Annotated in this window: 41 protein-coding genes, 1 other RNA gene and 1 pseudogene (1 of these 43 cut by a window edge); 31 read left to right on the forward strand and 12 right to left on the reverse strand. The window is 34.7% G+C overall.

Annotated elements, in window-relative coordinates:
• From ACM55H_RS11965 to ACM55H_RS12080, 24 genes are all read left to right on the forward strand, one after another.
• Positions 1-374, forward strand: the end of a protein-coding gene (locus ACM55H_RS11965; protein ID WP_416836702.1) for a helix-turn-helix domain-containing protein. It extends 520 nt beyond the left edge of the window; the window shows 374 of its 894 coding nt (coding positions 521-894); the start codon falls outside the window, past its left edge; it ends in the stop codon at positions 372-374.
• Positions 375-599: 225 nt separating this feature from the next.
• The gene (locus ACM55H_RS11970) at positions 600-896 is read left to right on the forward strand and encodes an antibiotic biosynthesis monooxygenase family protein (protein WP_416836703.1); all 297 of its coding nucleotides are present in this window, start codon (positions 600-602) and stop codon (positions 894-896) included.
• Between the two features lie 7 nt (positions 897-903).
• Positions 904-2199 carry a histidinol dehydrogenase gene (gene hisD / locus ACM55H_RS11975; RefSeq protein ID WP_416836704.1) on the forward strand — a complete coding sequence of 432 codons (1296 nt, stop codon included), beginning with the start codon at positions 904-906 and terminating at the stop codon, positions 2197-2199.
• 93 nt (positions 2200-2292) lie between these two features.
• On the forward strand, positions 2293-3033 hold the full coding sequence (locus tag ACM55H_RS11980; protein ID WP_416836705.1) for an SDR family NAD(P)-dependent oxidoreductase: 741 nt from the start codon (positions 2293-2295) through the stop codon (positions 3031-3033).
• A 48-nt stretch (positions 3034-3081) separates the two neighbouring features.
• Positions 3082-3837 carry a cyclase family protein gene (locus ACM55H_RS11985; RefSeq protein ID WP_416836706.1) on the forward strand — a complete coding sequence of 252 codons (756 nt, stop codon included), beginning with the start codon at positions 3082-3084 and terminating at the stop codon, positions 3835-3837.
• Between the two features lie 42 nt (positions 3838-3879).
• Positions 3880-4788, forward strand: coding sequence for a helix-turn-helix domain-containing protein (locus tag ACM55H_RS11990; RefSeq protein ID WP_416836707.1), 909 nt, complete (start codon positions 3880-3882; stop codon positions 4786-4788).
• Positions 4789-4920: 132 nt separating this feature from the next.
• Positions 4921-7773 carry a TonB-dependent receptor domain-containing protein gene (locus ACM55H_RS11995; protein ID WP_416836708.1) on the forward strand — a complete coding sequence of 951 codons (2853 nt, stop codon included), beginning with the start codon at positions 4921-4923 and terminating at the stop codon, positions 7771-7773.
• A gap of 374 nt (positions 7774-8147) precedes the next feature.
• Positions 8148-9356: an MFS transporter gene (locus ACM55H_RS12000; protein WP_416836709.1), complete on the forward strand. Its 1209-nt coding sequence runs from the start codon at positions 8148-8150 to the stop codon at positions 9354-9356.
• A gap of 6 nt (positions 9357-9362) precedes the next feature.
• Positions 9363-10142 (forward strand): SDR family NAD(P)-dependent oxidoreductase, encoded by a 780-nt coding sequence (locus ACM55H_RS12005; RefSeq protein WP_416836710.1) that lies wholly within the window; start codon positions 9363-9365, stop codon positions 10140-10142.
• 56 nt (positions 10143-10198) lie between these two features.
• The gene (locus tag ACM55H_RS12010; RefSeq protein ID WP_416836711.1) at positions 10199-11551 is read left to right on the forward strand and encodes an FAD-binding oxidoreductase; all 1353 of its coding nucleotides are present in this window, start codon (positions 10199-10201) and stop codon (positions 11549-11551) included.
• 1 nt (position 11552) lies between these two features.
• A complete protein-coding gene (locus tag ACM55H_RS12015; protein ID WP_416836712.1) occupies positions 11553-11972 on the forward strand; it encodes a VOC family protein in 420 nt (139 codons plus the stop codon).
• An 8-nt stretch (positions 11973-11980) separates the two neighbouring features.
• Entirely contained in the window at positions 11981-13408 is a 1428-nt protein-coding gene (locus tag ACM55H_RS12020; protein ID WP_416836713.1) for a glycoside hydrolase family 1 protein, read from the forward strand.
• 18 nt (positions 13409-13426) lie between these two features.
• Positions 13427-14296, forward strand: coding sequence for an alpha/beta hydrolase (locus ACM55H_RS12025; protein WP_416836714.1), 870 nt, complete (start codon positions 13427-13429; stop codon positions 14294-14296).
• A gap of 312 nt (positions 14297-14608) precedes the next feature.
• The gene (locus ACM55H_RS12030) at positions 14609-16918 is read left to right on the forward strand and encodes a glycoside hydrolase family 3 C-terminal domain-containing protein (protein WP_416836715.1); all 2310 of its coding nucleotides are present in this window, start codon (positions 14609-14611) and stop codon (positions 16916-16918) included.
• Positions 16919-16933: 15 nt separating this feature from the next.
• The gene (locus ACM55H_RS12035; RefSeq protein WP_416836716.1) at positions 16934-17272 is read left to right on the forward strand and encodes a DUF3861 domain-containing protein; all 339 of its coding nucleotides are present in this window, start codon (positions 16934-16936) and stop codon (positions 17270-17272) included.
• Positions 17269-17757, forward strand: a complete 489-nt coding sequence (locus ACM55H_RS12040; RefSeq protein ID WP_416836717.1) for a cupin domain-containing protein — start codon at positions 17269-17271, stop codon at positions 17755-17757. Before ACM55H_RS12035 ends, ACM55H_RS12040 begins: the two co-directional genes overlap by 4 nt.
• Positions 17758-17860: 103 nt before the next feature.
• On the forward strand, positions 17861-19051 hold the full coding sequence (locus tag ACM55H_RS12045) for a multidrug effflux MFS transporter (protein ID WP_416836718.1): 1191 nt from the start codon (positions 17861-17863) through the stop codon (positions 19049-19051).
• On the forward strand, positions 19048-19818 hold the full coding sequence (locus ACM55H_RS12050; protein ID WP_416836719.1) for an SDR family NAD(P)-dependent oxidoreductase: 771 nt from the start codon (positions 19048-19050) through the stop codon (positions 19816-19818). Before ACM55H_RS12045 ends, ACM55H_RS12050 begins: the two co-directional genes overlap by 4 nt.
• 30 nt (positions 19819-19848) lie before the next feature.
• Positions 19849-20616 (forward strand): SDR family oxidoreductase, encoded by a 768-nt coding sequence (locus ACM55H_RS12055; RefSeq protein ID WP_416836720.1) that lies wholly within the window; start codon positions 19849-19851, stop codon positions 20614-20616.
• Between the two features lie 152 nt (positions 20617-20768).
• The gene (locus ACM55H_RS12060) at positions 20769-21752 is read left to right on the forward strand and encodes a VOC family protein (protein WP_416836721.1); all 984 of its coding nucleotides are present in this window, start codon (positions 20769-20771) and stop codon (positions 21750-21752) included.
• A gap of 66 nt (positions 21753-21818) precedes the next feature.
• Entirely contained in the window at positions 21819-22931 is a 1113-nt protein-coding gene (locus tag ACM55H_RS12065; RefSeq protein WP_416836722.1) for an alpha/beta hydrolase family protein, read from the forward strand.
• A 43-nt stretch (positions 22932-22974) separates the two neighbouring features.
• A complete protein-coding gene (locus tag ACM55H_RS12070) occupies positions 22975-24105 on the forward strand; it encodes an FAD-dependent oxidoreductase (RefSeq protein ID WP_416836723.1) in 1131 nt (376 codons plus the stop codon).
• 9 nt (positions 24106-24114) lie between these two features.
• Complete coding sequence (locus tag ACM55H_RS12075; RefSeq protein ID WP_416836724.1) at positions 24115-25068, forward strand: fumarylacetoacetate hydrolase family protein; 954 nt, start codon at positions 24115-24117, stop codon at positions 25066-25068.
• 315 nt (positions 25069-25383) lie between these two features.
• Positions 25384-26049: a spermidine synthase gene (locus tag ACM55H_RS12080; RefSeq protein ID WP_416836725.1), complete on the forward strand. Its 666-nt coding sequence runs from the start codon at positions 25384-25386 to the stop codon at positions 26047-26049.
• An 86-nt stretch (positions 26050-26135) separates the two neighbouring features.
• Here ACM55H_RS12080 and kdsB read toward each other — a convergent pair whose 3' ends face one another.
• The 4 genes from kdsB to ACM55H_RS12100 form a co-directional block, all read right to left on the reverse strand.
• Positions 26136-26864 (reverse strand): 3-deoxy-manno-octulosonate cytidylyltransferase, encoded by a 729-nt coding sequence (kdsB, locus tag ACM55H_RS12085; RefSeq protein WP_416836726.1) that lies wholly within the window; start codon positions 26862-26864, stop codon positions 26136-26138.
• 78 nt (positions 26865-26942) lie between these two features.
• Positions 26943-27623 carry a GNAT family N-acetyltransferase gene (locus ACM55H_RS12090; protein ID WP_416836727.1) on the reverse strand — a complete coding sequence of 227 codons (681 nt, stop codon included), beginning with the start codon at positions 27621-27623 and terminating at the stop codon, positions 26943-26945.
• Between the two features lie 91 nt (positions 27624-27714).
• Positions 27715-28545, reverse strand: a complete 831-nt coding sequence (gene ygiD, locus ACM55H_RS12095; RefSeq protein WP_416836728.1) for a 4,5-DOPA-extradiol-dioxygenase — start codon at positions 28543-28545, stop codon at positions 27715-27717.
• Between the two features lie 18 nt (positions 28546-28563).
• A complete protein-coding gene (locus ACM55H_RS12100; RefSeq protein ID WP_416836747.1) occupies positions 28564-29985 on the reverse strand; it encodes an ATP-dependent DNA helicase in 1422 nt (473 codons plus the stop codon).
• A gap of 154 nt (positions 29986-30139) precedes the next feature.
• On the opposite strand from ACM55H_RS12100, the gene ACM55H_RS12105 reads away from it, so the two are divergent.
• Both ACM55H_RS12105 and ACM55H_RS12110 read left to right on the forward strand, forming a co-directional pair.
• On the forward strand, positions 30140-30961 hold the full coding sequence (locus tag ACM55H_RS12105) for a DUF3822 family protein (protein ID WP_416836729.1): 822 nt from the start codon (positions 30140-30142) through the stop codon (positions 30959-30961).
• Positions 30958-31557 (forward strand): RsmD family RNA methyltransferase, encoded by a 600-nt coding sequence (locus tag ACM55H_RS12110; protein ID WP_416836730.1) that lies wholly within the window; start codon positions 30958-30960, stop codon positions 31555-31557. Before ACM55H_RS12105 ends, ACM55H_RS12110 begins: the two co-directional genes overlap by 4 nt.
• 75 nt (positions 31558-31632) lie before the next feature.
• Here the strand turns inward: ACM55H_RS12110 and ACM55H_RS12115 are convergent, their stop codons facing one another.
• From ACM55H_RS12115 to rnpB, 3 genes are all read right to left on the reverse strand, one after another.
• Positions 31633-32190 (reverse strand): hypothetical protein, encoded by a 558-nt coding sequence (locus tag ACM55H_RS12115; RefSeq protein WP_416836731.1) that lies wholly within the window; start codon positions 32188-32190, stop codon positions 31633-31635.
• Between the two features lie 102 nt (positions 32191-32292).
• Complete coding sequence (locus ACM55H_RS12120) at positions 32293-33213, reverse strand: ketopantoate reductase family protein (protein WP_416836732.1); 921 nt, start codon at positions 33211-33213, stop codon at positions 32293-32295.
• 127 nt (positions 33214-33340) lie between these two features.
• Positions 33341-33658, reverse strand: an RNA gene (gene rnpB / locus ACM55H_RS12125) — RNase P RNA component class A.
• A 118-nt stretch (positions 33659-33776) separates the two neighbouring features.
• Here rnpB and ACM55H_RS12130 point away from each other — a divergent pair.
• The 3 genes from ACM55H_RS12130 (at position 33777) to dnaX (ending at position 36467) form a co-directional block, all read left to right on the forward strand.
• Complete coding sequence (locus ACM55H_RS12130; RefSeq protein WP_416836733.1) at positions 33777-34076, forward strand: hypothetical protein; 300 nt, start codon at positions 33777-33779, stop codon at positions 34074-34076.
• 89 nt (positions 34077-34165) lie between these two features.
• Entirely contained in the window at positions 34166-35278 is a 1113-nt protein-coding gene (locus ACM55H_RS12135; protein WP_416836734.1) for a class I SAM-dependent methyltransferase, read from the forward strand.
• Between the two features lie 103 nt (positions 35279-35381).
• Entirely contained in the window at positions 35382-36467 is a 1086-nt protein-coding gene (gene dnaX, locus ACM55H_RS12140) for a DNA polymerase III subunit gamma/tau (RefSeq protein ID WP_416836735.1), read from the forward strand.
• A gap of 94 nt (positions 36468-36561) precedes the next feature.
• Here the strand turns inward: dnaX and ACM55H_RS12145 are convergent, their stop codons facing one another.
• Positions 36562-36693, reverse strand: a complete 132-nt coding sequence (locus ACM55H_RS12145; RefSeq protein WP_416836736.1) for a hypothetical protein — start codon at positions 36691-36693, stop codon at positions 36562-36564.
• Positions 36694-36742: 49 nt separating this feature from the next.
• Between ACM55H_RS12145 and ACM55H_RS12150 the strand changes: the two genes are divergently transcribed.
• Positions 36743-37117, forward strand: a complete 375-nt coding sequence (locus tag ACM55H_RS12150; protein WP_416836737.1) for a DNA polymerase III — start codon at positions 36743-36745, stop codon at positions 37115-37117.
• Between the two features lie 17 nt (positions 37118-37134).
• Here ACM55H_RS12150 and ACM55H_RS12155 read toward each other — a convergent pair whose 3' ends face one another.
• The 4 genes from ACM55H_RS12155 to ACM55H_RS12170 all read right to left on the reverse strand — a co-directional run bounded on the left by ACM55H_RS12155 (position 37135) and on the right by ACM55H_RS12170 (position 41244).
• Positions 37135-37716 carry a TMEM175 family protein gene (locus ACM55H_RS12155; protein WP_416836738.1) on the reverse strand — a complete coding sequence of 194 codons (582 nt, stop codon included), beginning with the start codon at positions 37714-37716 and terminating at the stop codon, positions 37135-37137.
• Positions 37717-37724: 8 nt separating this feature from the next.
• Complete coding sequence (locus tag ACM55H_RS12160) at positions 37725-38615, reverse strand: Ppx/GppA phosphatase family protein (protein WP_416836739.1); 891 nt, start codon at positions 38613-38615, stop codon at positions 37725-37727.
• 68 nt (positions 38616-38683) lie between these two features.
• Entirely contained in the window at positions 38684-40753 is a 2070-nt protein-coding gene (ppk1, locus tag ACM55H_RS12165) for a polyphosphate kinase 1 (protein ID WP_416836740.1), read from the reverse strand.
• A 5-nt stretch (positions 40754-40758) separates the two neighbouring features.
• Positions 40759-41244 (reverse strand): SixA phosphatase family protein, encoded by a 486-nt coding sequence (locus ACM55H_RS12170; RefSeq protein WP_416836741.1) that lies wholly within the window; start codon positions 41242-41244, stop codon positions 40759-40761.
• Between the two features lie 531 nt (positions 41245-41775).
• Between ACM55H_RS12170 and ACM55H_RS12175 the strand changes: the two are divergent.
• Positions 41776-45185: pseudogene (locus tag ACM55H_RS12175) on the forward strand (hypothetical protein); the annotation flags it as partial.

The raw sequence follows: 45185 nt of genomic DNA on the forward strand, positions 1-45185 counted from the left end.
ATACATTTGAAGACCAAAAAGAACTATCCAATAATAGAACATTAGGTTATTTTCATGCTTTTCAAAAACTGATTAAAAAAACATTACCCGAATCTAAACTCATAAAAGAGTATGCAAATGAACTGCGAATTACCCCTGTTCATTTGAATCGCATTTGCCAGACTTTGGTACAAAAAACAGCTTTACAGGTCGTGCACGAATATTGCATTACCGAAGCAAAAAAATACTTGCTGTACTCCTCCTATTCCATCTCTGAAATCTCGTATTTACTGAATTTTAAAGATCCTGCCTATTTTTCCCGATTGTTTAAAAAACAAACCGGTCTTTCCCCTAATATTTTTAGAAGCAATAATAGCCAAAAAGATAGTAATTAGTCTATTTCTTACTGCTTTTAGTTAAAATTGAATACTCTATCGTTTTAAAATTAAACTAAATCAATAAAAATGATTGATTTTGATTATTTCTAGCGTTTAAATGATTCTCTTCCTACAGTATTTTTTAAGAATTTTGTATAAATTACTTTGATTAATTATTGATTGTATAAAAAATCAAGTATTTAAATCAACTAATACATTTTTTTTAACTCCCATAGTACAGATATGATTTTAGAAATAGCAACATTTGACATAAAAAAGCAATCACAAACTGCTTTTATAAATGCATTTGAGGAAGCCAAATTAGTGGTCTCAAAATCCAAAGGTTTCCTTGGATTGGAATTCCAACATTGCATCGAAATCCCAACCAAATTTGTGGTATTAATACAATGGGAAACACTGGAAGACCACACCATTGGTTTCCGGGAATCTCCCTTATTTACCCAATGGAGAGCTATTTTGTCTCCACATTTTCAAAACCCACCCGTTGCAGAACATTTTCAAACCATCAATAAAATATAATTCACCCATGAAAAGAATAATTAAAGAAGGAATCGCATTATTTGAAGCAGAATCTAATGACAAAAAAGTTAGAGAAATCGTTGAAAACGTATTAGAAGAAGTGAAAAATGGTGGGGACGCCGCTGTTCGATCTTTATCTGACAAATTTGACAAATGGTCTCCATCAAGTTTTTTGCTTTCAAAAGAGACAATCGAAGAAATTATCAGCGGTGTTCCGGAACAAGTTTTAGAAGATATCAGATTTGCACAAACACAGGTTCGAAATTTTGCGCAACATCAAAAAAATTCCATGCATGATATTGAAGTTGAAACACTTCCAGGTGTTTTTCTTGGACATAGAAATGTACCAGTAAACAGCGTAGGTTGTTACATTCCCGGTGGTCGTTACCCCATGGTAGCTTCGGCGCACATGAGTGTGCTTACTGCAAAAGTAGCTGGAGTAAAACGAGTTATTGCTTGCACACCACCTATTAATGGACAAATTCCTGCCGCAACAGTTGCCGCAATGTATATGGCTGGTGCCGATGAAATCTATTTATTGGGAGGTATTCAAGCCATTGCCGCTATGGGAATTGGAACCGAAACAATCGAATCTGTAGATATGATTGTTGGTCCCGGAAACTCTTATGTAGCCGAAGCCAAAAGACAATTATTCGGAAAAATTGGAATCGATTTATTGGCTGGTCCAACGGAAACTCTGGTAATCGCAGACGAAACCAGCGATGCCGAAATTTGTGCTGTAGATTTATTGGGACAGGCAGAACATGGACCAACATCTCCATCCATTTTATTGACGAATTCAGAGAAATTGGCCTATGAAACTTTGGCAGAAGTAGAAAGACAACTAAAAACATTACCGACTGCAGATGTAGCCAGCATTTCTTGGAGAGATTATGGGCAAATCATCTTGGTTGACACTATTGATGAAATGGTAGCTGAAGCGGACAGAATTGCAAGTGAACACGTTCAGGTAATGACCGCAGATCCAAGATACTTCTTGAAACACATGACTAATTTTGGCGCTTTGTTTTTAGGAAAATATACGAATGTCGCTTACGGCGATAAAGTAATTGGAACCAATCATACGTTACCAACAAAACACGGGGCAAAATACACCGGTGGATTATGGGTTGGAAAATTCATGAAAACTTGTTCCTATCAAGAAATTAGAACTCCAGAAGCCAGTGCCATGATTGGAGAATATTGTTCTCGTTTGTGTGCCATAGAAAATTTCTGGGGACACAAAGAACAAGCGGATATTCGAGTGAGAAGATATAGTGCTAAAGAAGTTACACAAGAGTAAACTGTGCAAAAAAAAGGCACGCAGATTCGGTAGATTCTTGTAGATTTTATAAAATCCTAAATAAATTTCAAATTATTTTAAATAAAAAATAATATGCGTAAAACGGTTCTGGTTACAGGTGGTTCTGGTGAAATAGGTTCGGCAATTTGCCGAAAATTTGCCGAAAATGGATATGATGTTGTTATTAGTTACAACTCTAATTCGCAAAGAGCCGAAGCATTTATTACAAGCTTACCGAAAGGGAATCACGCTTTTTTTCATGCTCCAACAACAGATTCGGAAAAAGTAAAAGCATTTGAAGTGTTTGTTGAAGATAAATACGGTAAACTGGATGTTCTCGTGAATAATGCAGGTGTTACTATTCCAGTTCCACACGATGATCTTGACGGATTGTCAGACGAATGGATTGATAGAATCATGCAAACTAATTTTAGAGGTTCATTTGCAATGGCAAGAGCGTTTAAAAATTTATTGCAAAAATCAACAGAAGCTACTGGACTAATCGTAAATATTTCCTCTATTGCAGGGATTTTTGGCACAGGAAGCAATGTCGCTTATTGTGCCTCAAAAGCTGCTTTGGATTCAATGACGCGTTCTTTAGCAAGGGCTTTGGCTCCAAAAATAAGGGTAGTTTCTGTATCCCCTGGATTTGTCGAAGGAGAATATACCGCTACAATGAATCCCGATTTTTTGAAAACTCAAAAAGACCATACGCCTCTGGGAAGATTTGCTTTGGGAGAAGATGTGGCTAATGCCGTTTTTTCGGTGGCTACCCAATTGACGTTTTCTACCGGAAATATAATAACCGTAGACGGCGGAAGGCTTTTGAAATAAAAAATAATTAAGATGGTTTTAAATTTTAAATAAATAAAAAAAAATAACATGAAAATAATAGATCTTTCCGTTACGATTTCTGAAGAAATAAAAGAACCGTTACCAACTACAATCGTTTATGAAGACCACAAAGAAGGAGCTCAAAAAATGGGTGGAAAACTATTCCATGGATTAACAGATGTGTTCATCGAAGGAAACGGTCCTGCGGGAGAACTCCTAACGGTGACGAGCCACTGTGGAACCCACGTTGACGCTCCGTATCATTATTATCCAACTTGCGAAGGCAAACCGTCCCGTACTATTGATGAAATGCCATTAGATTGGTTTTTTCATGACGGAGTTGTTCTTGATTTTACCGATAAACCAGACGGCTACATGTTCGAGCCAGAAGATTTAATCGAAAAATTAGCCGCTATAAACTATACGTTGAAACCTTTTGATATTGTATTAATTCGTTGTGATGCTGACAAACGCATTCATGATGCTGATTTTGTACGCATTCATGTGGGCGCTTCCGCAAAAGCGACGCACTGGTTGATTGACCAAGGAATTAAAGTAATGGGAACTGACGGTTGGGGTTGGGATATTCCATTGCACATTCAGGCAGAAGATTTTAGAAACAATCCACGTCCGGGAATTATCTGGCAAGCCCATTATGTTGGAATTGAAAAAGAATATTGCCAAATAGAAAAATTGGCAAATTTAGAAGCTTTACCGCCATTTGGTTTTAAAGTAGCTTGCTTTCCTGCAAAAATAAAAGGAGCCAGTGCAGGTTGGACAAGAGCAGTAGCGATAATTGAATAATATTTTTTTGTAACTTTATAAAAACATAACAAACAAATCAAGATGTCTAATAAAGAATATATTCCAACACTGGTTCCATCCGAAATACATGGGTTTCATTCCCATACTACCAGTTGGACACCTGTTATTTCCAACCCTAGTCATCAGGAATACCATATCAATAGATTAGAAGAAATCTCGAATAAATCCAGTTTTCAAGTACTCCCCCACCGAAAAACGGTTCATGATTTTATATTTCTAAAAAAAGGAGTTTCTAAAAGAAGTAAAGGGCTAAGCAAATATGAGTTTGGTCCTTCTTCTATGTTTTTTTTACCAGCCTATCAAATTACCCAACATGAGATGATGAGCTCTGATGCCGAAGGTTTTTATTTTCATTTTGATGAAAAAATATTCGAATTCCTGCCTAAAAATTACCTTAGTGAACAATTTACGTTCTTTCAATTTCAATCCAATCCTGTGATTCAAATGTCCGAAAGTACCTTAAACAACATAGAATGTATTTTGAATAGGTTGCTAGAATTATATAAAGGAGAAAATAAGGCGAATAAAAACCTAATTGCCTATAATTTATTAGTAATTTTTGAAGAGATAAAAAAGGAAATTCCTTTTCAAACTAAGAAAACAAAAAACTCTTTTTTTGAAATTACCGAACGATACAAACATGCTTTAGGGCAACATATTTATAAATACCAAAACATTTCAGATTACGCTAAAATACTGAACATTACACCTAATTATCTGAATAAATGCGTAAAAACCTGTACCGATAAAACTGCCCAAGATTTGCTAAAAGAAATGCTGATCTTAGAAGCGAAAACACTCCTTAAATATTCCGATTTACACATCTCTGAAATCGCTATAAAACTCTGCGATCAGAATCCGAGTAACTTTGCTCGGTTTTTTAAGAAACAAACCGGAACGACTCCCATGGAATACCTACAAATGTGTTGATTTAGAATAGTAGTAGCCTTTTTTTGATTCACATACTTGATTTTTGAACCCCAAATTTGTAAAATAAATATTGTCAAATATTCATTTTATCAAACTAAAAAAAATCAATCTAATTTAAAAAAGACCAAAATTATGAAAACAACGCAATTTATTAGGATTTTAATCCTTGTTGTCGGATTTAGTTTCTCTGCTACTTCGTTAGCTCAGGAAGGGAAAATTCAGGGAAAAGTGACCGATTCTAAAGGTTTAGGTTTAGCAGGTTCCTCAATCGTTATAGTGGAAAATAACAAAAGCAACAGCACAGATGCGAATGGGGATTTTACTATAAATAATGTTGCAGACGGAAGCTATCAAATTGTTGTTTCATATGTTGGTTTTACAACCAGAAAAGTAACTGTAAAAGTTCCTCAAACAAGCAAATTGAATATTGTATTACAAGATGATCAAGCCGCTTTAGACGAAGTGGTAGTAACGGGTGTTTTTGATAAGCGTTCAGCACTTAATTCCTCTATTGCTATTTCTACGGTTAATGCCGTTCAAATTCAAAAGATGGCACCATCAAGTGCTGCAGAATTATTGAAAAATGTTCCTGGTATTTTTGTAAACAATTCTCTAGGTGAAATTAGAAATACCGTTTATTCCCGCGGAGTTACAACTGGGAATAATGACGGAAGATGGGGATATGATTATGTTTCTATGCAGGAAGATGGACTTCCGGTGACCAATGCTATGTTTGCAAATTTTGGTCCGGATATGTTTTTAAGAGCTGACGCTACTCTTGATAAATTAGAAGCCGTACGTGGTGGAACAGCTTCTATTACTGGTGCAAATGCTCCTGGAGGTGTTTTTAACTATATTTCGAAAACTGGCGGTAAAACTTTTGGAGGAGAAATTAGAACAAGATTAGGCCTCGAAGGAAATGGAAAAAACCCATATTACAGAGCAGATTTTAATCTTGGAGGACCACTTGCCAAAAACTTAACGTATAATATTGGCGGTTTTTATAGAAAATCAGATGGGTCTCAATATCCTGGTTACGCTTCTAACTTTGGCGGACAATTAAAAGGAAATTTAATGTATAAATACGAAACTGGTTCATTGAAGTTGTTAGTAAAAAGTTTGAATGATCACAATTTAACAGCCGAAGGAATCCCTACAAATAGCTACACCGACATGAAACCATCGGTAGGATTTTCTAATACATCTTCAGTATTACCCCCAGCAATTTCGTTAACTACTTATGTCCCTACTAGAGGTGATGTTACTTATAAATCATCTGATTTATGGCATTCTAAAGACAATTCAGTTGGTTTGAACTGGGAACAAAAATTAGGAAATGGCTGGAAATTAACAAACAACGCTCGTTTTTCTTCTTTATCAGAAGAAGCATTTACCCCTTTGAGTACCGTTTCTCCTATTGCAATGGACAATATTGTTACCTATTTCATTCTAGGTGCATTAAAGCCACCAACACAAATCATACCGGGTACTTATACTGTTTCACAAGGAGGTCAACCTATTATGACTGTTCAATCATTTAGTGGATTTGATTATCATGTTACCAGTAACACGGCTCCTGGAAGTGCACTTTCGCCAAATTCATTGTTCTTCACTCCTTTAATTTACAACTACAGTAAAGTAAATGAATTTAGAGATCAATTTAATTTTAATAAAAAAATAGGGAAACATACCTTCAATATTGGTGGTTTCTTTGATAATTCATCATTATACAGAGTTTCTGGATCAATGGGAGTTTCCTTAAATACAATTCAAAACCACCCTCAAACTGTTGGTATATCAGTAACTGATCCAGGAAATGTAACGTATCAGGTAACCAATCCAAACGGAATTGTAAACGTTGGCGCAGATCAAGGGTATACGATTATCAACTCAAAACAAAGTCAAAAAGCAGTCTATTTTGCCCATACTTGGGAAATCAATGACAAACTAACATTTGATTGGGGAGCTCGTTACGAAAATGTTCGAATTCACGGAACCAACAATGCTCCGGCATTGGTCACTTCTACCACTGGTGGTTTAGATGGAAATCCGTTAACACTATATGATAATTCTTCATCTGTATTGGGAAGTCCTTTTTCCTATGATAAAACCTTAAGTTATCTTTCGTATTCAGGGGCTTTAAATTATAAAGTTTCAGATCAAACGGCCTTATATTTTCGTTATTCCAATGGTAAAAAAGCACCTGGATATAATATTTACAATGATGTTAGTACTGCATTTGGAGCAAGTAGTTTAGACCCTCAAGTACAAACAATTCAGCAATATGAAGTGGGTTATAAATCAAAAATAGAGAATGCTACTTTTACCATCACTCCATTTTATAGTTTGTTATCTGATATTCCTAATAGCGTAACTTTTACAAATGATGCAACAGGCTTATTATACAATCCACCAGCATTATATAATAACATCAGAACCTTTGGTATCGAATTAGAGAGTTCTGTTAAGCTGTCAAATAATTTTAATATTAGAGGAGTTATTACAGCACAAGATGCAAAAGCAACAAAATACAATGCTTGGATTCACCAAACAGACAACACACACACTACAGCTGGAACGGATGTAATGATTGATAATTCTGGAAACAAGGCGGCAAACGTACCTAATTTGATGGTAAATATCACTCCTGAATATACTTATAATAGTTTTTATGCTAATGTAACTTGGTCTTACATGGGAGCCAGACAAGCTAATTTTGCCAATGCTTTTGAATTACCGGCCTTTAGTCAATTTAATCTAGCAATGGGTTATGATATTAGCTCTAAATTAAGAGTGAGTGCCAATGTAAATAATGTATTAAATTCTTATGGCGTTATGGGCTGGGTAGGTCCTGGTTCATTTCCTTTCAACTTAAATTTAGAAGGAATTACAAAACAAGATGTAGCTGCTAATCCTACTGCATTTCATCAAGCAATTGCAATTCCGGCAAGAGCTTACTTCTTGACTCTTGCCTATAAATTTTAATTGTATTTTGTTTTAGTTATTAAAAGTCTTCCTTAATGGAAGGCTTTTTTTATTTAAAAATGCATCAGGGAATTTCATTAAATCCTTCAAAAAGTATTGATTTTGAATAGCAGTAGTTGTTTTTTGATTCACAAATAAGCTTAATTCATTGTCATATTTGTACTTTAGAATTTATATTATATTTATTTTATTGAAAATAAAAAAGAACATCCTGTAAAAAAAATACAAATATAATAGGTAGTTCATAATTTCAGCAAATACAAATATGTATTAAAAAAATGAACTTTAAAATTACTCTCCATCAAAAAATGAATATTTAAACTAAAAATATAATTAACTAACCCTTGTTTCTTGTTGAAGACTCATTCAGACTTATGAAAAACAAACTTTTTACCTACGAAAATAAACTTTTAGTATTAATGAGCATCACCTTTGGATTGGTGTTTGTTGATAGAATGGCATTGACCTATCTTTCTCCATTTCTAATAAAAGACTTGGGATTAAACAATGCCCAACTCGGAATGTTGGTTTCTGGATTATCCTTTACTTGGGCAATTTCTGGGTATTTATCAACTTCATGGGCTGAAAAACACAACAAGAAAAAAGCGGTGTTTGTTGGCGCTATTGTTTTATTTTCGCTTTCTTCCATCAGCTCTGCGCTGGCAACAACTTTTACGGTATTATTAGTGACTCGTTTGCTTATGGGACTTTCTGAAGGACCAACTTTGCCTTTAATCCAGTCTTTTATAGCCAAAGAATCTTCAAAAAATCGTATTGGATTTAATATGGGATTTTTGCAAAGTTTTGGTTCTACGCTATTTGGTTTCATGATTGCCCCTGTCGTATTGGTACTTTTAGCCGAAAAATTCGGCTGGCGTTCTACTTTTTTAATTGCAGGTATTCCGGGTTTGATTATCGCTTTTGTCAATTGGAAATTTTTACGAAAAAATACCGTTGAAAACGAACAAAAATTAGAAGATAAAAGTTTAAGCTTTAAAGAATTATGGGGCTATAAAAACATTCGAGTAGGTGTCCTAATAAGCTGTTGTATGATGACTTGGCTTAATTGCAGTATTGCCTTTTTACCAAAATTTTTTACTGAAATCCAACACCTTACCGAAGGGCAAATTGGAGCTATTATGGGACTCATGGGATTGTCTTCGCTTATCTCTGGAATTGTTGTTCCAACGTTATCTGATAAATATGGTCGTAAACCCTTTGTAATGATTTTTGCTTTTGTTGGTGTTTTTTATCCAATGGCAATCCTTTTTATGCAAAATTCTGGTCTCCAAATTCCAAGTATGTTCATTGCTTATTTCTTCTTTGGTACTTTTCCAATTGTTTTATCAGCTATCCCTTCCGAAATAATTCCGATGCATTCCACTGGTAAAGCCATAGGAATGTTAGGTGGTGCAGGAGAAATTGTTGGTGGTATGATTGCTCCATTGGTTGCAGGAATATTAGCCGATAAATATGGTATTTCTATTCCATTTTATATAGCTGGTTTAGCCGCTTTAGTAGCAGGAATTGCCTCTTTTATGATGATTGAAACAAAAGTAAAAACAACAACAATTACAAACTAATATACAATGACACCAAAAACATACAATCAAAGACTTTTGGGTAAAACCGCAATAGTAACTGGCATCGGAGCTGGTATTGGAAAAGGCTGCGCACTCCTGTTTGCCAGAGAAGGAGCCAATGTATTTGGGTGTGATATTAATGCCACTGCTGCCGAAGCTACTCTTGAAATAGCCCGTAATGAAGGTTTGTCTATGCAAAGTTTTCATCCTTCAGACCTTACCAAAGAGAAAGACGTAGCCCTATTAATGGAAAAAGCTGTCGAAGCTTTTGGAGGCATTGATATTGTTGTAAATGCTGCTGCTTTTTGTGCTTTTGAGTGGATTGAAGATTTAGATTATGAAACTACTTGGAAAAGAAGTATTGCAGGAGAATTAGATATCGTGTTTTTAAGCTGCCAAAAAGCTTGGAAATATTTAAAAATAAATGGAGGTTCTATTATCAATTTTGCTTCCGCAAATGCCAGACAAGCGTTAAAAGGTTCTCCGGCATTAGTACATTGCGCTACAAAAGGTGCCGTTTATTCCATGTCGATACAAATGGCAATGGAAGGTGGACCGCACAAGATTCGGGTAAATACCATTTCTCCCGGACTGGTTCACACGGAAGCTACTTCCCATTTGGTCAACGATCCAGAGATTAGACCTTTCCTAAACGATAAGCACATGATTGGTAGAATTGGCTCTCCTGATGACATTGCCTACGCCGCTTTGTATTTAGCATCTGATGAATCCAGTTGGGTTACAGCTGCCGATTTTCCTATTGATGGTGGCGCATCCAAATGGTAAAATAGCATTATTAAAAAAATTAATATTCCTTTTTTTTAAGAAAAATTTCAAAGCAAATGAATTTTAAAGGTACAATATATTATAAAGGAGATGCCGGTTACGAAGAAGCCAGAGTTGGCAGAGTCTTCAATCACCTCCGTCCAAATCGATATCCTGTTGCTGTTTTTTTCCCAGAAGACGCTGATGATGTTGTTGAAGCAGTAAAATTAGCTAACGAAAAATCATATAAAATTGCCACCCGTTCAGGAGGTCACAGCTGGGCAGTGTGGAGCGTGCGTGATGAAGGCATTTTATTGGATTTAAAACATCTGAATTCAATATCCTTAAATAAAGCGACTGGTATTGTAAGTGCTGGTCCAGCAACCAAAGGAGGACATGAATTGGCTCCGTTTTTAAAAGAAAACGACCTGTTTTTTGCAGGAGGACATTGCCCTACCGTAGGCATTGGAGGTTTTTTATTGCAAGGTGGACAAGGCTGGAATGCCCGAGGTTGGGGTTGGGCAGCAGAGCAAATTGAATCGATTGATGTAGTAACTGCCAATGGCGAATTGCTCAAAGCGGATGTCAACCAAAACTCGGATCTTTTTTGGGCTGCACGAGGAGCTGGGCCAGGATTTTTTGGTGTTGTTACCTGCTTCCATTTAAAGACTCGCCCACTCCCAAAAGCGATAACTGCCAGTACGTATGTTTATCCCGCTGACGTTTGTGAAGGCGTATTATATTGGCTGCAAACCATGCACACCACTGTTGCCAATACCGTTGAAATCGTTGCTGTAGGTCAAACATTCGAGTTTGGAACAGGAATGGTCGTTCATGCGATGGCATTTGAAGATACACCCGAAGCAGCCCAAAAAGCGCTTGCTCCTTTTGAAGAATGTCCTTTTATAACCAAAGCTATAGTTCGTAAAACCGCTCAACCTACCACCTTGGCGGCAGAGTATGAAGTACAAGTTAAAAACAATCCCGAAGGACATAGATGGGCTGTAAGCAATGCATGGCTGAAAGGAAATCCAGATGAAGTAGCCCCTCTAATTAAGGACAGTTTTATAAAATTACCTAACGAAAAAACATTTACGCTTTGGTTTAGTATGGCTCCTTTGCGCGCTTTGCCAGACATGGCTTTTTCGCTTCAAACGGATATTTATTTAGCAATTTATACCCTTTGGGAAACAGAGGAAGAAGATAAAAAGTGCAAAACCTGGCTGAGTGAACAAATAAATCGAATAGAAAAAGTAACCGAAGGGCAATATCTTGGGGATTCTGATTTTACTAAACATCAAAGAAAATTTATTTCAGATGCAAATTTCACAAAACTGCAAGCAATCAGAGCCGAAAGAGATCCAAAAGGATTATTTCATTCTTATTTAGCAAAATCAGATGTGGTAGTAAACAAAAATGAGTTCGAATAAAATGAGTACAATCTATTTAAAAGCCCACCATGTAGGAATCAGCATTGCAAACATGCAAGAAGCGATTGCTTGGTACCAACAAAATTTAGATTTTGAGTTTTGTTGGGAGAACGATTTTCCAGAGATAAAAACCAAAATTGCGTTTCTACAACATGGTGATTTCAAACTCGAATTATTTGAACATTATGAAACCGAGACTATGCCGGAAGCACGAAAACATCCGCTGACAGATATACGCCAACAAGGGACAAAACATATTTGTTATGAAGTAGCATCGGGTTTAACAGCTTTATTTGAACGCTTTAAAAACACAGGGGTAGACATTGTCATGGGGCCTTTATTGAGTCCTCCCAAAGACGCTATGATGGGGTTCATCAGGGACAATACAGGAAATTTAATTGAGATTATTGAACTATTATAAAAATTATCATGAAAAAAATTATTAAAACCTTAAGCATAATTCTTCTTTCGGCAATTACTGTAAAAGCACAAAATAAAAAACCTTTTCTATGGGGCGTTGCATCTGCCGCTTACCAAGTAGAAGGTGGTTATCAAGCTGACGGTAAAGGCGAGTCAAAATGGGATTTCCTTGCTAATAAAGTAGGGGTAACTCAATTTATAACCGGTAAAAAAGAAACTGCTAATGTATCTATCAATATGTATGATAGAGCACAATACCTTAAAGACATTCAATTGATGAAAGAATTAGGGGTTAACTCCTACCGTTTTTCATTAGACTGGAGCCGCATTATTCCGGATGGTATTGGCGCCGTGAACGAAAAAGCATTAACTCATTATGACGTTCTGATTGATGATTTAAAAGAAGCAGGAATAGAACCTGTTGTAACGCTTTATCATTTTGATTACCCGATGGCTTTAGTACAAAAGGGAGGTTGGGGAAATCCGGAAATGATTCAGTGGTATAAAAACTATGCTAAAATAGCTTTGGAGCGTTATGGTAAAAAAGTAAAACACTTCATCACATTCAATGAGCCTTATATCGAATTCTTTGTGGCAGAATATCTTCTTAACATGGAACAAAGCAAAGATCCTGATGTCACTCGTTTTGCAAGAGGGATGATGAAAGCACATAGAGAAATGGTGGCTAGTGCTGAGGTAATAAAAATGTACCACGAAATGAATTTGGGTGGAAAAATTGGTATGACTTTCAATTTTTCTCCTTGTTCTCCACTAGATCCTAATAATCCAAAGGATGTGAAAGCTTCTGCTTTACAAGAAAAATTATTGAACACCGTTTTTCTTGATGGTTATTTCAAAGGTACTTATCCAAAAGAAGTATTGGATATTTTTAAAAAATACGACCCTGCATTCTTACCAACTGCTGCCGACATGAAAATCCTAGTTGCAAATAAACCTGATTTCTTAGGGATTAATTTTTATGCCCCAGCCTTAGTAAAATATGATGCTTCAGAACCATTTGAAACGAAGTGGATGGACGTAAATACAGATAAAGTTAAATCGCACAATGGCCCTGTAAGACCTGAAGAACTTTACAAGTTCCTTGTTAAAATAAAAAAAGAGTATAATAATCCTGAGATTATGATTACCGAAAACGGAGCCGGTTTTGAAGGAGAAGACATCAAGGCGAACCCTATTGTAAAAGATCCTTTAAGAGCTGATTACATCAAACGTCATACTGAAGCAGTTCAGAAGGCAAAAAAAGACGGCGTTAGAATGATCGGCTATTTTGCATGGAGCGGTTGGGATAATTTCGAATGGGTATTTGGTTACACCAAACGTTTCGGATTAATCTACGTTGATTTTGAAACACAAGAACGTATACCAAAGCAAAGTTATTTCGAATATCAAAAATTAATTCAACAATATAAAAATTAATAATTAGCATCGATTATAATGAAAAATAAAACCTTTCTAGTTGTATTATTTATCGCATTTATTTCAAATGCACAAAAAACGATTCCGCTTTATCAGGGGAAAGCTCCCGGATCAGAAAACTGGAATTGGCAGGAAAAAGAAATGTTTTCAGAGACGTTTCAAACCCAAGTGGTGTACAACGTTTCCCAACCGACACTTACCATGTATGCTCCAAACAAAGCTTTGGCAAACGGAACCGCAGTAATCGTTTGTCCCGGAGGTGGTTTCCATACTTTGTCTATAAACAGTGAAGGAATTGAGGTAGCTAAATGGTTAAATTCAAAAGGGATAACAGCATTTGTCTTAAAATACCGACTCGTAAAAAGCGAAACCGACGACCCCGTAAAAGAGCTTTTTCCTTTATTCGAAAACAGAAAAAAATTAGATTCTATCAATGCTCCCGTTGTTACTTTGGCTATTGCCGATGGATTAGCAGCAATACAATATGTTAGGGATCATGCAGCTGAGTTTAATATTGAGAAAAACAGAATCGGAATTATAGGTTTCTCGGCTGGAGGAACAGTAGCAATTGGCACCGTTTATAATTCAAAAGACAATAACCGTCCGAATTTTGCAGCCCCTATTTATGCCTATACCGGAGCCTTAAAAAACACAATTGTACCTGCTGATGCACCTCCTCTATTTATCGCAGCTGCTTCGGATGATCAATTGGGTTTAGCCCCAAATAGTGTCAAAACTTATAGCGATTGGTTGGCCGCAGGAAAATCGGCAGAATTGCATATTTACTCCAAAGGAGGTCATGGTTTTGGGATGCGCAAACTCAACTTACCTGTTGACAGTTGGATTGAACGTTTTGGAGATTGGTTGAAACTGCAAGGAATGTTATAGAAACAGTACAATTAGTGTCTGCATTTTATCTTAAAAAATCTACCTAATCTGCGTGCTAATATTTTTCCGCAGATTTTGTGGATTTACGTAAATTCAAAAGTATAAAATCTGTGCCAATCCGTTAAATCGGTATAATCTGTGTGCTATTTTTTTAAACACTTATAATACCATTTGTACACATAACAGTTCAACCATCTTGATAGTTTTAACCATATAAAACAAATAAGGTCATTTAAGTTGGATTGTTTTTAATTCCCTAAATGGTAAAACATTAAGGACAGTCCTATTTTATTTTTAAATTAATAATACGTTATGAAAAAAATCTTTCTTCTACTATTTTTTGTTTGTCTTAACTTGATGGTTTCGGCACAAGAAAAACCGTTACCACAACTAAACAAAAACAACATAAAACAAGTAATCAAAGCTTTGACGCTTGACGAAAAAGTGAAATTGGTGATAGGAATGGGTATGTATATTCCCGGAGCTCCAGCAGGTTTATTGCCTCCTAATGATCCCGAAGACGACAAAATAGCACCAAAAGTTCCGGGTACATCTGGTAGAACACACGCCATAAACCGTTTAGGAATTCCTAGTATTACCCTTTCGGATGGACCAGCTGGAATTCATTTTTTAGATTTAACAAATGCCAAACCAAAATACGCTACAGCCATTCCGATAGGGACTTTATTAGCCAGCACTTGGGACACCATTATGACTCAAAAAGCGGGTGAAATATTAGGCCGTGAAGCTAAGGATTATGGAATCGATATTGTATTGACTCCTGCTTTTAATATTCAAAGAAATCCTTTGGGAGGTCGAAATTTCGAGTACTATTCTGAAGATCCTTTTCTTTCGGGGACTATTGCGGCTGCGGTAACTAATGGTATTCAAAAATATGGTATTGGAGTTTCAGTAAAACATTTTGCTGCTAACAATACCGAAACCAATAGAATGAAATTGAACACCATTGTAAGCGAACGTGCCTTAAGAGAAATCTATCTAAAAGGTTTTGAAATAGCTGTCAAAAAATCAAATCCTTGGACGTTGATGACATCCTACAATCTTATAAATGGCACCTACACCTCTGAAAGCAACCGTTTAATAACTAACATTTTACGTAAAGAATGGGGTTTTAAAGGACTGGTAATGAGTGATTGGTTTGCAGGACAAAATGCGGCAATTTCTCTAGCAGCTGGAAATGATTTGCAAATGCCGGGAAGACCAGATCAGGCACAAACCATTAGCAATGCGGTAAAAAATGGTTCACTTGCTATGAGTGATTTAGATTTGGGTGTAGAACGCGTTTTAAATCTTGTTGTAAAAACCATTACTTTCAATAAATACAACTATTCAAACAAACCCGATTTAACTACAAATGCAGCTGTGTCTAGAATGGTAGCATCAGAAGGAATGGTTTTGTTAAAAAATAACAATGCACTACCAATAACAAAATCCAGTTCTATTGCCTTATTTGGTAATGCTTCCTATGACATTATTGCTGGCGGAACAGGAAGTGGAGATGTGGTTAAAAAATATACCATTTCTCTAGATGAAGGGTTAGTAAATTCAGGATTCAAACTGCAACAAAATACCAAATCTATCTATGAAGATTATGTAAAATCAGAAAATGCAAAAAAACCAGCTCCTTCATTTATGGACGTTTTTAATCCTTTTACTATTAAAGAAATGGCTGTTAAAAACGAGATGATTATAGAATCTGCAACTAATTCTGATGTGGCGATTATCACAATTGGCAGAATTGCTGGCGAATCAAAAGACCGAAAAGTAGCCGATGATTTCAATTTAACCGATGCCGAAAAACAAACACTTAAAACCCTTTCGAAATCTTTTCACGCCAAGAATAAAAAAGTGATTGTAGTTATCAATGCTGGTGGAGTTATTGAAATGGCGAGTTGGAGCAATTGGGCAGACGCTATTTTGATGGCTTGGCAACCGGGTATGGAAGGTGGAAATGCCATTGCCGATATTCTATCAGGCAAAGTAAACCCATCGGGAAAATTAACCGCTACCTTTCCTGTTTCTTATACGGACGTACCATCAGCCGAAAATTTCCCTGGAAAACAACTTCCGCTTAAAGAAGGGGAAATATTAGATCCAGTAATGCCAACTTATCCTGCCGAAATAAAATACGATGATGATATCTATGTGGGCTATCGCTATTACAACACTAAAAAGGTAAAAACAGCTTATGAATTTGGTTTTGGTTTGAGTTACACCCAATTTGAATACAACGATATTAAACTCAGTTCAACTGATTTTAAAGATAAAATTATGGCAACTATTACCATAAAAAATAGTGGTAAAACTGCAGGAAAAGAAGTAGTACAATTGTATTTAAGCGCTCCATCTGAAAAACTAAAAAAACCATCCGAAGAGTTGAAAGGATTTGCAAAAACTAAATTATTACAGCCAAACGAATCACAAACCATCAGCTTCACTCTTACCTCTGAAGAATTAGCGTCTTATGATCCTACTCTTTCTTCTTGGATAGCCGAAGCGGGAAAATATACCATCAAAATAGGAGCTTCGTCATTGGATATAAAACAAACAAAAGAGTTCAGTCTAAAAAAGGATATTTTAATGAACACAAGTAAAAAATAATTTTAATTAGAAATAATGGAAAAGAGAACAAACAAATACAAATTAAAACTGGAACTGTTAGCAACTGCTAAAGTTGATGATACCATCTATACTCCCATTGAATTAGAATTTGACAATCATGATAATATATTCACTATTGTCGAAAGGATGAAACAAAGAAATCTTTTTCAGACTGAAAACCAGGCAACTGAATTTGCCATTGGTTTAAAAATGTTTAGCGAAGTAATGTTAAAAAACAGAGAAAATCCGCTTTTTAGTGATTTCTCCCCTGCCTTTCGTGAATTTATGAAAAAGCTAAAGTCAACTCCAACACAAATCGAAGACGAAAAAAAATTAAAATTTAAAGCAAAATGAATGTACCAATTAGAAGAATTGTAACCGGTCATACTCCCGAAGGTACTGCCGTATTTACTTCCGACGAAAAATTTGAAACCGCAATTATCCCAACTGGCGATGCTGCGATGTCTACATTGTGGACAACAGCTACCGTTCCTGCAGATTGCAATGACGAAACTGATGGTGCCAAAAGAGATGCTGGTACAACTCTAAAAGGAGGTTCGGTGATTCGCATTGTAGATATGTTACCGGGAGCTTCTTCCCCACTTCACCGAACGGACAGTATAGATTATGGAATTATAATTAGCGGTGAAATCGAACTTGAATTAGAAAATAAAGTTTCGAAGAGAATTGGTGCCGGAGAAATTATAATTCAACGCGGTACAGTACACAAATGGAAAAATCCAAGTGAAACTGAAGTTTGCAGAATTGTTTTTGTACTCATTGAGGCAAAACCATACGAGATTAACGGAATGCCACTTCCTGAATATATGCAACATTAAAATTCATTACTATAAACCGCTGTGTGTAATTATTAAATCGTCAATCCGAATACTTTTTGTGTAGTGAAACGGAAAAAAAATGATTCATTGGAAATAAATTCAAATGACAAAAACGAAAGAAATTAATATAAAAACCCTGATTATAGTATTAGGCTGTTTGAATGGGTTAATGCCTTTTTCAACCGATTTATATTTGCCTGCATTTCCTGCAATGGCGCAAAATTTAGGCACAAATTTGGGAATGATTACCCTTTCTATGAGTACTTTTTTTGCAGGAGCTTGCGTGGGACAGTTTTTTAATGGGCCATTACTAGATCGTTTTGGACGTAAAAACCCAATGTTAATTGCATTAGCATTTTTTTTCTTGACTTCTTTAGGATGTGCTGTTGCCGGGAATATAATCCTTTTATGTGTATTTCGTTTTTTTCAAGCCATCAGTATCAGCGTATGTTCAGTAGGAAGTAGAGCGATGGTTCGAGATGTATTTCCTGTTGAAAAAATTGCTTCCATGTTTTCTACGCTTTCCCTAATTATGGGAATTGCCCCAATTATTGCCCCAACCTTAGGCGGTTTTATTCTGTTATTTTCTGATTGGAGGGGTATTTTTATTTTTTTGGCAGTAATGGCGCTACTATTATTAGTTGCACTGCATTTTTTTCTCCCTCATGTGAAAGAAGCTGACGCAAACTATTCTTTAAAACCAAAAGCGATATTAGCCAATTATAAAACCGTAATTCTGACCAAAGGATATATGGGCTACGCTATCATTACGGCCTTGGCATCAGCGGTATTGTTTAGTTGGATTTCAAGTTCTTCTTTATTATTTATTGGAATTTTAGGAAATAGTAAACAACAATTTGGATGGATATTCGCCAGTACTGCATCTTGCATGATAATTGGTAGTCAGTTTAATAGGATATTATTGCGAAGATTTAGTAGTTATGACATTGCATTATGCGCAGTAGGAATGCAATTGTTGGTTTGTTGTTATTTATTATATACCGCCATTTACTCCTTGACGGTAGTACATCTTCTGGTAGGAATGTGTTTTTTTATGTTGTTTTTATCGTTGATTTCGCCCAATACTATGGCGATTACCATTCGTCCTTTTACAGAAAATATAGGCAGTGCCAATGCAATTATGGGTGTGACACAAATGGCATTGAGCGCATTGGTAACAGCAATACTTAGCTATTTTCAAAATGGCAGCGCAGTTCCTATGGTCGTAACGATGATGGTCTTAAGTGGTATTAGCTTTATGATGCAATACATTTTAAAACAAAAAACCATATGAAAAACCTATTCGATTTAACAGGGAAAGTAGCTTTAATAACGGGTGCTTCAAGCGGTATGGGAAAAGCAATTGCTGAAATAATAGGCCTACATGGCGCTACAGTTATCATTTCCAGTAATGATGAAAAAGAATGTATTACAACTCAAACAGCGTTTCAAAATAAAGGAATCAAAGCATTTTCAATTCCTTGTGATGTTTCTAAAAAAGAGGAAATAGATGCGCTAGTTTTTAAAGGTAAAGAAAAAGCAGGTACCATAGACATTTTAGTAAATTGTGTTGGAATAGCTATTCCTGGTTCATTTTTGGATATCGACTCTGAAAATTTTGAAAAAACAATGCAAATCAATTTACAAAGCGCGATTTACTTAACTAAGAAAGTAATCCCAAACATGCAATCCCAAAAAGACGGCGCTATTATATATCTGGCCAGTTTATCCAGTGTGAGAGGCAATAAGAATTTGGGATTGTATGGTATTTCGAAAGCGGGTTTAGTTCAACTGGCACGCAATCTTGCGGTAGAATTTGGACCTGATAATATTCGGGTAAATGCTATTTCGCCTGGCGTTATTGACACTGAATTTGCTAAACCGTTGACAGAAAATCCCGAAGTCATGAAAAAAAGAATTTTGCTTACACCATTACGCAGAATTGGAAAAGTAGAAGAAGTAGCTGGAATGGCTCTTTTATTGGCATCTAAAGCAGGAGGATTTATCAGTGGACAAAATATAATCATCGATGGCGGAACAACTATTAGCGATGGAAATTAATTTTAAAAAAACATTTTAGAACATAAGAATATGAAAAGATTTGAAAACAAAGTATGTCTGGTAACTGGTGCTTCATCAGGAATAGGCAAAGCAACCGCTATTTCTTTTGCAAAAGAAGGAGCCAAAGTAGTCGTTTCGGATGTAAATGAACAAGCGGGATTACTGGTAGTACAAGAAATTACTGATTTAGGACTTGAAGCACTATTCGTAAAATGTGACATTTCCAAAAGAGAAGAAGTAGAAAACCTGATACAGCAAACCGTTGCTAGATTTGGACGATTGGATTGTGCGGTAAATTCAGCAGGAATTGCAGGAACACTTTCGTTACCAACCCATGAATATCCTGAAGAAGCTTGGTTGCAACAAATCAATATTAACTTAACAGGAACTTGGTATTGTGTAAAATACCAGTTGATTGAAATGCTAAAACAAGGGGGTGGAAATATTGTATGTATTGCATCGGCAGCCGGATTAGTGGGGCAACCCGATAACGTTCCGTATTCCGCATCAAAGCATGGCGTTATTGGTATTGTAAAAAGTGCCGCTATAGAAAATGCCACTAAAAACATTCGAATCAATGCTATTTGTCCCACAGCCATTGAAACGCCAATGATTATGGAAGGTCGAAGAAAATTGGCACACAATCCAGAAGCGTTGCAAATGGCAATAAACCTACAACGAATGAAGCGTATGGGACAACCTCAGGAAGTTGCTGATGTGGCTTTGTGGATGTGCTCTGAACAATCGACTTTTATTACAGGTCATGCAATGGCAGTAGATGGTGGTGCATTTGCCTAAAAAGAATACAAAAATAGCATAATAAGCATGTAAAAAAATAAAAATAATTGATTTTGAATAGCAATAGAATATTATTGATTCACTCATCATAATGAATCGTTTTACTTTTGTTATAAGAAATAATGTAAAAAAAACTATAAATAAAAATACAAATGGCAAAAAATCCACACTATTTTTCACAATTAGCCTATATTGAACTGTTGAGTACCAATCTAGACGAAACAGTACGATTTTATACCGATATCGTAGGAATGGATCAAACAGGTAAAGATGATAATTCAGTTTATCTTCGAGCTTGGGGAGATTATTTTTTTCACACTTTAAAAATCACACAATCCGATACAAAAGGATTAGGAGCAGTTGGTTGGAGAGCAGACAGTCAAGAAGCGCTTGATGAATGTGTTACTTACCTAGAAGGAATTAGCGCAGGTAAAGGATGGATTGATGCCGATTTAGGTCGTGGAAAAGCATTTAAATTTCAATCTCCAGATGGTCATAAACATGAAGTATTTTGGGATGTTAATTGGTTGAGAGAAACTGGAGAAAAAGCAAGTATTTATGCAGACAGATATTCAAGCAATAGAAGAATAGGTGCCAATGTACGCCGAATAGACCACTTTACTTATCTAGTCGCTAAACATCAATATGCTAAAGAAAAAGAATTCTGGACAGCATTAGGTCTTAAAAATCCTGATGAAGTACGATTAGAAGACCATATCCCTCCTATTGGTGGGCTTTGGACTACAGCAAATTTATCGCATGATATTGCTATATTTTCAGATCCTAATCTAGAACCAGGACAAGGAATTGCAAATCACATTTGTTATAATTTAGACAGCCGTGAGGAAGTGCTTTTGGCTTTAGATTATTTTACTGAAAAAGGATACAAAAGTGTTTGGGGAGCTCCCACTCGCCACAAAGCAGACGAGGGTTTTTTCTTTTACATAATGGAGCCACATACTGGTATTTTATTGGAAGTATACGCTTGCGCCCGATTAATTTTTGCTCCGGACCACGGACCAGACATACATTATTTAAGAGACAATCCAAATGATGCTTGGGGAAATACCAACCCATTTGAAGAAATGGCCAAAGGAAAAATAGGCGGATTGGAAACAAAACCTATTGATATTTAATCATTCCTGAAAAAACTAACATTACTATATTCATAAAATAATTCAAAATTATAAAAATAAAAACCTATGTGGCACTATTTTCCTAATCAATATATGCCTTCTTACCAAGTAAACCGTGCGTTAACTCAAGCACATTACGGTGGAGGCGAATTTGCTGAAATTTTAGAAGCAGCAAGCGAAATTACACCTGGCGATAATGAAAGTTTTCATAATGCTTGGGCAAAAATTGGAAATACTATTTTTGAAGAAGGCGAAAATGCATCAAACAACAACAACCCAGCAACGGCAAGAAGAGCGTATTTAAGAGCTTTTAATTACTTGAGAACTTGTGAGTTTTTTTTAAAACCAAAAGACGAAAGAAAATTACCTGCTTATCTAAAGGCAATAGAAGCTTTTCATAAAGCAATCGCTTTGTTTGATCACAAACCCAAACAAGTAGAGATTCCATTTGAAGGTTCTTTTATGCCAGGGTATTTATTTGCTCCTGAAGGCAAAAAAGATGCGCCAGTAATGATTATGTTTGGTGGTTTGGATAGTTTGGCTGAGGAATTGTATTTTGGTCCAAGCCAAATATTAAATGAAAGAGGTATTGCGTTATTAGTTTTAGACGGACCTGGACAAGGGGCAACTTTAAGAGTAAATCACGTACATACGCGTCATGATTATAATGTACCCGCAACAGTAGCTTTTGATTGGGTTTTGGAAAACCTAAAAGAGGATGTTGATACTTCACGTATTGGTATCATGGCAGTTTCTATGGGAGGCTATATGGCGGCACGTTCAGCAGCATTTGAATCTCGTTTCAAAATTTGCTGTATTTGGGGTGCGGTTTGGTCGTATTATGAGATTTGGAAAAATCGCCCTACCAATCACCCTTTAGCAGAAATTGTAATGCACATTGTTGGAGCAGATAACATGCCTGACACATTAGAATTACTGAAAGAATTTACTTTAGATGGTGTAGCTGACAAAATTTCTATGCCAACTTATATTTTGCATGGAGAAGATGACAGACAGAATTTTGTAGAAAATGCATATAAATTAAGAGATGCGTTAACTTGTGAAAAAATAGTTGAAATTATCCCTAAAGAAAGTAGTGGTTCTGCACATTGTCAGATCGATAATTTTACAAAAACATATAATATGTTTGATTGGGTGGCTAGAGAAATGAAAAAATAATAGTCGTATTTTAGAATCCATTCAAAATAAAAAAATTAGCGATATGAAAAAAGTACTCATAGTTGGTGGTGGTATCGGCGGACAATCTGCAGCTATTGCTTTAAAACAAATAGGAATAGAGGTGGAAATTGTTGAAATTCTGCCGCAGTATGATGTGTACGGTGTTGGTATTATCCAACAAGCCAATGCATTAAGAGCATTGGATTCATTGGGTGTAGCTGACGAGGCACTAAAAAGAGGTTGCCCCTATGCAAAAGTTAAAATGTGTTCATCAACAGGACACCAATTTGCTGAAACAGGAACACCTCCTATTGGGCGTTTCCCATCCCACAATGGTATATCCAGAAGAATTCTTCATGAAGTATTAAATGAAAGATGTGAAACAGTTGGTGTACAATTTAGGATGGGACTTACTGTTGATCAAATTACAGATAAAGAAAACGGCGTAGATGTTCGTTTTTCTGATGGAACAACAGGAAGTTATGATATGCTTATTGGTGCCGATGGTATCAATTCGAAAGTCAGAAAATTAATTTTTGGTGATTACTTTCCAAAATACGTTGGATTATCTGTTTGGCGTTATGCTTTTAAAAGACCCAAAGATTTAGAAACAGGTTATATGTATTTTGGAAAAAACAGTAAAGTTGGACTCATTCCAATGACTAAAGAAACGATGTACATGTTTGTCGTTTCTGCAGAAGGAGCCGATAATCCATTCATTCCTGAAGATGAAATGATTCCGAAACTAAAATCCTATTTAGAAGAATATCCTATCCCAATGGTACAAGATATAATTGATCAAATAACGGATCCAAAACTGGTAAATTATAGACCATTAGAAACCCTACACTTACCCGAACCATGGTACAAAGGCAATGTCTTAATAATTGGTGATGGTGCACATGCAACGATTCCGCAACTTGGTTCAGGAGCAGCTTTGGCTATTGAAGATGCAGTAGTACTTGCCGAAGAAGTGGCTAAACAAGACGGTACGGAAGCTATTTTTTCACGCTTCATGAATCGCAGATTAGAAAGATGCAAACTGGTCGTAGAAGCTTCCGAAAAACTAGGTGAATGGGAACTATTAGAATATGAAGGTAAATCGCTACCTGAAGGTGCAAATATTGGTGCTGTGATGGGAAAAACACTAATGGCACTTACACAACCTATTTAAAAAAATAAGATGAAACTGATAACATTCGAAAATAAAGCAGGTGAAAGCCGCATTGGTTGGTTACAAGAAGATACAGTTGTCGATATGAATCTTGCCGATTCAAAATTACCAACGGACATGCTTACTTTTATAGATAATCACGAAGCAAATTTCAAAATCATTAATGAACTTGGTGCTGTAAAACCACACTATACTTTAGAGGAAGTAAAACTTTTAGCCCCTTTGCCAAACCCAAGAAGTTTTAGAGACTATATTGGTTTTGAACAACACATGCTTAATGCATCCAAATCTTTCGGTCATACGGTTGGAGCCGCTTGGTATGAGATTCCTATTTTTTATTTCACAAACCATCAAGCTATTTATGGACCTGAAGATAACATTCTTCGCCCTGATAATGAAACTAAGCTCGACATCGAATTAGAAATGGCTGTCGTAATTGGTAAAAAAGGAAAAGACATTAAAGCTGAAAATGCTGATGATTATATTTTTGGTTACACTGTTTTTAATGACTGGACAGCCCGTGCCATTCAAAAACATGAAATGACTGTTCCACTTGGCCCACATAAAGGAAAGGATTTCGCTAATGCTATTGGTCCTTGCATCGTTACCAAAGATGAGTTTGAAAAATACCGTTGCAGCATTTCAAGAGAATCGCATCCAGAACATTTGGCTATGCCAAAAAGCACAACCGATCGTTTCGATATAAAAATGACTTCAAGAATTAACGGAGAAACAATATGTGAAGGGAACTATAAAACCGTTCATTGGACTTTTCCACAAATGATGGAACGCGCTTCAGAAAACAATGTAAACCTTATGCCAGGAGATATCTTAGGATCCGGTACTATAGGTTGGGGAAGTTTGATAGAAAATAACTTTTCAGTTCACCGCCCTTTGGAACCTGGAGATGTTGTTGAACTAGAAATAGAAGGAATCGGGATTTTAAAAAACACAGTGGTTTAAGCTGTTCCAATAAATATTTTCAATTTAGTTAGAAAATGCCTAAAGCACTTGTTGTTTTAGGTATTTTTTTTGCTTTAAAATCATGTAATTTTATTTTATTCCATTAGATAATTAATATACATTTGACCGTATCATAATGTATAACAATCTGGAATAATCAATATATTTGTACCAAGTCGAAAAAATAATTTATAAGAATTAGTTTACTTGGTTATTTTACTTTTGTGAAGTATTAGTAATTAGCTTTAATAAAAACTAGAAATATCTTACGTTAAATATTACAGCCCAACTATTTTTTGAGCAAAATTGTCACAAATGATTAAAAAAATATTCAGTTACCTTATTCCAATAAAAATTTATCAATCAAAATCTTCATTGAGCAAATCGATTGAAGTGACTTGGGCAAATGGGGAGTTAGTTTTAGATTCTGAAAATGCAAATTATTCATATGGAAGTCTGCAACGTATTTTAAGAATTGGTCTAAAAAACATTGGCTTTGAAAAAATAGCGGCTATGGAACATATTCTTGTTTTGGGAGTGGCCGGAGGCAGTGTTGTAAAAACGTTGGTTGATGAAATTAAATTTAAAGGAAAAATAACCGGAGTAGAAATTGATTCCGATATAATTAATGTGGCTAATAAATATTTTGCCTTAAATAAAATACCCCAACTTGATATTGTTATTGAAGATGCCTTTGAATTTGTTTTGAAAACCAAAAACAAATACGATTTGATTATAATTGATATCTTCCAAGATACTACAATGCCCAATTTTTTATTTGAAACCTTTTTTATCAACCGTATCTGCTTTCTTTTAAAAAGTCGAGGTTTCATTCTTTTCAATACGATGATTTTGAATGAAACCCAAAATATAAGAAATCAAAAATATGTTTCTGAATTTTATGAAAATCAATTCAAAATAAGAACTATTCCCAGAATAGAAATACATAATGAATTAATCGTAATTGAAAAATTAGAATAAAAACTATTCCTATTCATAACTTCAAAAAACACAACAGCAAATTTGCAGATTTAATTAACAATCTGTGAATCTGCGGTTTTTTTAATTTATTCAAGCATCTTTCTCGCCTTTTCTAAATCTTCCGGAGTATCAATTCCGATTCCTACATGAGTAGTTTCTACCATTTTGATGCGTTTTCCAAACTCTAAATAGCGTAATTGCTCCAGTTTTTCGGACGCTTCCAATGATTTCATCGGTAAACTATAAAAATCCAATAAAGCTTGTTTTCTAAAGGCATAAATCCCGATGTGTTGCATATACCGAACACCCACGTTTTTCTCTCTTGGATATGGAATTACCGAACGCGAAAAGTACAACGCAAATCCGTTTTGATCCACAACGACTTTTACATTATTCGGATTATTGATATCGTCATCATTAGTTATTTCACGTATCAAGGAAGCCAAATCTACTTTTTTATCCAAATCATTTCTGAAAACTTCAATTACTTTTGCCAAAGGTTCCGCATCAATAAAAGGTTCGTCTCCTTGAACATTAATCACAATGTCAACGTCCAGATTTTCGACTGCTTCTGCAATTCGATCACTCCCCGATTCGTGTTCCTTGATGCTTCGAATGGCTTTTCCACCATGAGAAACAATTTCATCATAAATTAAATCCGAATCCGTTACCACAAAAACATCATCAAATAATTTAGTGTTTATGGCTGCTTCATAAGTTCTTAAAATGACCGTTTTACCTCTTAAATCCTGCATCAGCTTTGCGGGAAATCGTGTCGAAGCGTAACGGGCGGGAATGACTGCTATTATTTTCATTTATATATGGAATTGCTAAAGTGCTAAGTTAGTATGTTTTTAGGATTTACAAAATTGTTCTTAATTCTCAACCTGAATTTACTTTGTGATATTCCAAAAACTAATTTTTCGTCTGATTGTAAAACCTAATTTCTCGTACAATTGTATTGCTCCTTTATTATCTTCAATCACATGTAAAAAAGGAGTTTTATTTTGCTTGAAAATTTCATTTACAGTATGGGCAACTAATTGTTTGGCATATCCTTTTCCGGTATGATTGGGATGTGTGACTACTGCACTGACTTCGATAAAGTCATTCATTTGCATGCGTTCACCAGTCACGGCAACAAGTTCATCGTTTTTGAAAATACCGTAATAATTGCCTAATAAAGCAGTTTTTCTTTTAAAAAAACCCGGTTGCACCAAGTTTACCAACTCATATAAAGCATCAATATGTTCTTCAGTAAGTTTTATGATTTGGTCTTTTATTAAAATATCGATTGGATTGTAAACAATCATTTGAAGGGAAACTAATTCTTTATTTAATTTTAATAGATTTGAAAGTTCCGGCTTTTCTCCAACAATAAAAAAACTATCAACCATTTTCGAATATTCATCGATAGACTTTGCAATGGCATTGCCTTTTTCAAAACCACCAAACGGACAATAATCCGGATGATAAAACTTTACATTGCCGCGATCTACCGCAAAACTTTGATATGTTTCTGATACCGAAAACCAAACTGGATTATCTAATTTTTTATCGTCTTGTGTTTTCAAAATGAGTAGTATTGAAGGGTTTATTTTGGGGTTATTAATATTTTAAAAAAGAAAAAGAGCTATTTTAAAAAACACTTCTTTAGTATCTATCCTACATAATCTTGACCGAAGTCATACTCAAAGAACCCGCCAATAACTTATCATTAAACAAACTCAGTTCTTCCGTTTTTCCTTTTAAACCCAAAGTATATATTAAGGGTAAATAATGTTCAGGGGTAGGAATCGCTAATTGAAACGCTTTGCTTTGTTTTTCAAAATCAATCAATGGTTGGAAATTCCCGTCCAGCAAATAATTGTTTACGGTTTCCCTTGCTTCAATAGCCCAATCGTAACCGTAATTGTCTTTGTCGAAATTATGATAATCAACTAATCTCAAATTATGAACAATATTGCCGCTGCCTACAATCAAGATTCCTTTGGTACGCAACGCACTTAGTTTTTGAGCCAGTTCAAAATGATATTGCCCAGATTTGGTGTAATCAATACTCAACTGAATCACGGGAACATTCGCTTCGGGATATAAATGTTTGATGACACTCCAGGCTCCGTGATCTAAACCCCAATGTTCGTCCAGCTCTACTTCTACCGGTGTCAATAATTGTTTGGTTTCTATCGCTAATTCCGGACTTCCTTTTGCAGGATATTGCACGTCAAATAACGCTTGCGGAAAACCGCCAAAGTCGTGAATCGTTCTTGGCATTTCCATTGCGGTAACTTTTGTTCCTTTGGTAAACCAATGCGCCGAAATACACAAAATGGCATTCGGTTGTGGTAAAGTTTTAGCCAAGTTTCGAAAACCAGTTACAAACTGATTTTCTTCAATCGCGTTCATCGGGCTGCCGTGTCCTAAAAACAAAACAGGCATTTTTTCGGTATTCGAAAAAGAACCTGAAATTTTATGTAAGTCGTTTAGTGTATTCATTTCATTTTTTTTAAAAAATTATTCCACAAAATTCTCATCCTTAAAACCTATCAAATATAATTTATTTTTTGCTCTGGTCATTGCAGTATACAACCACCGAATGTAATCTCTATTGATGCCGTCCGGCAAATACGGTTGTTCTATAAAAACAGTATTCCATTGTCCACCTTGCGATTTATGACACGTAATTGCATAAGAAAATTTCACTTGCAAACCATTGAAATATTCGTTGGCTTTTACTTTTTGGAATTTTTGGAATTTGGTTTCGCCTTCATAATCTTTCAACACTTCCTGATACAATCGGTTGGATTCTTCATAGGTTAAAGATGGAGATTCGCTTTTTATGGTGTCCATTAACAATACCGTTTCAAACGGAATCTGATTAGGGTAATCAATCATTCGGATTTTTACTTTGGCAAACTTAAAACCATACAATTCTTTGATATTGAAAATTTCTAATATTTCGATAATATCACCATTAGCAATAAAACCCGCTTCATCAGAATCCTTCAACCAAAAATAATTGTTTTTCACCACCATCAGGAAATCGCCGGTTGATAGTTCGCTTTCTTTATCCAGGATCTTGGTTCTGATTTGCTCATTATATTGATTCGCCCTTTTATTGGAACGAACAATAAAAGCGGTATCTTCTATACTATAATTACTGTAGGCAGAATTGATGGCATCCTGAATATCGTACCCATCGGTCAACCGAACAATATCTTTAAATTTCTTGACATCAAATTTGAATTCATCAATAAAGGAATCTTTCAATAATTCCCGAAGTTCAGTTGCGTTATGCAAAATCCCGGAACTTTCTTCCTGACGCATGACTTCGTCTAATTCGATATGTTCTACTTCCTTATCATAATTCATTCCCAAAGTGCGAATATCCAAAGCCGGACTGATATCCAAATTCACAGGAGGTAACTGAGCGGTATCACCCAACAATATCATTTTACAATTAGTTCCTGAATATACATACGAAATCAAATCATCAAGCAAAGAGCCGTTTTCATATAACTTAGAATCCGAATTGGTATCCGAAATCATCGAAGCTTCATCGACTATAAATATGGTATTCTTGTGTTTATTTTGTTGCAACGTAAATGAAACGCCACCACCGGAAGACTTCTTTGGAAAGTAGATTTTTTTATGAATCGTAAAAGCCGGTTTATTCGAATAATTGGCAATTACTTTTGCCGCGCGACCTGTTGGTGCCAACAATACATATTTTTTATTGATGTCCAATAAACTATTTACAATCGTAGAAATAACGGTTGTTTTTCCAGTTCCGGCATATCCTTTTAATACGAAAATGGTCTTATTATCTGCTTCAGTTAAAAAAATAGCAATTTTTTGAAAAAAAATATCTTGTTTATAAGTGGGCTGAAAAGGAAATTTTCTCTGTAAAAGACTGTAAAACAAGGAGGAATTCATGTGAAGTTGATTGCTATAAATGAACATCAAATATAAGTATGAAAATCGAGGCAATTGCATAAATTGGTATTAGAATCGTAAAAAAATTGTAAGTTTGTGACCGCGTTTAATTCTTGTACTATATATAAGGTAGAAATGGATTGAAAATCAAATTATGTCAATACAAAATACGAACATCACCGAAAAAAAATATAAAAAACTGTCCATTCAAGTTTCCTTGACTGGGCTTTCTTTTTGTTGTTTTGACACGCTAAACAATACGGTCACTTCATTTAACGAAGTACATTTTGATACGTTTCATAAAGCCACAAAAATTGAAGAATTGTTTGGTGATGCTTTCAGAGATCATCCGGAGCTAAAGGATTCGTATGATGAAATTTTGATTATTCATAATAATAACCTTTCCACTTTTGTTCCCACAGCTCTTTTTGATGAGAACTTTTTAGGAAGTTATTTGCAATACAATACCAAGGTTTTTGAAACGGATTTTTTTGCTTTTGATGAAATTCCAAACTATCAGATGAATGCGGTTTATATTCCGTATGTGAATATCAATAATTTTTTTATTGACCAATTTGGTTCTTTTGATTACAAACATGCCAATAGTATTTTGGTTTCGAAACTTTTGGTTGCATCCAAAAATAAGGATGATAAAAAGATGTTCATTCACATCAATTCTGGTCATTTTGAAATCATTGTGGTTCAGAACCAAAAATTATTACTTTTCAATTCTTTTGATTACAGCACTCCCGAAGATTTCTTGTATTACATCTTATTTACTGCCGAACAATTGAACTTAAATCCCGAAAACTTCCCATTGGAATTAATCGGAAATATTGATACCGAAAGTGATTATTTCAAAATCGCTTATAAATACATTCGTAACGTTTCCCTTATAGATGTGGAAGATTTGCGATGGAACAATTATTTTTCTGAGGCCGAAAACAGAAATCATTTTATACTTTTCAACTCATGAGAATCATTTCAGGAAAATACAAAGGAAGACGCATTTTTCCACCAAAAGGACTTCCCGTTCGTCCCACTACCGACATGTCTAAAGAAGCATTATTCAATGTTTTGAACAACCATTTCAGCTTTGAAGGACTTAAAATATTAGATTTATTCTCAGGAACCGGAAATATCAGTTACGAATTTGCCTCAAGAGGAAGCACGCCAATCACATCTGTTGATGGTGATTTTGGTTGTGTAAAATTTATCAAGCAAGTTGCTGCCGAATATGATTTTAATATTGCTGCAACTAAAAGCGATGTTTTCACCTATTTAGAAAGATGCAAAACGTCTTATGATATAATTTTTGCAGATCCGCCATATGCTTTGGATCAAAAAACTTTCGAGAAAATCATTTTGTTAGTTTTCGAAAAAGAATTGCTTAATGAAGAAGGAATGATGGTAATCGAGCATTCGAAATATACCAAACTGGATCACATGATTCATTTTTCATTCCAGAAAAGTTACGGAGGTTCTATTTTTAGTTTCTTCGAAATAGGTTCTAGTAATGAAGAGGAAGATTCTGAAAATGAATCAAACCAAAACGATGGTGAAGAAGAGTAATCCCGATATGTTATAAAACAGAGAAACCCTTGCAATAACAAGGGTTTCTCTGTTTTATTTAAAGGATTAAAGTAATTATTTACCAATTACCCAACCCAAAGTAAAATTTAACACGGGTACAAAATCACTATTATTTTTTTTGAAATTATAACCAACACCCATATTCAAATCAAGATTAAAATTTCCTTTGTAAGTTCGTTGAAAACCCCAAACTGGTGCTAAAGTAATCGATGAATTTGCAGGTAAAAAGTTATCATTCGTTGAAATTGATCTGAAATTATAAAAAGCCATGATGGCAACAAATCCTCCTGAATTATGGGAAGTAACTTTTCCTTTTTGTGCTCTTTTTTCTAAATTATAATAATGACGAAATTGTTCATTAATATTAGGGTAAAAAGTCCATGTTTTCCCAAAACTATTTGATGTATATCCATAACCTGAACTCAATTCTGAATACAGAGTGTTTTTTTCACTTAACCCATGTTCATAAACAAATCCTGGAAGTAAAACATTAATCTTGAATTGGCTTTTTGCTACGGCTGGTTTTTCTTGAGCGTTTGAATGTGAAATTGTCATTAAAATGAAAACAGCTAAAATCGCTGCTTTACTATTTTTAAATACTGATAATTGCATGTATTATTATTATTAAGTTCCCGATATATCATTTGATTTATATCGAAAACAAACATAATAATTAAATTCTAATTTGTCAGAATTTTATTCAAATATTAAGATCTATCTCGTTAATTTTTCCAATATCATTTGATACGTAGGAGTTGAAACTCCATATTTCGCACCCTCATTTACCACATATTCCGTCAAAGAAGCTACTTCTGTTTTTCGATTTGCTAAAAAATCCCTGTGCATCGATGAAGTGGCGTCTTGAGGAGATTTTTCAAGTTTGACAATTGTTTGGGCAATAATGTCATTTGGCATCCCTAATCCTTTTGCGGCAGCGACTGCACTAATCTCATTTAGCAATGCAATATAAATTGCTTTGTTAGCAGGATTCTTTAAAATTCCTCCAATATTCTGATTCAAATAGGATGTAGCCGAAGCCAAGGCTGAAATAAAAATGAATTTTTCCCAAACCGTTTCTTCGATGTTTTCAACTAGATAACTTTCGATTCCAGCATTTTCGAAAATGGATTGCAATTGATTTAGTTTCGAAATTGACGCAGTTTTAGAACCAAAAAATAATTTTTCGTAAGGACCTATTTTTCTAATAACTCCCGGAGATACAATCATTGAAACTATATAAACACAACCTTGTAATACGGTAGTTTTAGCAAACAAGGTTTGTATGCGCTCCGCAGCATCAACACCATTATATAAAGGTAGAATTATTGTGTTTTGACTAATGCAACTTTTTATAGATTCAAAACTGCTTTCGATATCATAGGTTTTAGTAGCGCAAATAAGGCAATCCAGTTTTCCAATTTGGTCTGGATTATTAGAAACTAAATTTGGAAAAACAATTACTTCATTAGTATCAGAAATAATTTTTAATCCATTTTGGACTATTGCTTTTTGGGTTTCACCACGAGCAATAAATATGATTTCTATTGCATCCGAATCAAAGTAAGCTTTGGCCAATAATCCTCCAAAATAACCACCTACTCCACCCAATCCTAAAATACCTATTCTTGTTTTCATATTATAAGTCTATTATAAATCACTTTCAAAGTAAACCACAAAAGTGCGAAGATGATTCTAAAAATGTAAAGTGCAAAAATGAGAAAAAAACGTTATGTCTTTGCGACAAAAATAAATGGTGTAGTAAAAAAAATGCAGACCTATAAGCCGGATTCTGTCCCCGATAAATCGGAGCCTTATCATTTATCTAGACTTATAATTACTCATAAGCTCAAGCTATCTACCCTTCAACAACGGACGAGAAGCCCTTAAATGCTGATATACTTGATATTTCACCGCATAGAGTTTACCTGGTTTCACTACAGCATTACCTGTACATACTTTCTGTTGCACTTGTCCTGAATTGATTGCTCAACCCGACGGGCGTTACCCGTTATGCTTCCCTATGGTGTCCGGACTTTCCTCCCTTTTGATTGCTCAAAACGACGATAAGGCGGTCTGCGGTGCGAATTTACAACATTTAATCCTTTTTTGAGGTTTTAGATTATTTACTTTAACAACTCTTTGACAATGAATTCATAATAAAATAGTTACCTTTAAACATTAACCATAAATCTACTATTATGTCAAACATATATCATTACGCCAGTGTTTCTAAAGCCTTAGATGATTTGAGTGAAATGGGATTTACGTTTGATTTTAATCTTCATGAAGAAGACATTATCAAAAATCCACATCGCTATGAAATAGAACACATCTATCGATACGAAGGGGATAGTAGCCCTGACGATGAGGCAACCGTTTACGGTATAAAATCCAGTTCCGGTAAAAAAGGAGTTTTTGTAGCTGGTTTTGCTGCAAATTCCGAAAATGATGCCGCAAAAGTTCTGAATGAAATCAGCATTAAAGGAAGAAATAAATAAAAATAAATCTGATCTATTTCAACCTCCTTTTTTAAGGCTGCTTGTAATTTATTTATGAGAAAAACTTCATCATTTAATTTATAAATCCGATGTTGCTTTCCGAAATAATAATAGAACGAATCAAAAAGGAAGGGCCATTATCTTTTCGGGATTTTATGGAAATAGCATTATATTATCCAGAATTAGGATATTATAATTCTGCTCAAAACAAGATTGGGGCGGATGGTGACTTTTACACCAGTGCCAATCTTACTGCCGCTTTTGGAGCTATGATTGCGCACCAAATAGAAGAAATGTGGCAAAACTTAGAAAAAAAGCCTTTTAAAATTGTTGAATATGGTGCTGGTACAGGTTTAATGTGTCATGATATTTTAGATTATCTCAGGAACAACATTCCATTATATGAAGATCTAACCTACTGCATTATCGAAAAAAGTGCCCGTATGCAGGAAATTCAAAAGAAACACTTGCATGAAAAAGTAAACTGGTATAATACAATTAAAGATATACCTGAAATTAACGGCTGTGTTTTATCCAATGAATTGATTGATAATTTCTCCGTTCATCAGGTAATTATGGAAGAGCAACTTAAAGAAGTTTTTGTAGACTATAAAGAGGATTTTACTGAAATTTTAAAACCTGCAAAAAAAGAACTCATCGATTATTTGACTGCATTAAATGTAAAATTACCTGAAGGATTTCGTACTGAAATTAATTTGGAAGCCCTATCATGGATCAAAGAAGTTTCTCAATCTTTACAAAAAGGGTATGTAATTACCATTGATTATGGTTCATTATCATCTGAATTATACAACAATCGCAGGAGTTGCGGCACGCTTTTATGTTATTACAAACACAAAAAAAATGACAATCCGTATCAATTTATTGGACAACAGGACATAACAACGCACATCAACTTTTCTGCGATATCGCATTGGGGTTCGCAATTCGGAATGGATTGCTGTGGAATCGTGGACCAAGCACAATTTTTATTGTCGCTGGGTATCAAAGAATATCAAAATTCAACTTTAAATAATAACCCAAATAATTTGGCATTGGCTATGCAGGAATCGCTTATTAATTATAGGTTACTGATTGATATGGGAATTAAATTCAAAGTATTGATACAACAAAAAGGTATACCAGAATATCTATTATCCGGTTTGAAATTTTCGAATTCTTCAAAAACCGTCTTTAGTTGAAAATGAAAAGTAGTTTTTTAATTTTATAAATATCTGAATTAAACAAATTATCATTTTCATAATATAATCCCATTACCTATATTTGCTTTCGAATAAAAATTCTATGGAACAATTTGTTGTATCGGCTCGTAAATATCGTCCTCAAACATTTAAAGATGTTGTTGGACAAAAAGCCATTACCAATACTTTATTGAATGCCATAGAAAGCAATCATCTTGCTTCTGCCCTATTATTTACAGGACCTCGTGGGGTTGGTAAAACAACTTGTGCACGTATTCTAGCTAGAAAAATTAATCAGCCAGGATATGATGATCCAAATGAAGATTTCGCTTTTAATGTTTTCGAATTAGATGCTGCTTCCAACAATTCTGTTGATGATATCAGGAATTTAATTGACCAAGTTCGTATTCCTCCACAAACGGGACAATACAAAGTGTATATTATTGATGAGGTTCACATGTTGTCTTCGGCAGCTTTCAATGCTTTCTTAAAAACATTAGAAGAACCGCCAAAGCACGCCATTTTTATATTGGCTACGACCGAAAAACATAAAATTATTCCAACGATACTTTCTCGTTGTCAGATATTTGATTTCAAAAGAATTACCGTAAAAGATGCCAAAGAACATCTTGCCGAAGTGGCCACCAGTCAAGGTGTAAATTTCGAAGATGATGCATTGCATATTATTGCTCAAAAAGCGGATGGCGCCATGCGTGATGCTTTGTCTATTTTTGACCGAGTGGTTTCTTTTTGTGGAAAAGACTTAACACGTCAGGCTGTTACTGAGAATTTAAATGTTTTGGATTACGAAACGTACATTAATGTAACCGATTTGATTCTGGAAAATAAAATTCCGGATTTATTAATCGCTTTCAACGAAATTCTTGCCAAAGGTTTTGATGCACATCATTTTGTATCCGGATTAGCTTCCCATTTTAGAGATTTATTGGTTTCTAAAACACCTGCTACTTTATCTTTATTAGAAGTTGGGGAACAAGCGCAACAAATGTATGGCGTGCAAGCGCAAAAATGCAGTCAAGACTTTCTTTTAAAAGGAATTGAAATTGCAAATGATTGTGATTTGAAATACAAACTGAGTCAAAATCAACGACTTCTTGTTGAACTTTGTTTGATGCAACTTGCCTCTATCACTTTTGATGGAGAAAAAAAAAAGTTGAGCAATTTATAATTCCTCCTACTTACTTTAGAAAGAATGATTACTCTATAGTAGAAAGTCCAAAAGCTAAGACAGAAAACATTGTAAATACTCCAATTACAGCAGTTCAAGAAAAAGAACCAGAAACTATAGTTACTGCCCCTGTAATTTCAGTTCCCACTCCTACAGTAAAAATTGACATTCCACTATCAAATGAACCAAAGGTTTCTGCTTTTTCATTAGCCAGTATTCGTGCCAAAAAAGCATTAGAAGAAAGCAATAAAGGAATTGTAAAAGAAGTAGTTCATTTGCCAACTGAATCTTTTACCGAAACGGAAATGTTATTGTATTGGAATAAATATGCGCAACGTTTAGGGGATAAAGGATATAAAATTATGGAGTCGTTATTACTTATCAACGATCCTAAATTAAATGGAACTTCCATCACGATTGAATTACCAAATGAAGGTTCAAAATTAGATTTTGAAAAAGAATTAAATGGACTTTTAGGACATTTGAAAGGTCATTTACACAATCATGACATTACCATAGAAGTTATTGTTAATGAAAGTGTCGAAAGCAAAAGAAACTTTAATGACCAAGACCGATACAACAGGCTTCTTGAAATAAATCCAAATATTGAACTCTTACGAACAACATTTGGATTAGATTTAGATGCATAATCCTAGTAATAAGAGATTTATTCATTAGAATTGATAACTTTTTCAATTCTTTTATCAGGCACTAGCCAAATTATTGCCACTATAATATAAATTGAAGCAGCTAGCATTTCATAAAAAAAGGAAATTACTATTGCGCTTAGGTACAAAAGGTTTGATATTTTCCCTTTAAAATTTTTTCCAAGTGCTTTTGCTAGTATAGAATTTTCTCCTTCACTGGAAATAATTATATTCTGAAGAAACCAAAAGGCTACTGCTGCGAAAAACAGAATTACACCATACAATGTAATGGTAGCTTTAGCAAAATTATGTTCCCCCATCCATCCTGTAGAAACTGGAATTAATGACAACCAAAATAACAAATGAAGATTTGCCCAAAGAATTTTACCATTTACTTTAGTAACACTTTGTAACATGTGATGATGATTATTCCAGTATATCCCTACATAAACAAAACTCAATATGTAGCTTATAAATTTTGGAAAAAGAGGTAGTAAATCGCTGAAATTTTCTCCTTCCGGAACTTTTATTTCCAGTATCATAATCGTAATTATGATAGCCAAAACACCATCACTAAAAGCTTCAAGTCTGTTTTTATTCATTTTAAAATTTATATTTTACCGTAATACATGGCTTTTACTATACCATCCGAAAGTCCAATTTTAGGCACATAAATATTTCTAGCTCCGCTCCATTTCATAGCATTTAAATAAATTCTGGTCGCTGGAAGAATTACATCGGCACGATCTGGATTCAACCCTAATTCTGAAATTCTTTGTTCGTATGAAAGAGAATTCAAAAACGCATATTGTGAATTCATGTAAATGTAAGACAAAGGTTTTTCCTGAATTTTTCCAGACATTTTAAATAGCTTATTGATATTTCCACCAGAACCTATCAAAGTAACTTCGTCGTATTCTTGAGTATTTATCTTTATCCATTTTTCAATTTCATCCCAAACAACATCACAAACCATATCATTCAACAACCGAACTGTTCCCGCTTTGAATGATCTGGAATTTATCATTTTACCATTGGAAAACAAGGTAAATTCAGTACTTCCACCACCAACATCCACAAAAAGATACGTTTGATCTGTTTTTAACAAATGATGCAAATCAGTAGAAGCAATTATGGCAGCTTCTTTTTTTCCATCGATGATTTCTATTTTGATATCTGCTTTTTTCTTAATCATTGCCACTACTTCTTTACCATTATAGGCTTCACGCATCGCTGAAGTTGCAAATGCCATATAACGTTCTACTTTATGCACTTTCATTAATAGATTGAATGCTTTCATGGCGTCACACATCCTTTCCATATTCTCTTGAGAAATTTCACCTACCGTAAAAGCATCTTGTCCCAAACGAATTGGTACACGTACAAGAGAACTTTTATTGAATTGAGGTTCTTTTCCTTCTTGTTCAACTATGTTTACAACCAATAAACGCATCGCATTTGAACCGATGTCTATTGCAGCATATTTTTTTAATTTAATCATTCTTAATTTATGATTTGAATTTAGTTTCTTATTTTATTCGAGGACAATAGCAAATATGAAACCACTTTTTAAACAATTTCTTCTAAAACGTCAATTTTATTTCGATAATATTTATACGTTTCTAATTGCGCTCTAAAAACTGGATTATGATTTCGAACTCTATATTTATTATCTAATTTATAAGAATGATATCTTGCTTTTACATTTCCTTTCCAACCTAAATCGAAATTATCAATGAGTTCATTTTTAATTTCCTGATCATAAATAGGACAAGTAACTTCTACTCGACCATCCAGATTTCTAGTCATAAAATCAGCTGAAGAGATGTAAACTTCCGTTTGTCCGGCATTCCCAAAAATATAAATTCTGGAATGTTCCAGATAATTATCCACAATACTTATCGCTTCTATGTTTTCGCTCATTCCAGGAATTCCAGGTATCAAAGAACAAATACCTCTAATTTCTAACTGTATTTTTACTCCCGCATTACTGGCTTCATATAATTTATCAATCATTTTAAAATCTGACAAACTATTCATTTTTAATTTTATATGAGTCTTTCTACCTGCTGAAGCATGCAAAATTTCTCTATCTATCAGTTTGTAGAATCGAGTACGGGTGTAGTGAGGAGAAACGATAAGATGTTTGTATCGATGTACTCTATAATTAATATCAAAAAATTCGAAAATTTTTGTAATGTCTTTTAGAATTTGTTGGTGACTTGTAAAAAGAGTCACATCAGTATAGACTTTTGCGGTTGATTCATTAAAATTTCCGGTAGAAATAAAACCATAACGTTTGATTTTATCATTTTCGGTTCTTTCAATAACACATATTTTACTATGAACTTTCAGCCCTTTTATTCCAAAAATAAGTTCAATTCCCTCCGTTTTCATTTGCTCTGCATACGAAATATTAGAAGCTTCATCAAAACGAGCTTGTAATTCGATTTGAACAGTCACTTTTTTTCCATTTTTGGCAGCATTTATAAGTGAACTTATGATTTGAGAATTTTTTGCCAATCGATATAACGTGATTTTTATGGAAGTTACTTTTGGATCAAGAGCCGCTTCTCGTAAAAATTTAGTGAGATATGAAAAAGATTGATAAGGTGCATTTAATAAATAGTCTTTAGTACTAATTTTTTCTAATATACTCCCTTCAAGGCTTAATCCAGGAATCGGCAAAGGTTCATTAGTTTGGTACAATAAATCGAATCTGCCAAGATTTGGAAAATTCATATAATCACGTCTGTTGTGATATCTACCACCAGGAATAATACTGTCAGTAGTAACAATTTTCATCTTATCGAGAAAAAATTGAAGCGTATCTTTTTCTATCAACTGGTCATAAATAAAACGAACAGGCTCCCCTATTCTTCTATCTTTTACACTTGTAGAAATTTTTTCAATCATACTTTTACTCAAATCACTATCGATGTCTAATTGCGCATCTCTGGTGATTTTAATCATATGTGCTGAAACACTTTGGTAATCGAAAATATTAAAGATACTTTTCAAATTATGTCTTATCACATCATCGAGAAGAATTACATACTGTTTTTCAGTATTAGAAGGTAAAACTACAAATCGATTAATCGTTTTAGGAATTTCAATAACAGCATATCTAACTTCTTCTGTTTGATTCATAACTAATTTTACAGCTAGATATCCTAAAGTATCTTTTAACAAAGGAAATTCTGCTAAATCATTCAGTATAATGGTTACTAATTCTGGACTTAATTTCTGAATAAAAAAGTCTTTCAAAAAATTCTCCTGTTCGCGGGAAATTTGATTTTCATTTATAATAAATATATTTTCCGTCTCTAATTTTGCTTCTATAATATTTAAAATACGTAGACTTTCAGATTGCTGTTGAATTACTATTTCGGTAATATCCTTTACTAATTGTTGCGCTGATATTCCACCTAAATATTTCTCTCCGGATATTCCTGAGAGACTTAATCGTCTGATGGCGGCAAATCGAACCCTGAAAAATTCGTCAAGATTGTTAGAGAAAATACCTAAAAATCTCAATCTATCTAATAAAGGTACTGAATCATCTGCAGCTTCTTGAAGTACTCTTGCATTGAACGCTAACCAACTTTTTTCTCTATCAATATATTTATGTTCTAACACTTTTTTTATTTTAATTCTTTGGGAAATATTATTTTTTTTGTTTTGCCTTTTTTAATCCTATCCCAGTTGTCTGTGTCAAATTGTAAAGACACAAATCCAGCTGTAGGAACATTATTAATAAAAGCATCTCCAAATTTATTAACAAAATTTGTAATAGCCTCGTTATGTCCGAAAAGAATAACACTTTCTATACCATTATCACAAGATTTGATAACTTTCTCTAATTTATTTTCATCAAAGGTGTAAAGCTCGTCTTTATAATCTATGCATTCTATGGGATACAATATGTTTTGCGCAAAAATTACTGCCGTTTCCGAGGCTCTTTCTGCTGAACTACTCCAAATCATATACGTTTTAGGTATAAAATCACTGATATGTGAGGAAACAAGGTGTGCATCTTTCATTCCTTGATTTGTTAAAGGTCTATCCTTATCATGTAATGGAGCCTCCCAACTTGACTTCGCATGCCGAATTAATATTAAGTTTTTCATGCTTTTATTTTTTTATATAAAAATATTTTTGTCAGTTTTTTTGAGATTACAAATTACAATTTTTTTTTTAATTCTAATTTTTATTAAAATACAAATTTGAAGTGGAAATGTATTTTAAAATTATTAATCTTACAAAAAAAAATGAAACAAAATTGATTGAAAAATACATAAAAAAAAGATTATTCTTACTTAAAATCATCAAAAAATACACTTAATCCGATTTTTATGTATTTAATCGTTTTTTTTATTTGTTAATAAAAAATAAAAAATATAGCTTTGAATTGTTAAAACTTTAACAACCGTAATCAGTTTAAATGAAAAATAAATTTAAAATAGTCTTTAGAACTTCTTTTTATTATTATTTTTTAACAGGAAATGTCATTTCAACGGGTATTTAGGTTGTTTAAAGATAAAATTTTAAATAATAATTTTATGTAGGTAATTTTGTAAAAAAATTGAATTTTCAACAAATTCTAAAATTTAAAAATGATTGCCATTGCCCAAATTTACTATTAAATTTATTTGTTCAGCATGAGAAAAAAATTACCCCAAACTAATGTTAGAAATACCGTAAATTATTATTCATTTGCCATTTCCTTTTTAATTTCTTTATTTTCTTTATCAGTTTTTGCAGAAGGGACACCTACACTTTCTCCTAATGCAAATAACATTACTGCTGTATTGAGTGCACCAGATTTATCAAATGGTTCTTACTTCAATGCGCCTGAAGACAATAGAATTTATTTCAATATTGCAAATGCATCTACAGAAAACCTATATTTTGGTTTTGACTGGAGACAATATGCCACAGGAAATCCAGGAAGATTAAACAATGTATATTATCGCATTAGAAGACCAGATGGATCTATTGCGGTTACTGCTTTATGGAATAGTAATACTGGTGTTCCTGGTAGTATTGATAGCCATGCTCAAGCATTAGCTGGACCAAATATTGGAGGTTTAACAACTGGATATTCTCCATTAGTTTATGATCCAGATGTAGCTGGAGAACACTGGATTGAAATTTACAGAAGTAATGATGGTGGTATTACGCCATTAACTACTTCTTCCGACAGAGCAGTTGGTGCTTTATTTGATATGACAGTAGCAAATAATTCCGGAAGTTTCAATAAAAAAAGTGGTCGTTTACATTCTGACAAATGGGGTTTTGTCGCTGTATCACCAACTTATGGAAACTTAACAACAGCAACTTCTGAGTCAAATTTTTATGCTTACACTGATGATAGAGTAGTATTATTTATCGATTTTAATCCTGGCTTTGAACCTATAGCATTTAACGTAGCTGTTAATAGCTATGGTGTTTCTCAAACAGGGGGCTTTAATGTAACTCGTCGATCAATAAATGCCGCAACAGCTCCTTCTTTATTAAATGGTTTTAAAGTATTTTTAAATAATCCTGACCCAAATTTATATCCTGTAGCATCAATACCCGCTGCGCCAACTTTCCTAAATCCTGCAATAATTAATTGCGGACCATACCTGATACGTTTTAATACTTCAGAGGCCGGAGATGTAAAATTATTCTTTAATTTAAATGGCGTTTCAGGATATCAAGCTGGAACAAGCGACAGAATACTTGAGGCTTTAAGTTTACCCGCAGGAAATAACACAATCTCTTGGGATGGTCTTGATGGATTAGGTAATGTAGTAAATGACGGCTCTACAGTAAATTTAACTTTAAACTTTCTTAAAGGCCGATTTAATCTTCCGTTATACGATGTAGAATTAAATATAAATGGATTTAATGTGTCTTCAATTGCTCCAATTGCAATTGCAAATTCTCAAATGTTTTGGGATGATTCACAATTAACTAATGTTGGGACAAATTGTCAAAATGATGGAAGTACATCCGAAAATAATATAACCGGAGCTGGATTAGATAATTCATTAGTTGGGACTACAAGTCCTGCTCGTGCTTGGAGTGCAAATGGAAATTTACTTCAAACTATTCCCGCACCTGCGGTTGGTTCAAACGAAACTGATGGTACTACATGTAATGACTATGGAAATGTTAGATTACTTAATACTTGGGGTTGGGGTTTAGCCAGTGCTAGCGTAAGTACAAATATTTTTAAAGGTTGTTCAGATTTAAAAGTCGTTAAAACGGTTAGTAATTCAAATCCAACTTTTGGAAGTGATATTACTTTTACAATTACAGCAAGTAATTTAGGAATCAGTAATGATACCAATGTTGTAGTAAATGATGCCATTCCTAATGGCTATACTATTCTTAGCGTTACTCCTTCCGTAGGTTCTTGGTCTGCTCCAAATTGGACAATAGGAAATTTTGTGAATGGAGCTACTGCAACTTTAACGGTAGTAGCAAAAGTGAAAAAAGGAGGGACTTATGTTAATACAGCAACAATTTCAGGAACAAATAGTGATCCTGTTTCTAATAATAATACATCAACATCAACTCCTGTTCCAGGAAATTCAATTGTCGATGCAGTTAATGATAACGGAATTGCCGTAAACGGATTTACTGGCGGAACGACTTTCACCAATGTCCTTTCAAATGATACATTAAATGGTGTGGCTGTAGTACCTGCCCAAGTCAATACGACTTTTGTGTCTGCAACCAATGCCGGAATCACGCTTTCTGGTACCAATGTAATAGTAGCTGCGGGTACACCTGCCGGTTCGTATTCTTTGGTATACCAAATCTGTGAAATCTTAAATCCAACCAATTGTGATAACGCTACCGTTACCGTTACCGTTACGGCGCCTGTAATTGATGCAATTAATGATGCAGGAATTGCCGTAAATGGATTTACTGGCGGAACGGCTTTCACCAATGTCCTTTCAAATGATACCCTTAACGGTGTGGCTGTAGTGCCCGCTCAAGTCAATACGACTTTTGTGTCTGCAACCAATGCCGGAATCACGCTTTCTGGCACCAATGTAATAGTAGCCGCGGGTACACCTGCCGGTTCGTATTCTTTGGTATACCGAATCTGTGAAATCTTAAATCCAACCAATTGTGATAACGCTACCGTTACTGTTACCGTTACGGCGCCTGTAATTGATGCAATTAATGATGCAGGAACCACTGTAAATGGATTTACTGGCGGAACGGCTTTCACCAATGTCCTTTCAAATGATACCCTTAACGGTGTGGCTGTAGTGCCTGCTCAAGTCAATACGACTTTTGTGTCTGCAACCAATGCCGGAATCACGCTTTCTGGTAACAATGTAATAATAGCCGCGGGTACACCTGCCGGTTCGTATTCTTTGGTATACCGAATCTGTGAAATCTTAAATCCAACCAATTGTGATAACGCTACCGTTACCGTTACCGTTACGGCGCCTGTAATTGATGCAATTAATGATGCAGGAATTGCCGTAAATGGATTTACTGGCGGAACGGCTTTCACCAATGTCCTTTCAAATGATACCCTTAACGGTGTGGCTGTAGTGCCCGCTCAAGTCAATACGACTTTTGTGTCTGCAACCAATGCCGGAATCACGCTTTCTGGCACCAATGTAATAGTAGCCGCGGGTACACCTGCCGGTTCGTATTCTTTGGTATACCGAATCTGTGAAATCTTAAATCCAACCAATTGTGATAACGCTACCGTTACTGTTACCGTTACGGCGCCTGTAATTGATGCAATTAATGATGCAGGAACCGCTGTAAATGGATTTACTGGCGGAACAGCTTTCACCAATGTCCTTTCAAATGATACCCTTAACGGTGTGGCTGTAGTGCCCGCTCAAGTCAATACGACTTTTGTGTCTGCAACCAATGCCGGAATCACGCTTTCTGGTACCAATGTAATAATAGCCGCGGGTACACCTGCCGGTTCGTATTCTTTGGTATACCGAATCTGTGAAATACTTAATCCAACCAATTGTGATAATGCTACCGTTACTGTTACTGTTACGGCGCCTGTAATTGATGCAATTAATGATGCAGGAAC

The sequence above is a fragment of the Flavobacterium cryoconiti genome (assembly GCF_048158645.1).
Taxonomy (GTDB): Bacteria; Bacteroidota; Bacteroidia; order Flavobacteriales; family Flavobacteriaceae; genus Flavobacterium; species Flavobacterium cryoconiti.

Coding starts and splice junctions, on each gene's coding strand:
- ACM55H_RS12135 (WP_416836734.1), top strand. CDS start 34,166: ATGTTGCTTTCCGAAATAATAATAGAACGAATCAAAAAGGAAGGGCCA.
- ygiD (WP_416836728.1), bottom strand. CDS start 28,545: ATGAATACACTAAACGACTTACATAAAATTTCAGGTTCTTTTTCGAAT.
- ACM55H_RS12020 (WP_416836713.1), top strand. CDS start 11,981: ATGAAAAAAATTATTAAAACCTTAAGCATAATTCTTCTTTCGGCAATT.
- ACM55H_RS12035 (WP_416836716.1), top strand. CDS start 16,934: ATGGAAAAGAGAACAAACAAATACAAATTAAAACTGGAACTGTTAGCA.
- ACM55H_RS11985 (WP_416836706.1), top strand. CDS start 3,082: ATGAAAATAATAGATCTTTCCGTTACGATTTCTGAAGAAATAAAAGAA.
- ACM55H_RS12120 (WP_416836732.1), bottom strand. CDS start 33,213: ATGAAAACAAGAATAGGTATTTTAGGATTGGGTGGAGTAGGTGGTTAT.
- ACM55H_RS12170 (WP_416836741.1), bottom strand. CDS start 41,244: ATGAAAAACTTAATATTAATTCGGCATGCGAAGTCAAGTTGGGAGGCT.
- ACM55H_RS12040 (WP_416836717.1), top strand. CDS start 17,269: ATGAATGTACCAATTAGAAGAATTGTAACCGGTCATACTCCCGAAGGT.
- ACM55H_RS12045 (WP_416836718.1), top strand. CDS start 17,861: ATGACAAAAACGAAAGAAATTAATATAAAAACCCTGATTATAGTATTA.
- ACM55H_RS12055 (WP_416836720.1), top strand. CDS start 19,849: ATGAAAAGATTTGAAAACAAAGTATGTCTGGTAACTGGTGCTTCATCA.
- hisD (WP_416836704.1), top strand. CDS start 904: ATGAAAAGAATAATTAAAGAAGGAATCGCATTATTTGAAGCAGAATCT.
- ACM55H_RS12070 (WP_416836723.1), top strand. CDS start 22,975: ATGAAAAAAGTACTCATAGTTGGTGGTGGTATCGGCGGACAATCTGCA.
- ACM55H_RS12155 (WP_416836738.1), bottom strand. CDS start 37,716: ATGAATAAAAACAGACTTGAAGCTTTTAGTGATGGTGTTTTGGCTATC.
- ACM55H_RS12075 (WP_416836724.1), top strand. CDS start 24,115: ATGAAACTGATAACATTCGAAAATAAAGCAGGTGAAAGCCGCATTGGT.
- ACM55H_RS12000 (WP_416836709.1), top strand. CDS start 8,148: ATGAAAAACAAACTTTTTACCTACGAAAATAAACTTTTAGTATTAATG.
- ACM55H_RS12005 (WP_416836710.1), top strand. CDS start 9,363: ATGACACCAAAAACATACAATCAAAGACTTTTGGGTAAAACCGCAATA.
- ACM55H_RS12130 (WP_416836733.1), top strand. CDS start 33,777: ATGTCAAACATATATCATTACGCCAGTGTTTCTAAAGCCTTAGATGAT.
- ACM55H_RS12105 (WP_416836729.1), top strand. CDS start 30,140: ATGTCAATACAAAATACGAACATCACCGAAAAAAAATATAAAAAACTG.
- kdsB (WP_416836726.1), bottom strand. CDS start 26,864: ATGAAAATAATAGCAGTCATTCCCGCCCGTTACGCTTCGACACGATTT.
- ACM55H_RS12080 (WP_416836725.1), top strand. CDS start 25,384: ATGATTAAAAAAATATTCAGTTACCTTATTCCAATAAAAATTTATCAA.
- ACM55H_RS12160 (WP_416836739.1), bottom strand. CDS start 38,615: ATGATTAAATTAAAAAAATATGCTGCAATAGACATCGGTTCAAATGCG.
- ACM55H_RS12030 (WP_416836715.1), top strand. CDS start 14,609: ATGAAAAAAATCTTTCTTCTACTATTTTTTGTTTGTCTTAACTTGATG.
- ACM55H_RS12100 (WP_416836747.1), bottom strand. CDS start 29,985: ATGAATTCCTCCTTGTTTTACAGTCTTTTACAGAGAAAATTTCCTTTT.
- ACM55H_RS11970 (WP_416836703.1), top strand. CDS start 600: ATGATTTTAGAAATAGCAACATTTGACATAAAAAAGCAATCACAAACT.
- ACM55H_RS12115 (WP_416836731.1), bottom strand. CDS start 32,190: ATGCAATTATCAGTATTTAAAAATAGTAAAGCAGCGATTTTAGCTGTT.
- dnaX (WP_416836735.1), top strand. CDS start 35,382: ATGGAACAATTTGTTGTATCGGCTCGTAAATATCGTCCTCAAACATTT.
- ACM55H_RS12015 (WP_416836712.1), top strand. CDS start 11,553: ATGAGTACAATCTATTTAAAAGCCCACCATGTAGGAATCAGCATTGCA.
- ACM55H_RS12110 (WP_416836730.1), top strand. CDS start 30,958: ATGAGAATCATTTCAGGAAAATACAAAGGAAGACGCATTTTTCCACCA.
- ACM55H_RS11995 (WP_416836708.1), top strand. CDS start 4,921: ATGAAAACAACGCAATTTATTAGGATTTTAATCCTTGTTGTCGGATTT.
- ACM55H_RS12050 (WP_416836719.1), top strand. CDS start 19,048: ATGAAAAACCTATTCGATTTAACAGGGAAAGTAGCTTTAATAACGGGT.
- ACM55H_RS11980 (WP_416836705.1), top strand. CDS start 2,293: ATGCGTAAAACGGTTCTGGTTACAGGTGGTTCTGGTGAAATAGGTTCG.
- ACM55H_RS12060 (WP_416836721.1), top strand. CDS start 20,769: ATGGCAAAAAATCCACACTATTTTTCACAATTAGCCTATATTGAACTG.
- ACM55H_RS12065 (WP_416836722.1), top strand. CDS start 21,819: ATGTGGCACTATTTTCCTAATCAATATATGCCTTCTTACCAAGTAAAC.
- ACM55H_RS12025 (WP_416836714.1), top strand. CDS start 13,427: ATGAAAAATAAAACCTTTCTAGTTGTATTATTTATCGCATTTATTTCA.
- ACM55H_RS12010 (WP_416836711.1), top strand. CDS start 10,199: ATGAATTTTAAAGGTACAATATATTATAAAGGAGATGCCGGTTACGAA.
- ACM55H_RS11990 (WP_416836707.1), top strand. CDS start 3,880: ATGTCTAATAAAGAATATATTCCAACACTGGTTCCATCCGAAATACAT.